Annotated in this window: 49 protein-coding genes, 1 tRNA gene and 1 pseudogene (1 of these 51 only partly in view); 10 read left to right on the plus strand and 41 right to left on the minus strand. The window is 60.8% G+C overall.

What is annotated here, in order from left to right; all coding sequences use genetic code 11:
• The 6 genes from OX459_RS15745 to OX459_RS28055 all read right to left on the minus strand — a co-directional run.
• A protein-coding gene (locus OX459_RS15745) for a hypothetical protein (protein WP_289905755.1) crosses the window boundary here: on the minus strand, positions 1-76 show its start. The gene continues 152 nt to the left of window position 1, outside the view; 76 of the gene's 228 nt are visible here — the first part of the coding sequence; the start codon lies at positions 74-76; its stop codon lies off the left edge, out of view.
• 51 nt (positions 77-127) lie between these two features.
• Positions 128-415, minus strand: a complete 288-nt coding sequence (locus OX459_RS15750) for a hypothetical protein (protein WP_289905756.1) — start codon at positions 413-415, stop codon at positions 128-130.
• Positions 416-757, minus strand: coding sequence for a single-stranded DNA-binding protein (locus tag OX459_RS15755; protein WP_289905757.1), 342 nt, complete (start codon positions 755-757; stop codon positions 416-418).
• Positions 758-768: 11 nt separating this feature from the next.
• Entirely contained in the window at positions 769-1980 is a 1212-nt protein-coding gene (locus OX459_RS15760) for a phage/plasmid replication protein, II/X family (protein WP_289905758.1), read from the minus strand.
• Positions 1981-1985: 5 nt separating this feature from the next.
• Entirely contained in the window at positions 1986-2600 is a 615-nt protein-coding gene (locus OX459_RS15765) for a hypothetical protein (protein ID WP_289905759.1), read from the minus strand.
• A 226-nt stretch (positions 2601-2826) separates the two neighbouring features.
• Positions 2827-3009, minus strand: a complete 183-nt coding sequence (locus OX459_RS28055; protein WP_354669668.1) for an AlpA family phage regulatory protein — start codon at positions 3007-3009, stop codon at positions 2827-2829.
• 393 nt (positions 3010-3402) lie between these two features.
• Between OX459_RS28055 and OX459_RS15770 the strand changes: the two genes are divergently transcribed.
• On the plus strand, positions 3403-4527 hold the full coding sequence (locus OX459_RS15770) for a HEPN-associated N-terminal domain-containing protein (RefSeq protein ID WP_289905760.1): 1125 nt from the start codon (positions 3403-3405) through the stop codon (positions 4525-4527).
• 191 nt (positions 4528-4718) lie between these two features.
• Here the strand turns inward: OX459_RS15770 and OX459_RS15775 are convergent, their stop codons facing one another.
• The 10 genes from OX459_RS15775 to OX459_RS15820 form a co-directional block, all read right to left on the minus strand.
• Entirely contained in the window at positions 4719-5432 is a 714-nt protein-coding gene (locus OX459_RS15775) for a hypothetical protein (RefSeq protein WP_289905761.1), read from the minus strand.
• Entirely contained in the window at positions 5429-6601 is a 1173-nt protein-coding gene (locus OX459_RS15780) for an integrase arm-type DNA-binding domain-containing protein (RefSeq protein WP_289905762.1), read from the minus strand. The genes OX459_RS15775 and OX459_RS15780 overlap by 4 nt, the downstream gene beginning before the upstream one ends.
• A 224-nt stretch (positions 6602-6825) precedes the next feature.
• The gene (gene ychF, locus OX459_RS15785) at positions 6826-7917 is read right to left on the minus strand and encodes a redox-regulated ATPase YchF (RefSeq protein ID WP_251349368.1); all 1092 of its coding nucleotides are present in this window, start codon (positions 7915-7917) and stop codon (positions 6826-6828) included.
• Between the two features lie 215 nt (positions 7918-8132).
• On the minus strand, positions 8133-8717 hold the full coding sequence (pth, locus tag OX459_RS15790; protein WP_034753275.1) for an aminoacyl-tRNA hydrolase: 585 nt from the start codon (positions 8715-8717) through the stop codon (positions 8133-8135).
• Between the two features lie 115 nt (positions 8718-8832).
• A complete protein-coding gene (locus OX459_RS15795) occupies positions 8833-9441 on the minus strand; it encodes a 50S ribosomal protein L25/general stress protein Ctc (protein WP_077408940.1) in 609 nt (202 codons plus the stop codon).
• A 166-nt stretch (positions 9442-9607) separates the two neighbouring features.
• A complete protein-coding gene (locus tag OX459_RS15800; RefSeq protein WP_034753270.1) occupies positions 9608-10558 on the minus strand; it encodes a ribose-phosphate pyrophosphokinase in 951 nt (316 codons plus the stop codon).
• A 150-nt stretch (positions 10559-10708) separates the two neighbouring features.
• Positions 10709-10785, minus strand: a tRNA-Gln gene (locus tag OX459_RS15805).
• Positions 10786-10863: 78 nt separating this feature from the next.
• Positions 10864-11748, minus strand: coding sequence for a 4-(cytidine 5'-diphospho)-2-C-methyl-D-erythritol kinase (gene ispE, locus OX459_RS15810; RefSeq protein WP_289905764.1), 885 nt, complete (start codon positions 11746-11748; stop codon positions 10864-10866).
• Positions 11745-12383 (minus strand): outer membrane lipoprotein LolB, encoded by a 639-nt coding sequence (locus OX459_RS15815; RefSeq protein ID WP_289905765.1) that lies wholly within the window; start codon positions 12381-12383, stop codon positions 11745-11747. The genes ispE and OX459_RS15815 overlap by 4 nt, the downstream gene beginning before the upstream one ends.
• 73 nt (positions 12384-12456) lie before the next feature.
• Entirely contained in the window at positions 12457-14241 is a 1785-nt protein-coding gene (locus OX459_RS15820) for a tetratricopeptide repeat protein (RefSeq protein WP_289905766.1), read from the minus strand.
• Positions 14242-14408: 167 nt separating this feature from the next.
• On the opposite strand from OX459_RS15820, the gene mutM reads away from it, so the two are divergent.
• From mutM to OX459_RS15845, 5 genes are read left to right on the plus strand one after another with little or no spacing between them, the layout of a single operon-like run.
• Entirely contained in the window at positions 14409-15245 is an 837-nt protein-coding gene (mutM, locus tag OX459_RS15825) for a bifunctional DNA-formamidopyrimidine glycosylase/DNA-(apurinic or apyrimidinic site) lyase (RefSeq protein WP_289905767.1), read from the plus strand.
• Positions 15246-15267: 22 nt separating this feature from the next.
• A complete protein-coding gene (locus OX459_RS15830) occupies positions 15268-17169 on the plus strand; it encodes a dynamin family protein (protein ID WP_289905768.1) in 1902 nt (633 codons plus the stop codon).
• Positions 17170-17213: 44 nt separating this feature from the next.
• Positions 17214-18389, plus strand: a complete 1176-nt coding sequence (gene mutY / locus OX459_RS15835) for an A/G-specific adenine glycosylase (protein WP_289905769.1) — start codon at positions 17214-17216, stop codon at positions 18387-18389.
• Positions 18389-20182, plus strand: a complete 1794-nt coding sequence (locus OX459_RS15840) for a sensor histidine kinase (protein WP_289905770.1) — start codon at positions 18389-18391, stop codon at positions 20180-20182. Before mutY ends, OX459_RS15840 begins: the two co-directional genes overlap by 1 nt.
• Entirely contained in the window at positions 20179-20802 is a 624-nt protein-coding gene (locus OX459_RS15845; protein WP_289905772.1) for a response regulator, read from the plus strand. Before OX459_RS15840 ends, OX459_RS15845 begins: the two co-directional genes overlap by 4 nt.
• Here the strand turns inward: OX459_RS15845 and OX459_RS15850 are convergent.
• The 10 genes and pseudogenes from OX459_RS15850 to pilM all read right to left on the minus strand — a co-directional run bounded on the left by OX459_RS15850 (position 20799) and on the right by pilM (position 34749).
• On the minus strand, positions 20799-24020 hold the full coding sequence (locus OX459_RS15850) for a molybdopterin dinucleotide binding domain-containing protein (RefSeq protein ID WP_289905773.1): 3222 nt from the start codon (positions 24018-24020) through the stop codon (positions 20799-20801). The genes OX459_RS15845 and OX459_RS15850 overlap by 4 nt on opposite strands.
• Positions 24021-24030: 10 nt before the next feature.
• Complete coding sequence (nrfD, locus tag OX459_RS15855) at positions 24031-25143, minus strand: NrfD/PsrC family molybdoenzyme membrane anchor subunit (RefSeq protein ID WP_289905774.1); 1113 nt, start codon at positions 25141-25143, stop codon at positions 24031-24033.
• Positions 25144-25146: 3 nt separating this feature from the next.
• The gene (gene dsrO, locus OX459_RS15860; RefSeq protein ID WP_289905775.1) at positions 25147-25857 is read right to left on the minus strand and encodes a sulfate reduction electron transfer complex DsrMKJOP subunit DsrO; all 711 of its coding nucleotides are present in this window, start codon (positions 25855-25857) and stop codon (positions 25147-25149) included.
• A 144-nt stretch (positions 25858-26001) separates the two neighbouring features.
• A complete protein-coding gene (locus OX459_RS15865) occupies positions 26002-27150 on the minus strand; it encodes a deoxyguanosinetriphosphate triphosphohydrolase (protein WP_289905777.1) in 1149 nt (382 codons plus the stop codon).
• Between the two features lies 1 nt (position 27151).
• Positions 27152-28798, minus strand: coding sequence for a bifunctional shikimate kinase/3-dehydroquinate synthase AroKB (gene aroKB / locus OX459_RS15870; protein ID WP_289905778.1), 1647 nt, complete (start codon positions 28796-28798; stop codon positions 27152-27154).
• 12 nt (positions 28799-28810) lie between these two features.
• Positions 28811-31048, minus strand: a complete 2238-nt coding sequence (locus tag OX459_RS15875) for an Ig-like domain-containing protein (protein ID WP_289905779.1) — start codon at positions 31046-31048, stop codon at positions 28811-28813.
• A gap of 55 nt (positions 31049-31103) precedes the next feature.
• A pseudogene (locus OX459_RS15880) lies at positions 31104-32435 on the minus strand (type IV pilus secretin PilQ family protein); the annotation flags it as partial.
• 86 nt (positions 32436-32521) lie between these two features.
• Entirely contained in the window at positions 32522-33556 is a 1035-nt protein-coding gene (locus OX459_RS15885; protein ID WP_289905780.1) for a pilus assembly protein PilP, read from the minus strand.
• 15 nt (positions 33557-33571) lie between these two features.
• Positions 33572-34120: a PilN domain-containing protein gene (locus OX459_RS15890; RefSeq protein WP_289905782.1), complete on the minus strand. Its 549-nt coding sequence runs from the start codon at positions 34118-34120 to the stop codon at positions 33572-33574.
• Entirely contained in the window at positions 34117-34749 is a 633-nt protein-coding gene (pilM, locus tag OX459_RS15895) for a pilus assembly protein PilM (RefSeq protein WP_289905783.1), read from the minus strand. Before pilM ends, OX459_RS15890 begins: the two co-directional genes overlap by 4 nt.
• Positions 34750-35052: 303 nt before the next feature.
• Between pilM and OX459_RS15900 the strand changes: the two genes are divergently transcribed.
• Positions 35053-37398 carry a penicillin-binding protein 1A gene (locus tag OX459_RS15900; protein ID WP_289905784.1) on the plus strand — a complete coding sequence of 782 codons (2346 nt, stop codon included), beginning with the start codon at positions 35053-35055 and terminating at the stop codon, positions 37396-37398.
• Between the two features lie 66 nt (positions 37399-37464).
• Here the strand turns inward: OX459_RS15900 and cyaY are convergent, their stop codons facing one another.
• Positions 37465-37794 (minus strand): iron donor protein CyaY, encoded by a 330-nt coding sequence (gene cyaY, locus OX459_RS15905; protein ID WP_289905785.1) that lies wholly within the window; start codon positions 37792-37794, stop codon positions 37465-37467.
• On the opposite strand from cyaY, the gene OX459_RS15910 reads away from it, so the two are divergent.
• A complete protein-coding gene (locus OX459_RS15910; RefSeq protein WP_289905786.1) occupies positions 37793-38017 on the plus strand; it encodes a lipoprotein in 225 nt (74 codons plus the stop codon). The two genes, cyaY and OX459_RS15910, sit on opposite strands and share 2 nt — an antisense overlap.
• Here the strand turns inward: OX459_RS15910 and OX459_RS15915 are convergent.
• The 5 genes from OX459_RS15915 to OX459_RS15935 form a co-directional block, all read right to left on the minus strand.
• Positions 38014-38667, minus strand: coding sequence for a protein-methionine-sulfoxide reductase heme-binding subunit MsrQ (locus tag OX459_RS15915; protein ID WP_289905787.1), 654 nt, complete (start codon positions 38665-38667; stop codon positions 38014-38016). The two genes, OX459_RS15910 and OX459_RS15915, sit on opposite strands and share 4 nt — an antisense overlap.
• 9 nt (positions 38668-38676) lie before the next feature.
• Positions 38677-39654 (minus strand): protein-methionine-sulfoxide reductase catalytic subunit MsrP, encoded by a 978-nt coding sequence (msrP, locus tag OX459_RS15920; protein ID WP_289905788.1) that lies wholly within the window; start codon positions 39652-39654, stop codon positions 38677-38679.
• Between the two features lie 84 nt (positions 39655-39738).
• Positions 39739-40890 (minus strand): c-type cytochrome biogenesis protein CcsB, encoded by a 1152-nt coding sequence (ccsB, locus tag OX459_RS15925; RefSeq protein ID WP_034753239.1) that lies wholly within the window; start codon positions 40888-40890, stop codon positions 39739-39741.
• Positions 40891-40939: 49 nt separating this feature from the next.
• Positions 40940-43036, minus strand: a complete 2097-nt coding sequence (locus OX459_RS15930) for a cytochrome c biogenesis protein ResB (RefSeq protein WP_289905789.1) — start codon at positions 43034-43036, stop codon at positions 40940-40942.
• Positions 43037-43220: 184 nt separating this feature from the next.
• Positions 43221-43892 carry a c-type cytochrome gene (locus tag OX459_RS15935; protein WP_289905790.1) on the minus strand — a complete coding sequence of 224 codons (672 nt, stop codon included), beginning with the start codon at positions 43890-43892 and terminating at the stop codon, positions 43221-43223.
• 186 nt (positions 43893-44078) lie between these two features.
• Here OX459_RS15935 and yihA point away from each other — a divergent pair, with 186 nt between their 5' ends.
• Complete coding sequence (gene yihA, locus OX459_RS15940) at positions 44079-44816, plus strand: ribosome biogenesis GTP-binding protein YihA/YsxC (RefSeq protein WP_077398853.1); 738 nt, start codon at positions 44079-44081, stop codon at positions 44814-44816.
• A gap of 80 nt (positions 44817-44896) precedes the next feature.
• On the opposite strand, the gene OX459_RS15945 is transcribed toward yihA, so the two are convergent.
• The 5 genes from OX459_RS15945 to OX459_RS15965 form a co-directional block, all read right to left on the minus strand.
• Positions 44897-45772, minus strand: coding sequence for a hypothetical protein (locus OX459_RS15945; RefSeq protein WP_289905791.1), 876 nt, complete (start codon positions 45770-45772; stop codon positions 44897-44899).
• A gap of 271 nt (positions 45773-46043) precedes the next feature.
• Positions 46044-49154, minus strand: a complete 3111-nt coding sequence (locus OX459_RS15950; RefSeq protein ID WP_099665734.1) for an efflux RND transporter permease subunit — start codon at positions 49152-49154, stop codon at positions 46044-46046.
• The gene (locus OX459_RS15955; RefSeq protein ID WP_289905792.1) at positions 49151-50323 is read right to left on the minus strand and encodes an efflux RND transporter periplasmic adaptor subunit; all 1173 of its coding nucleotides are present in this window, start codon (positions 50321-50323) and stop codon (positions 49151-49153) included. The genes OX459_RS15950 and OX459_RS15955 overlap by 4 nt, the downstream gene beginning before the upstream one ends.
• Positions 50324-50411: 88 nt before the next feature.
• The gene (locus OX459_RS15960) at positions 50412-51770 is read right to left on the minus strand and encodes an ATP-binding protein (protein ID WP_099665736.1); all 1359 of its coding nucleotides are present in this window, start codon (positions 51768-51770) and stop codon (positions 50412-50414) included.
• Positions 51767-52495: a response regulator gene (locus tag OX459_RS15965; protein WP_034753223.1), complete on the minus strand. Its 729-nt coding sequence runs from the start codon at positions 52493-52495 to the stop codon at positions 51767-51769. The genes OX459_RS15960 and OX459_RS15965 overlap by 4 nt, the downstream gene beginning before the upstream one ends.
• A 186-nt stretch (positions 52496-52681) precedes the next feature.
• Here OX459_RS15965 and OX459_RS15970 point away from each other — a divergent pair, with 186 nt between their 5' ends.
• Entirely contained in the window at positions 52682-53215 is a 534-nt protein-coding gene (locus tag OX459_RS15970) for a Spy/CpxP family protein refolding chaperone (protein ID WP_289905793.1), read from the plus strand.
• A 71-nt stretch (positions 53216-53286) separates the two neighbouring features.
• Here OX459_RS15970 and dsbD read toward each other — a convergent pair whose 3' ends face one another.
• The 4 genes from dsbD to rpsD form a co-directional block, all read right to left on the minus strand.
• Complete coding sequence (gene dsbD / locus OX459_RS15975) at positions 53287-55161, minus strand: protein-disulfide reductase DsbD (protein WP_289906098.1); 1875 nt, start codon at positions 55159-55161, stop codon at positions 53287-53289.
• A gap of 248 nt (positions 55162-55409) precedes the next feature.
• On the minus strand, positions 55410-55802 hold the full coding sequence (gene rplQ, locus OX459_RS15980; RefSeq protein ID WP_034753219.1) for a 50S ribosomal protein L17: 393 nt from the start codon (positions 55800-55802) through the stop codon (positions 55410-55412).
• A gap of 133 nt (positions 55803-55935) precedes the next feature.
• Entirely contained in the window at positions 55936-56913 is a 978-nt protein-coding gene (gene rpoA, locus OX459_RS15985; protein WP_008444343.1) for a DNA-directed RNA polymerase subunit alpha, read from the minus strand.
• A 106-nt stretch (positions 56914-57019) separates the two neighbouring features.
• Positions 57020-57643, minus strand: coding sequence for a 30S ribosomal protein S4 (gene rpsD, locus OX459_RS15990; protein WP_010394478.1), 624 nt, complete (start codon positions 57641-57643; stop codon positions 57020-57022).
• Between the last annotated feature and the right edge of the window lie 28 nt (positions 57644-57671).

Consider the following 57671-nt stretch of genomic DNA (forward strand, 5'->3'; position numbering starts at 1 on the left):
CCGCTGCAACTGCGCTTGTCATGCCTGCTACAACCAGGGATGCCACAACAACGGAACGTTTAATTTTCTTGTTCATACCCATAACTCCATCAAAAAATCCGGGGAAGTGCCCGGCCACATAAATCAATCACCCCCTGCGAATCATGCTGAGGATTGAACCGATAGCTGTAGAGACGAAATACAAGCCGACCACCATCGAGAACGCGGCAGACCACAAGCCAGCTGCCTGCGCATAGTCGAAGGGACCAATAGACGCCTCGATAATTCCTTGCTGGCTTGGATCGATCAGATAGGCTTGTGCTGTTCCAGGGGCGTAAAACTGCCCGCTAACGGAAGGACACAAAACTTGATCAGCCTGCGCAGATGTGGCGACTGGAGCGCAGACACGGACCAACTGCACCGATCCGAAAGCCATTTAGAGCGCCTCAGCTAAATCGAGGGTGTGCTCAACCGGTACGACCTTCACAATCTCACCGGTTTGCTTATCCTTTGTTTCATAAGGTTTACGTTGAAAGCCGCCCAGCACGCATTCGCAGGAAATTTCTTCTCCCTTTTCCCCCAGCCGTGCCTTGCTGCGAATCTCTACCAACTGTGGCCGAGAATAAGCATCGGCTGCTGGCGTCATCACTTGGGTGTAACGCTTGCCTTCGTAAGCCTTGGACCCTTCAATACGACCAACTACAAACACATGCATCGGTTTAAAGCTATGCTGGCCCTTCTTATCATCCAACTTCGTAACCGTATTCAATTCCGCCATCTCAATTCCCCTTACGCTGCCTGCAACATTTTCCGGCTTACTTGATACTCATCACGATTGCGCGCCGGTAAAAAACGCAAACGCTTGTCTGTCCTAACTGGACTAAAATCCGCTGGTAAGGCCCCATCATTCGCAACAACGACCACATTGCTGCCGCGCCACGACACTCCGGCCTCTTCAAGCAACTTTCGATTGCGATAGAAAGTAGCCTTTGCGGATTGCTTCCTTGCCTCCTCGTCACCCAACGTACACATCACATTCCAGAAACCGTAAAGACGCATCCCATTGGAATCACCGTACTCGCTCTTAAGACGCTGCAAGACTGCCTTTGTGTTCCGCACCGTATCCATTCCTTGCTTTCCTTCACGAAGCAGTTTTTCCACTTCTCGGTCGTAAACGCCCTCCAGGTAGGCGTCGGTTACCTCACTTACCCGAGGATTTTTCCCAAAATCGTATTGAAATTTATCGCTGTTAACGCCCACTTCCAAACGTAGGGTTTTATCTGCTAAGCGTTGAAGCGCTTCTAGCTTCCGATCAACCCAGGGTCCCCTCTTCACATCAAGCACACCCGTTTTACGAGCATCATCCTTAACAAAAAGATACATAAATAGGTCGCTAAAATATTGCCTTAGCCGACCACGCTCATGAACACGAAACTCCGAACCTTTGTGGTACCCCTTCACCACTGTTGTCTTTCCGGGAAAATGAAAGGAATGATTCGTCTTTAATGCCCCTTTGCTTCGTCGTGGGAAACTCATGAGTTGCACGCCTTGAAAAAACTCTATGCACTGCTGCATCGACAACCGAAACGTTTCCGCTACATCGACCCTATGCACCGTCCAATAGTGCGCGGGCAAAAAATCGACCTCTAATATCTGGCCTACCAATTCAATAAAATCACCACAGACTTTTTGAAAATCGGTTGGGCCACCATAAACGTTATGCCCCAGAAAAATTTTATGAACAGAGGCTTCGATGAGGACATACGGTTCGCAAGGGCACAACTGAGGACGTCCACTCTTATTGATGACATACTCCTCATACTTTGGCAGGACAGAAATTCTGGAGTCCCACGAACCGGACAACTCACCGGAAAAAATTTCATACTTCAGTTGTCCCGTCGCCATTTCCACACCCGAGCGCCGTAAACACTGTTGTTGGATGTGATCGATAATTGATGCATCCATCGGGGGTGATCGTAGTTTTATCGTGTCGTATCCCATAAACCCTAAACCGAACCGGCACCAGAATCGTTAATTGCAAAAGTCCCATCCGTGAGACCGTCAGGCGGTGCTACCACGCCCGCCTGACTAAAAGCACAGTCAACGGCAAAAGCAAAACCCCGGCCGTCGGCCGCACAAATTACGGCTGTCCTCGCTTCGCTGCGGGCAGGCGAAATTTGTACCGACGCAGCGCAACGACGCGCAACAGCCTCTCCGACACTTGGACCAGTGACACATCCAGCTTTATCCATTGGCGGCGGAGCATCCAGTGCAGCCATCCCAACCTTAATCTCTTCGAACGAGATGAACTTGCCGCTGGGGTAGAAAAACTGAGTACGCAAATCGCTAAAGGGCAATCGCTTAGTCCATTCCACCTTGTTGTGCCGTGCAGTCGCAATGCACGCCAAAAAGTCCCCTACTTGCCCTTGTACGAGTACGTCGGCACCGCAAATAATCCGAAAGGAAAAAGTATGGGAATTTGATGATTTAGTTAGAAACGTAGACAGACGCGGTTCAAATTTTCTGTCGCACGCAAACGCTGCCCAAGCGGGAGGAACAGAGGAGCCATTGCTCCTCAAATTACGCTTCCAGATCGGGAGGTTTTCTTGGGGAGCATTCATTCTGAATCCCCTGTTACATGTGAAATGTGAGAGAAGACCAACGACCAACGCGGATCATCACGCATCTCGGCACGGTCAGAGTGCGACCACCACTCCAACCTGGTGACTGATTGATTATTGGAGTACTGCGCAATCCTACTGATCGCTTGGCTCACGCAGCTCTGCGTAAGAGCGGTTTCTCCGTGAAGGACGGATAGCGAGTTCTCAGGCTTGAGTTGAGAATGCTTCAATTGCGGTTCCCCGCAATCCAAGCGTTTAGTTCATGCTGAAGAAAGCCAATAGCAGACTTATCAGAAGCGCCCAGGCGTATCGGGCGAGGAAAAGATGGATCAAGTTTGACACGTCGCCATACGGTAACGCGAGACAAACCAAGCATTTGACATACAGCTGGGATGCGCAGAATTTGCATGAACCACCGTGAAACAAGTTAATCGTGGTGGCATTCTGGCTATGGACGATGAAAATTAAGAGGTAGTTTTAAAAGAAAGATTTCTCCCCATAGGGTGCTTAGGGTGGAGATAGGTTGCACAGCAATTGTAGTAGTTGAGAGTTGACCGGGCACAAGCTGTCAGATGAGTTAAATTTCTAACATGTCGGTTACCGGCTATAAACCGGTTGCCCAAGTTCCGCTCTAATAGAGGCCAAGGGAAGCGAAAGTTTGTCATTCTTGGACGCAAATCACTGCGCTCAAGGTAGACGAACCCTACTACAATTATTGAAGCCGTTGCTTTGCGAGATAGGATGAAGGTGTCCTAGCCTGATAAGCCGAAGCGCTCAATCCTTTTCAACCATGTTCCTACATATGAACCCACACCGCGTCTGCTCCTCTTGCTTTTCCAACCAAGATTTACGTCTCTGGATTCGGGACTATGAAGGACCTCGTGGTTGCGACTTTTGTGGCAAGTTCGACTCACCAACAGTGGAATTCCACAGAGTGGCGGCCTACATTGACCAGTGCATCGGGCGCTATTATGGGAAAGCCGTTAATCAGCTTGGGTATTGCTCAGCAGAAGGGGGCTATCTGGGAGACCATTGGGATTCGTGGGAGATGCTCGGCAGGGTCGGGTTGGAACTGCCTCGAGACCATACTGGCAGTCTGTTCTCGGCAATCGCTGGCGCCATATCGGACGAACCGTGGTGTGACTTTGATGTGGGCGCACTTGAACTTGACCATGCCTTGTGGAGCAGTTGGGAATCATTTTGCCATACCGTAAAGCACAAACGAAGATTCTTTTTTCATAATAGCGGCAGAGATGGCCAAGATTCATTCACCCCGGCGTCACTGCTGCGTAACATTGCACGAGCAAGTGAAGCACTCGGTTTGATTGTGGAGCTCCCTGCCGGTTTGAGGCTTTGGCGTGCGCGACCAGACCTTCCTAAAGGTGGACACGTCAGTGCGTCGGATTTCGGCCCACCTCCTCTCGAGTTTGCTCTTCAGAGCAATCGTATGAATCCAGCGGGTATTCCGATGCTTTATCTCGCATCATCGGCAATCACTGCCTTGAAGGAGACACGTGCTGATAAAGCAAAGATGGGGCTCTGGCGCTCGATTCGCCCTATACGAATTCTAGACTTACGCGACCTGCCGCCTGTGCCAACCCTGTTCTCGGAAGAAGCGCGCACGTTGACGCTCACATTGAGCTTCTTGCATGACTTCGCTAACGACATCATGAAGCCGGTAGCGCGCAATAACCAAGTTCACATCGACTACCTACCCTCTCAAGTTGTCACCGAGTTCATACGCGACTATGATTTTTCAGGCGGAGCTCTGGATGGAGTTGCGTACGGCAGCACCGTCCATAAACGTGGTTGGAACGTCGCATTATTTCTCGGACCAATCGAGCTGGGACTTGAAACTCCTGAATGGGGTGCTACGCCCCCTCCGTTTTTTACGTTCGACAAGGCAACCTGGACTACTTCTGCTTAGGGGCGTTTGCGGCCAGTTCCCTGACGTGATGTGTCAGCTCAAGTCTGAACAAGTACACATCGATGCTGAAATGGCGATGCTTTCCCCCTTGTAAAAATTAGGGCTGTCGCGAGTGTCATGGACCAGTTCAGTTGCATCGCAAACTGGAAATTTCATATTCATAACCCATCTAGACCTGATGGCCGTTAAACCTAGCGAGCAAACCGTGGCAAATCTTCAAGGAGGTTATTTTCGCGAACAATCCTATCTAGGTAAACGACTCCGAATTCGAGAACTCCGTGAAGTTCATCGGCGAAGCTCCACTCGAAGCCCTTTGACAGTGAATATAGACAATTATTAGCGCTATGGGCGGCTGTACGTTTCCCCTCATCACCACTAAAAGGTACGTGAGCCGCCTCAAATAATGCAGCAAGAAATTGCGCTGAACAGTATTTGGAACAGTTATAAAGATCTTTGCTCCACCTAACGGGTATTTGATACTCGTGACATAGGACAACAAAACGCTTCCCGACAAAGGTAATCACATCACGCTTGCTTCTAAGCCCACAGAGAGCTTTGCTGGCAGCATTCAGTGCTCCAGCAAAGTCATGCGTGAGGTTTAGGGAGGACAAGTTGCAATGTGCTAAGGCATCAGCTTCGGAGTCGCTTAGTTCGTCAATTTTTTCCTTAAGCTTTCCTGCAAGATCACGAATATCACTAAATTTATCCAGGTGCCTCGAAGTGAAATCCATTCGACCATCAACGAGTACCCTTGCGTAATCAGCAAGCGATACGAAAGCGCGTACACAGTCTTCACGCTTGGATACATTATATTTTTCACAAGTCCTCAATGCATGATCGACCAACCCAGCCATTGAGCTATCAACATCGATCCCAAGTTTCGACGCAAACTCCGGAAAATTCATGTTTTTGCTTTCCAAGTGTCTAGTAGATCAGCCCAATCCTGCATCATGCCTCGGCGTTCATCCAAGTATGTCGCATGATTGTAGGTACGCCGTACAGCGTTCGGTTCCGCATGTGCAAGTTGAGCCTCAATTACATCATGGCGATAGCCCAGCTCATTTAGACGCGTACTTCCAGTGGTCCTAGTGCCATGCGGACTATATTTTTTTGCCCATCCTAATTTTTTAAGCGCCTGCCGCAATGCAGCGTCTGCCATAGGGCGGGCACGATCATCACGATTGGGAAACACATACTTAGTGTGGCCCGTTACTGGCCTCATTGCTTTTAACAACTTTACGGCTTGCTCAGGCAACGGCAGCACATGTTCGCGACGTGCTTTCATGCGTTGTGCCGGAATTTTCCAAAGCGCGCTATCAAGATCAAATTCTTCCCATTCAGCTTGAACTGACTCGTTCGGTCTCACCAATGTGAGCCACATCAAGCGGAATGCATTAAGCGTCTGAAAGTTGCCTCCGTGACCGTCAAAATCGACAAGCAGCTTGCCAATTTCCTCAACCGACAAAGCTCGTTTGTGCTGTGTTTTATTTGGTGGCAACGCCTTACGTACCGCCCATACGGGGTCCGTATCTGCACGCAACGTTGCAACAGCAAGTTCAAACACTGATGACATGGTTCGCTTCGCCTCAGCAGCAACCGTTGGTGCGCCACGCGCGACCGTTTTATTTAGGATATCAAGGACATGTGCGGACGTAATCTGACGCACTGGCAGCTTGCCAATTGATGGAAATACCACCCTCTGAAGCATGTCCAGCCGGCGCGTCTTAGTGACATCCTCCCAGTCCTTCAACGCCAACCATTCCTGAGCAATCACCTCAAAGGTATTGCCGGAATCCAGTTCCCGCTTCACACGTTCAAGCTGCCGGTTCTGAACAGGACTTATGCCCTGTTTTACGAGCTTACGAGCTTCGCCGCATGCATCCCTCGCATCGGCCAGACTGACATCCGGATAGTCCCCCAGTGCAAACAAGGACTCCTTGCTGTTCAGCTTGAAACGATAGCGCCACGCCTTCACTCCGGATGGCTTTATCTCAAGGTAGAGACCTTTAAAATCGTTAAGCCGGTACAGCTTTTCGCGGGGCTTCGCGTTGCGACAGTGTGCATCAGTCAGCATCAAGTTTCACAAGTTAGAGATGATTTTTGATTGTACCCACCATTTTTGACAACAACAAGGGATTGTACTCACCCACGTACCCGTGATTTGTGTGAATGCATACGAAATATCATGAAATACCTGGAAACAAAAAAGCCGCGAAATTCGCGGCTTTTCATGGGTAAAAGTGTTGTTTCTACGGGTATGAGAAACAATATGATACCCGTTGAAACAGCAGTGACAAGTTAGACGTTGAACAGGAAGTTCAGCACGTCGCCATCCTTGACGACGTATTCCTTGCCTTCGGCGCGCATCTTGCCCGCTTCCTTGGCGCCTGCTTCGCCCTTGTAGGCGATGAAGTCGTCATAGGCGATGGTTTGCGCGCGGATGAAGCCGCGTTCGAAGTCGGTGTGGATCACGCCGGCCGCCTGCGGTGCGGTGTCGCCCACATGGATGGTCCAGGCGCGCACTTCCTTCACGCCTGCCGTGAAGTAGGTTTGCAGGCCCAGCAGCTTGTACGCGCCGCGGATCAGACGGTCCAGGCCTGGCTCTTCCATGCCCATGTCGGCCAGGAAAGCGCCCTTGTCGGCGTCGTCCAGGTCGGCGATTTCCGCTTCCAGCGCCGCGCAGATGGCGACGATAGGGGCGTTTTGCGATTGCGCATAGGCCGTCAGCTGATCCAGCAGCGGGTTATTCGTGAAGCCCGAGTCGGACACGTTGGCCACGAACATGGCCGGCTTGGCCGTGATCAGGCACAAAGGCTTGATCAGTTCCATTTCATCGGCGTCCAGGCCCATGGCACGCACGGGTTTCGCGTCGTTCAGGTAAGGCATCATGCGTTCCATGATGGCCAGCAGCTTGGCCGCATCCTTGTCGCCCGAGCGGGCTTTCTTGTTTTCGCGGTGGATGGCTTTTTCCACGGTACCCATGTCGGCCAGCGCCAGTTCGGTCTGGATAACTTCGATATCGTCGAGCGGGTTGATCTTGCCAGCCACGTGGATGACGTTGTCATCTTCGAAGCAGCGCACGACGTTGACGATGGCGTCCGTTTCGCGGATGTGCGACAGGAACTGGTTACCCAGGCCCTCGCCTTTCGACGCGCCCGCCACCAGGCCGGCGATGTCGACGAATTCCACGATGGCGTTGACCATGCGTTCCGGCTTGACGATGGCGGCCAGCGCATCCATGCGTGGGTCCGGCACTTCGACGACGCCGACGTTCGGCTCGATGGTGCAGAACGGATAGTTTTCAGCCGGGATGCCGGCTTTCGTCAGTGCATTGAACAGGGTGGACTTGCCGACGTTCGGCAAGCCGACGATACCGCATTGGAGACTCATGGAAAACCTTTAATAATCAAAGCACATGGCGCCGTCTATCGGCGTGCTTGCCGTGCTGTTAGGGAAAACGGGGCGATTGTTCACCCTTTTCCGGGGATAGTGCGTGTGCTGCATTTCAAGGGGTCAATTGTACCCGTGTCCCGCGCGCTTCAACAGTCCGATGATGGGCAAATGACGCCAAAACAGTCGTATCGTGACGCCATCAGGCCCTGTTCTCAGGCCGTATGCAGCTTCATGGTCGCCGCCTCGAACTTGCCTTCGACGATCTGCGGCATGACTTGCAACGATTTGTCTATCGCTTGCTCGATCAGCTCCTGGTCCTCGCGGCGCGGGCGGTGCAGCACGAAGTCAGCCACCTGCTGCTGCAGGCTCAGGGTACGCGGATGGCCGATGCCCAGGCGCAAGCGCCAGTAATCCTGCGTGCCCAGCGCGGCCGTGATGTCCTTCAAGCCATTATGGCCGCCGGCCGAGCCGCCCTTCTTCAGGCGCGCGATGCCGGGCATCAGATCGAGTTCGTCGTGCACGACCAGCACTTCATCGGCGGCGATCTTGAAGAAACGCGCCAGCGCGCCCACGGATTGGCCCGAGCGGTTCATGAAGGTCAGCGGTTCGAGCAGCCAGACTTCGTTGCCGCCGATGGAGGTCTTGGCCAGCATGGCGTTGTAGCGCGAATCGCGCTGCAAGCGCGTGCCGGGCAAGCTGTTGGCGAGGTTGTCCACCAGCCAGAAACCGGCATTGTGACGGGTTTGTTCGTATTCGGGTCCCGGGTTGCCGAGGCCGACGATCAGGCGTATGGGCATGGCTGTGTCTGCAGTGTAAAAACGTATTATCGGTGAAAACAGGCAGAAAAAAACCCGTCCGGAGCGAACCGGACGGGTTTTTCCTTGCGACTACCGCATTGCTGCGGCGGCAAAATTACTTCTTGTCAGCAACAACTTCAGCAGCAGCGGCTTCAGCAGCAACGTGGCCAGCCGGTACCGAAGCGGTAGCGATGGTCAGGTTGGCGCCGTGGGTGACAGCGGTCACGCCAGCTGGCAGGACCAGGTCGCCAACGTGCAGCGAGTGACCGACGTCGATGTTCGACAGGTCAACGTTGATGAATTCTGGCAGTTGGCCTGGCAGGCACGAAACTTCGATTTCGTTGGCTACGTGGCTGATGGTCGCGCCGTGCAGTTTGACTGCTGGGGAAACGTCAGCGTTCGTGAAGTGCAGAGCAACTTTCACGTGGATAGCTTGCTTAGCGTCAACGCGTTGGAAGTCAGCGTGCAGAACCAGTTGTTTGTATGCGTGGACTTGGAAGTCGCGCAACAGAACTTGCTGGGAAACGCCGTCGATTTCCAGGTCCAGGATCGACGAGTGGAACACTTCTTTTTTCAGCGCGTGGTACAGGGCGTTGTGATCCAGCGAGATCAGCACTGGGGCTTCAGCGCCACCGTAGACGATACCAGGGGTTTGGCCGGAAATGCGCAGGCGGCGGCTCGCTCCGGAACCTTGCAATTCGCGTTTAAATGCGATAACTTTCATGTGAAACTCCAAGAAGAACAAGGCTTGCACCTTGTGTTATGAAGATTCCCGCGACCAGGAATCTTCGAAAATGGGCGCATACGCGCCCCGAAAACTAAAATACTACGGCGCAACAGGCAAAAAGCCGGTCGCGCCGCAGGTGACGTCTGTTGCTGCTCTTGTCGAATTAATCGATAAAGAGGGAAATAACCGAATCGCCCTTGATGATGCGCTTGAACGTCTCGGCCAGCAGCGGCGCGCACGTCAATTGACGGATCTTGCCGCAGGCCAGGGCCGCTTCGGACAGGGGGATCGTATCGGTCACGACCAGCTCATCGAGTGGCGAGGCCGAAATACGGTCGATCGCCGGGCCCGACAGCACCGCGTGCGTGCAATACGCCACGACTTTTTTCGCGCCGCGCTCTTTGAGCACTTCGGCAGCCTTCGTCAGGGTGCCTGCCGTGTCGACCATGTCATCCATGATCACGCAGTTGCGGCCTTCGACTTCACCGATGATGTTCATTACTTCCGACACGTTCGCTTTTGGACGACGCTTGTCGATGATGGCCAGGTCGCAGCCCAGGCGTTTTGCCAGAGCGCGCGCACGTACCACACCGCCGACGTCCGGCGACACCACCAGCAGATCCTGGTAGTTTTTCTTTTGCAGGTCGCCCAGCAAAATTGGCGAAGCGTAGATATTGTCGACTGGGATATCGAAGAAACCTTGAATCTGGTCAGCGTGCAAGTCCATGATCAGGACGCGCTCGACACCGGCTTCTTCCAGCATGTTCGCCACCACCTTGGCCGAAATTGCCACACGCGCGGAGCGTGGACGACGGTCTTGGCGGGCGTAGCCGAAGTAAGGAATCGCGGCGGTGATGCGGCCAGCGGAAGCACGTTTCAAGGCATCAACCATCAGCATGATTTCCATCAGGCTGTCGTTGGTTGGAGCACAGGTGGATTGCAAAACAAAAACATCCTTGCCGCGTACGTTTTCGTTAATCTCGACCATTACTTCGCCGTCGGAGAATTTCGAAACGTTTGCTTTACCGAGAGGGATGCCGAGGTTTTTTGCGACCCCCTCTGCCAACGCTGGATTCGCGTTGCCGGTAAAAACCATCAGGTTTTCGTAAGCCATGGGAGTCCCAAGAGGTGATATAGAAGTCTTGAAAAGCACTAACCGGGCATAAGCCCGGTCAGTCATTGTTTAGAATATGCCGCGTGGCGACATATCTGCTTTTTCCCGTACTGGACGCTAACCTCGCATCGACAGACTACGGTGAAATTGTGGCAGGGGAAGAAGGATTCGAACCTTCGCATGCTGGAATCAAAATCCAGTGCCTTAACCAGCTTGGCGATTCCCCTACGTTACTGACTGCTTGCCGTCATGTTGGCCAGTATTATACCGACTATTTGACGCTAAGCAAAATCTTTTTTTGCTCTTTACAACACCGTGAGCATCGGGTGGCGATTCAGCGCTTTTGCCTTCCAGGCGATCCAGACTGGTGGCACATTGCTGAGCACCGCATCCGCTTCTTCCTGACTGCCAAACGCACTAAACACACAAGCACCGGAACCAGTCATCCTGGCCTCACCGTGAGCACCCAGCCATTCTACCGCATCTGCTACCGGCTTGAAAAGACTGCATGCCACTTGCTGTAAATCATTCTTACCAAACCCACCCGCACCGTTTCCTTCTGCGAGGTACCTGGAAAAGTCCGCTATTGTGACGGGTTCGGTATTTCTCGTCAAGCCTTCCGCGCAAAAAATTGCGGCGGTAGGCACTTGCACGCCCGGCTCGATCACCACATACCAGCATTCGGGCGTGGCGACGGGCTGTAGGGCCTCGCCCACACCTTCGGCAAAGGCGTTTTCGCCAAAGATGAAAAACGGGATATCGGCGCCCAGCGGCAAGCCCAGCGCCATCAATTCCTCCCGGCTCAAGCCCGCTTGCCACAGGCGGTTCAAGGCCATCAGGGCCGTGGCCGCGTCGGACGAACCGCCCCCCAGGCCGCCGCCCATGGGCAGCACCTTGTCGATGGCGATATCGACGCCGCGCGGCAAGGCGCCCGTGCGGCGCAGCACTTCCGCCTGCAGCAGTTTCGCGGCACGGACGATCAGGTCCTGCTCTTCCGGCACGCCGGCCAGCGCCGTCACGCGGCGGATCAGCGTATCGTCGCGCAGCGCGAAGTGCAAAGTGTCGCCATGGTCGAGCAACTGGAACACCGTCTGCAGCAGATGGTAGCCATCGGCACGGCGGCCGTTAACGTGCAGAAATAAGTTCAGCTTGGCGGGAGCCGGGCAATGATTCAGGGTCGTCAATGTCATGGTGCAGGTGTGGATGGGGCGGCATCGAGCACGATGCGCAGCGAGACGGCATCGGCCTGCGCGCTGGTGGTGCGTTCGGCATCGATACGCCGCGGTTGGGGCAAGGCGCCCAGTGTGTTGTCAGCAGCATCTTGCCACGACACATAGCGCAAGCGCCAGCCGTCTTTGGTTATCACGCTGTCATTGGCCGGTGACGCGACGAAGCGCTTGCCATCGGCGCCCACGGCATAACCTTGCAGCCAGTCGCGCAAGCCCGACACGGGCAGGGACCAGCCCAGCATCTGCGCGCTCAGGGTATCGACATCGGGCGCGCTGCGCGGCGCCTTGCCGCTTTGCGTCAACACGGCCTGCTGCGGCGTGACGGCGATCGTCGCCAGGGTGCTGCCGACGGGCGTATACAGGGTCACATCCGTGCGCGCGGCCGTCTGCAGCCAGTTGAAGTTGACGGTGGCCGATTCGGGCTTGTCATCCTTCTGGTACACGACGTTCAGGCGGCCCGTCAGCTCCACCTGTTCGCGGTAGGGCGCCACGGCTTCGCCCGATGGCGCGGCGCCGGACGAAAAGGGAGAAGTCAGGGTCGAGCAGGCCGAGAGGGCCAAGCACAGGACCGTCAGGGGCAGGAAATGTTTGGACATGGGTTTGGACATGGGCACAAGGAAAAACCAGCGCCATGGCGCTGGTTTTTCATAGTTGAGTTAATCGATTCAATCACAAACTGACATTCAAGCGCGCCAGGGTGCTTTTTAGCGCGTCGTTTTTCGGATCCTTGCCTTGCGCCTCGCGCCACAGCTTTTGCGCTTCGGCCTTGTCGCCCTTCTGCCACAGCACTTCGCCCAGGTGGACGGCGATTTCCGGATCGCTGCGCACGGCATAGGCGCGGCGCAGCGCGTTTTCCGCGGCAACCAGGTTACCCATGCGGAACTGCACCCAGCCCATGCTGTCCATGATGAACGGGTCGCCCGGCGCCATCTGCAAGGCTTTTTCGATCAGCGCATGGGCTTCCGGCAGGCGGATGCCCCGTTCGGCCAGCGAGTAGCCCAGGGCGTTATACGCGTGCTGGTTGTCGGGCGCCAGCGCCATCACGCGGCGCAGGCTCGCCTCCATCAGCTCGAGTTTGTCCAGGCGCTCGGCCAGCAAGGCGTAGTCGTACAGCAATTCCGGATTATCTGGGAAGCGCAGCAAGGCGTTTTCCAGCACCGTATAGGCGCTTTGCACGTAGCCGGCATCGCGCAGGAATTGCGCGTCGACCAGCAGCACCTGCGCCTGGATTGCCGAATCGTCCGTTTCGATTTCCGCCAGCGCCTTGCGCGCCGCATCGAGATTGCCGCCACGGGCGATCAGCTGGGCGCGGCGCAAACGCGCCTCGACATAACCGGCGGACGCGCTGTTGTCGACCTTGTCCAGCCAGGCGATGGCGCCGGCCGTGTCGCCGCGCGTTTCGGCGATCTGCGACAGTATCATCAGGGCCTTGAACGGATCGCGCGCGTCGCCAGGGGATTTGTCGAGCACGGCCAGGAAGCGCTTGAAGTACTGCTCCGCGCCCTTGGTGTCTTCCAGCTGCAACGCCACGATGCCGAGCGCATACAGGCCGCCCAGGTTGTCGGGCTGGCTTTTCAGCAGCAGCAGGAATTGGTCGCGTGCCAGCTCCAGCTGTTTTTGCTCGACCAGCAGGCGCGCATACGCGCCGCGCACTTCGACGGCGTCCGGATTCTTTTGCAGGAAGGCGGCCAGCACCTTGCCTGCCGCCTCGGGCTCGCCCGTCACCTGCGCCAGGGTCAGCGCGGCCAGCTCGGAGTTCGGCTTGATCGCCAACGCCTTGTTCGCTTCGCCGATGGCGCGTTCACGCTCGCCGAGCGACAGGGCGCCCTGCGCCAGCACCAGGTGGGCTTCAAACATGTCCAGGTAGGGCTGCACCAGGCGCGTGAGCATGGCATATGCAAACAGCTTGTCATTCGAGCGCGACAGGATCTGCTGCATCTGGAACAGGGCCACGCCCCGTGCACCCTGCGGCGCATTGGCCAGGCGCTCGGCAAAAATCGGTTCCGCTTCTTCGATCTTGTCCGTCAACACGACGAAGCCAAGGAAGAACTGGGTCGCCTCGTCCGATTCGGGCGCCAGCTCGCGCCACAGGCGGATGGCCGCCAGCGCTTCGCCGCCCTGCTTGGCGGCCAGCGCCATTTCGGAGGCGCGGCGCGCCAGGCGCGGGTCGCGCGTCTGCTGCGCCGCCACCATCATCGTCACATACGGCCCTTGCCACTGGCCGCTCTTGAATTCCATTTCAGCCTTGGTCAGCTTGTACAGCAAATCGCTGCTCAACTCGACCTTGGGCAGCTTCTCGCCCTTGGCGTCGTCGCCGGACTCGATACCGGGCGCTGGCGGCGCAGCGGCCGCAGCGGGACTGGCCGCCCCATCGGCGGGGGCAACAGGCGTCTGTGCCATGGCATGCGTGGCCATCAGGGCGGACAAGGTTACAATGGCGAAAGCGTTTTTCAAAGGCTGATCCTGGCTAAACGGCAAAGTTTGATTCTACGCCCAACGCGGCTATCGCGTACTTCACGTATGTAACGAAATATATACGTCGTGGCGGCGTAGCGTGCCCGGGCCAGCCATCCGCCGGCGACCCGCCTGTTTTTTACCCGGTTTTCCACCATTCGAGCCCTATGCCAGAATTGCCAGAAGTCGAAGTCACACGGCGCGGTGTCGCGCCCCACATCGAAGGGCGCGCCGTGCGTGCCGTCGTGCTGCGCCGCGACGGCCTGCGCTGGCCCTTCCCCCCTGCCCTGGGCGAACAATTGTCGGGGCAAACCATCGGCCTGACGGGGCGGCGCGGCAAATACCTGCTGATCCACTTCCGCCACGGCACCCTGATCATCCATCTGGGCATGTCGGGCCATTTGCGCGTGCTGCCCACGGGGACCGAGGCGCAAAAGCACGACCATTTCGACCTCGTCGTAGAAGACGCGGACGGCGGCAGCCAGGTGCTGCGCATGACGGATCCGCGCCGCTTCGGCGCCGTGCTGTGGCATGACGAGGCCGACGGCCCGCTGGATGGCCACGCGCTGCTGCGCGGCCTGGGCACGGAACCGCTGGAAGGCGGCTTCACGGGCCAGCTACTGTTCGAGAAAACGCGCAACAAGGGCACCAACATCAAGCAAGTGCTGATGGCGGGCGACATCGTCGTCGGCGTGGGCAATATCTATTGTTCCGAAAGCCTGTTCCGCGCGGGGATCAACCCGAAGACGCCAGCCCGGCGTATCGGCCTGGCCCGCTATGAGAAACTGGCGCAATCGATCCGCGACGTGCTGGCCGAAGCCATCGTGCAGGGCGGCAGCACCCTGCGCGACTTCATCGGCGTCAACGGCCAGTCCGGCTACTTCCAGCAGACGTATTTCACGTACAACCGCGCGGGCAAGCCATGCCGCGTGTGCGGCGCGCCGATCCGGCAAATCGTGCAGGGACAGCGTTCCACGTTTTACTGCGTGAATTGCCAAAAGTAGCCACACTCACAGAGGGAGCCAGATGGTCAGAGACTTGGAACAATACAGCGCATGGCGCCAGGATGTGCTGGCGGCCCTGCAGGCATACCGGCAAGCCGCCAGCGCGGCGGGCCTGGTCGACGGCGCCTCCGCGCTGCGCCTGACGCGCTGTGGCTCCCGCCTGACTGACGACCGCCTGTCCGTGGCCTTCGTGGCGGAATTCTCGCGCGGAAAATCCGAGCTGATCAACGCCATCTTCTTTGCCGGCTATGGCCAGCGCATCCTGCCCTCGGGCGCGGGCCGCACCACCATGTGCCCCACCGAGCTGCTGTACGACGCGGCCTGGCCACCATCGATCCGGCTGCTGCCCATCGAGACGCGCGCGCAGAACCTGTCGACCAGCGACTACCGCGACCTCCCCGCCGCCTGGACCGTCCTGCCCCTGAACATCGAGGCGGGCGGCGACATGCAGGAAGCCATCCGCCAGGTCAGCCTGACGAAAAAAGTCAGCGTGGAAGAAGCGGCGCACTACGGCCTGTACGACGCCGACGACGCGGACGCCCCCGCCATGCTCGACGAGGACGGCCAGGTGGAAATTTCCATGTGGCGCCACGCCATCATCAACTTCCCCCATCCGCTGCTGAAACAGGGCCTGGTGATTCTCGACACGCCCGGCCTGAACGCCATCGGCACGGAACCGGAACTGACCCTGAACCTGATCCCGAATGCGCACGCGGTGCTGTTCATCCTGGCGGCCGACACGGGCGTCACGCGCAGCGATATCGAAGTATGGCGCAACCATATCGGCGCCGGCGCGGGGCGCCTGGTGGTGCTCAACAAGATCGACAGCATGTGGGACGAATTGCGCGGCGATGCCGAGGTGGCGCAAGCCATCGAACGCCAGCAGGCCAGCGTGGCGCATCTGCTGACGCTGGATGCGGGCCAGGTGTTTCCCGTCTCGGCGCAAAAGGCCCTGGTAGGCAAGATCAACCACGATGCCACGCTGCTGGAAAAGAGCCGCTTGCTGCCGCTGGAGACGGCCCTGTTCGAGGAGCTGATCCCCGCGCGCAAGGACATCATCCGGCGCCAGCTGGCGTTCGACCTGGACGCCATCGAGGCGGCGCAGCAGGTGCAGGCGGCGGCGCGCGCGCGCGGCATTGCCGAGCAGCTGCACGAGCTGCACAGCCTGCGCGGCAAGAACCAGAGCGTGATCGCGCACATGATGCGCCGCGTCGATATCGAGAAGAAGGAATTCGACAGCAGCCTGTTCAAGCTGCAGGCCACGCGCGCCGTATTTACCCGCCTGTCGACGGAACTCTATACGAGCCTGGGCATGGATATCGTGCGCGACGATATCGATGGCGTGCGCGCCGCCATGCAGCGCAGCCGCTTTTTCACGGGCCTGCGCGAAGCCGTGCGCCAGTATTTCGAGCGCATCACCAGGAACCTGGATCGCTCGGAAGGCAAGACGGCCGAGATCACGGAAATGATGAACGTGATGTACCGCAAATTCGCCACCGAACATGGCTTGGCGCTGGCCTTGCCGATGCCGTTTTCCCTGGCCCGCTACCGCCAGGAGATCGCCGATATCGAAGCCGTGTATCACAAGCAGTTCGGCACGGCCACCCTGCTCACCACCAGCCGGGTCGTGCTGATGGAGAAATTCTTCGACACCATCGCCTCACGCGTGCGCCGCAGTTTCACCAATGCCAACGACGACGCCAGCGCCTGGCTGAAAGTCATCATGGCGCCCCTCGAAGCGCAGATCGTCGAATACAAGGAACAGCTGAAACTGCGCTTTGCCTCGATCCAGCGCATCCACGACGCCACGGGCAGCCTGGAACAGAAAATCGCCGGCTTCGAAGCCAGCCTGGCGGCGCTCGAACGCGACAAGGCGCAGCTGGCGCAATTGCTCGCTGCCTTGCGCACGGCCAGCGCAACCTGAACGCAACATCAGCAACATCACACCACAGAACACTGGAAACCTGCATGAAACGTCTGCTGCATCCGCTCTCGCCCGCCAAGGGCGCAACTCAGTTTGAAAACGCGTCTGAAAATTACATCGACCCGACTTTTTCCGCCACCGTCATCGCCTGGCAAAAGCAGCATGGCCGCCATGCGCTGCCATGGCAAAACACGCGCGACGCCTACCTGATCTGGCTGTCCGAAATCATGCTGCAGCAAACGCAGGTCACCGCCGTGCTGGGCTACTACGCGCGCTTCCTCGAACGCTTCCCTACCCTGCGCGATTTGGCCAGCGCCCCGGTGGAAGACGTGATGGCGCAGTGGAGCGGCCTCGGTTACTACACGCGGGCGCGCAACCTGCACAAGTGCGCGCAGCGCGTGGTAGCCGAATACGATGGCGTCTTTCCCAGCGATCCCGCCCTGCTGGCCGACCTGCCCGGCATCGGCCGTTCGACGGCAGCCGCCATCTCCGCGTTTTCCAGCGGCACGCGCGCGGCCATCATGGATGGCAACGTCAAGCGCGTCTTCGCGCGCACCTTCGGCATCGATGCCTATCCCGGCGAAAAACGCGTCGAGGAAGCCATGTGGCGCCGCGCCGAAGCGCTGCTGCCGGAGACTGGCATCGAAGCCTACACGCAGGGCTTGATGGACTTCGGCGCCACCCTGTGCACGCGCAGCAGCCCCGATTGCGGCCGCTGCCCGCTGCAGCCGCGCTGCGTGGCCTACGCCACCCATCGGGTCAAAGACTTACCGGTGCGCAAACCAAAGAAAACCAGCCCGGAAAAACATGCGGTCATGCTCGTCGTCATCGACGATGGCCAGGTGCTGCTGGAACAACGTCCCGGCTCCGGCATCTGGGGCGGCTTGCTGTCGCTGCCGGAACTCGATGGCCACGTGCTGGCCGATGCAGACTGTCCGCGCGACATCGACCAGGATGCGCTCGCGCGCGCCGTGGCGCCCTTCGGCGCCATCGAGACGCAGGAACGGCTGCTGCCCATCGTACACGTGTTTACCCACTACAAGCTGCACATCGTCCCCTGCCGCATCACGCTGGCGCGCCGTCTGGCGCTGGCCGGAGAGTCCACGCACGTCTGGTACGACGGCGCGAACATCGCCGACGCGCCGCTGCCCGCGCCCATCAAGAAACTGCTGCTGGACCTGTTCGGCGATGCGCGTGCGGCGCAGCGCAGCATGTTCTAGTGCGCAGGCTTGTCGTACTGGCGCTGGCGGCGCTGTGTTGGCACGGCGCGCAAGCGGCTGACGAACTGCCAGAGGTAAGAATAGGCGTGCTGGCCTACAAGGGCGGCGACGCCGTGCAGCAGGACTGGTCGTACGTGACGCGCCATCTGCAAGCGAACATCCCCGGCATCCGTTTCATCCTGGCCGACTACGACCAGGCGGGCCTGACACGCGCCGTGCAGTCGCAGGCCATTGCCTTCGCCATCACCAGCAGCGGCCATTACGTGGCGCTGGAACACAGCGATGGCGCCAGCCGCATCGCCACGCTCGAATCGCCATGGACGGACTCGCCGCGCCAGGCCATCGGCTCGGCTATCGTCGTGCGCAGCGCGTCGCCGTTGCACGACCTGGCCGACCTGGCGGGCAAGAACGTGATGGCCGTGGCGCCCGACGCCTTTGGCGGCTACCAGATCGCCGCGCGCGAACTGCGCGAAGCGGGCATCGATCCCGCGCATGATTTTGCCAGCCTGCGCTACAGCGGTTTTCCCTCGCAGCAGATCGTCGACGCCGTGCGCGCCGGGCGCATGGATGCGGGCATCGTGCGCACCTGTCTGCTCGAACAGATGGTGGCGCGCGGCGAAGTGCGCGCCGAGGAACTGCGCGTGATCACCACGCGCCCGATTCCCGGCTTTCGCTGCGCCAGCTCGTCGCGGCTGTATCCGGACTGGCCCTTCGTGGCCCTGCGCCAGACGCCGCCCGCGCTGGCGAAAAAAGTGGCGCAGGCTCTGCTGGCCATGCCGCGCACCGAGGAAGGCTACAGCTGGACGGTGCCCAGCGATTACCAGATCGTCGATGAACTGTTCCGCGAACTGCGCATCGGTCCCTACGCCTATCTGGACAAGCTGACGTTCGAGACGGCGCTGCGCCGCTACTGGGGCTGGATGCTGCTGGTGCTGGCCCTGCTCGTGGCCTGGGCCGTGCACACGGTGCGCGTGGAATACCTGGTCAGCCGGCGCACGGAGCAATTGCGCGCCGCCCAGCACCAGCAGCGCGCGCTGGAAGAACAGGCGCGCCAGCGCCAGGCCACGCTCGACCACACGGCGCGCCTGGCGATTCTGGGCGAAATGGCCAGCGCCATCGCGCATGAATTGAACCAGCCGCTGGCCGCCATCGGCAATTTCGCGCGCGGCATGGCGCGCCGCATCACGGCGGGTCGGCTCGATGCGGCGCCCCTGCTCGACGGCGCGCAGGAAATCGCCACGCAAAGCGAACGCGCGGGCACCATCATCCGTCACATTCGCGCGATGGCGCAAAAGCGTCCCGCGCACAGCACCGCCTTCGCCCTGGCCGACGCCGTGGAGCAAGCCGTGGCCCTGTTCCGCGCAGCCCATCCGCAAGCCAATATCAGCTGGCGCCACGAGGCAGTCAGCGCGACACCGCGCGTGCTGGCCGACCCGCAGCAAGTGCAGCAGGTGCTGCTCAATTTACTGAAAAATGCGCTCGATGCGCAGCTGGAAAACGGCAATCCGCAGCACCCCATCGGCGTGCTGCTGCACCGCGAAAACGGCGCCTGCACGGTGGCCGTGCGCGACGCCGGCTGCGGCCTGGAAGCGGCGCAGATGGCGCGCCTGTTCGAACCCTTCTTTACCACCAAGGCCGAAGGCCTGGGCCTGGGCATGTCGCTCAGCAAAAGCATCATCGAATCGTTCGGCGGCAGCCTGTCGGCGCACGCCAACGCCGATGCACCAGGCTTGACGGTCTGGTTCCGCCTGCCCGAAGATACCGGCCTGGGAGCCAACAAGGAAACACCATGAATGAAAGCGATGCGATCATCTTTGTCGTCGACGACGACGCCGCCATGCGCCGCTCGCTGGCCTATCTGTTCGATTCGGCCGGCTGGAAGGTCGAGACGTTCGAGTCGGCGCGCGACTTCCTGCAGCGCTACGCTGGCCATGTGCCGGGCTGCCTGCTGCTCGACGTGCGCATGCCTTTGATGAGCGGACTGGAACTGCAACAGGAGTTGAACAACAGGACCGGGCACGCCATCTCCCTGCCCGTGATTTTCCTCAGCGGTCACGGCGACCTGGCCATGGCCGTGCAGACGATGAAGGCAGGCGCCTGCGATTTTTTGGAAAAGCCGTGCAAGGACCAGGTATTGCTGGACGCCGTCAGCCGGGCCGTGGCCCGCAGCGTGGAAGAAAGCCGTAGCGCCGCCAGCACGAATACGGCGCAATCGGCGCTGGCCAGGCTCACCGCACGCGAGCGCGAAGTGGCGTTGCTGATGGCCGAAGGCAAAGCCTCGAAAGTCATCGCCCGCGAACTGGGCATCAGCGACAAGACGGTACAGGTGCACCGCCATAACACGATGGAAAAACTGGGCCTGCATTCAGCAGCCGAGGTAGCCCGGTTGCTGATGGCCAGCGGCGAGATTTAAGCCCGCACGATACGCGCCGGCAGCCCCTGCCGCACCGACGTGCCCGAAACGGGATCGACAAACACGTTCTTGTCGCCGCGGCTCGGGTCCGTCAATCCCAGGTCATTCAGGTTGATGCCCGCGCCGATGGTCGGTTCATCTGGCTGGCGCAGCTTGCCGATACGGTGGGCGCGCGCACCGTGCTCCTTGTGGCCGAAACCGTGTTCGACGGCAATCACGCCCCGCTGCACGCCATGGCGCAGCATCACCGTGGCCCTGGCCCTGCCACCCGGCGTTTCCAGGTAAATGGCATCGCCATTTACCAGCTTCAAGCGGGCCGCATCGTCGGGATGCACGGCGACCGGGTTGTCCGGATGGATGCCGCGCAAGCGCCGCGCACCGATGCTGTAGGAATTCTGCAGCGCCGATTTAAAGCTGATCAACTCGAACGGCCACTCGCTGGCCGGATAGGTTTTGCGCACGGGCGTACCGTCGGCAAACGCCGCCACTCGCCACGCGGGCGTGCCGGGAAAACGCTTGCCGCTCAAGCTGTTCTTGCTCACGCCCAGGCCCTCGTTGTACAGCATCATGGGCTTCAGGTAACGGTGCGTGGACCAGTCCTGCGGATACGGCGTCTCGTCGATCACGGGTGCAGGAGCCACGGGTGCCTTGGGGTTCGCCGGTGGCGGCAGGCGCAGGCCGAACATTTCGCCATAGCTCTGGTAGCGCCCTCCCCGCGCCAGCATGAAGGCCACCTTGCGCCACTCTTCCGGCTTCAAGGTGCGCTCCAGTTCGGGGCGGATGCGCGCCACGCCGGACAGTTCGATATCGTCGTCGCTAGCTTCCGGCACGGACGTTTTCCCTTGCCAGGCGATGTTGGCACCGCCCCGCAGATACCAGTCTTCCGCGCGCTGCAGGGGAAAGCGCTGGCCATCCATGTCCTGCAAGGCTTCTGGACCGAAACCGGGCAAGTCCATCGTTTTCGCCAGCGCGATGAAGAACGATTCCATGCAGATGGTCTGGCCGTCCGGCGTCTTTTGCACGCGCGGTTCGACCACGGGCCAGCGCGCCGTGCTCATTTTGACGGGCATGCCGCCCCAGGCGCCAGCCCAGCCCCAGCTTTCGTACAGCAAGGTATCGGGCAACAGGTAGTCGGCAAACGCCGAGCTTTCATTGATGAAAGGGTCGATGGCGACGATCAGGGGTATCTTCTTCGGATCGGCCAGTTCCTTGCCGATCTGCGCGCGCAAGCCCGTGATGCCGTAGACGGGATTGCAGCTCCACAGAATCAGCGCCTTCAGGGTGTACGGGTAGCCGTTCATGGCGCTGGTCAGCCACTCGGTGGCCAGCGCGGGCGCATTCGGATACCACGGCGCCTTCGCCGGATACGCCTTGCCCGCTTCTTTCTTCAGCTTGAATTCCGAGGTTTTTTCATACGGCACATTGCGCCCGATCGGCATGCCGGCCGCCTTGATCTCGCCGTCGAAACTCTCGAGGTTATAGCGCGGACCGGGTCCCGCATCCTTGAAGCTGCCGCCGTTGACCAGGGTGCCGCCCTTGCGATTCAGGTTACCGATCAGGGTATTGAGCATGACCAGCGCATACGCGTTATAGAATCCCGCACCCGACATCATGCCGCCGTGCGCATTGACGGCGGCGCGCTTGCCATGGCTGGTGAGTTCCTGCGCCAGCCCTTCGATGATGTCGCGTGAAATGCCGCAGGCCGCCGCGTATTCATCCATGCTGTGGCGCTGCGCTTCCTCGTTGAGCATCGTCATGGCCGTCTTCAGGTGCAGTGGTGCACCCGCCACGTCCCGCGGGCCGTCGAAGAACAGGCGCGCCTCACCCTTGGCGGCATTGTGTGGCACGATCGCTTGCGTGGCGGAGTCGATCACGCAAAAGGCGTCGCCATCCTTGTAGCGCTCTTCTTCCGACAACTCCACCGCGCCCATATCCGACGCGCGCAGGTAGCGGCCATCGCGCGGATGGCCCTTCTCGTTAATGATCAAATGTGTGGCATTGCACCAGGCGGCTTCGCCCGCCGCTTCCGCCACCTTTAGGTTCGGCTGCACGAGGAAGTTGCGGTCATAGCGTTCGTGCTCGATGATCCAGCGGATCATGCCCATGGCCAGCGCGCCATCCGTGCCCGGCTTGATCGGCACCCAGCGGCTGCGGTCGCCCGCGGCCAGGCTGTCCGCGTTCGTCAGCACGGGGTCGACGACGACGTAGCTGAATTCGCGCTTGCCCGACCTTGCTTTCGCGATCAGGGTGCCCTGGCGCTTGAACGGGTTGCCCGCATTGCCCGGCGCCGTGCCGACGAACATGCAAAATTCCGTATTTTCCAGGTCCACTTTCGCGTGCGGCATCTTCTTCATGTCGCCGAACATGGCACCCGAGCCGCTGCGGTAGGCGCCGCCACAATACGAACCGTGGTTGACCAGGTTCAAACTGCCGTACGACTGCTTGAAAAAGCGCGTGCCGAACGCCAGGCGGCCATCGTCGGTACTGCACATCAGGCCCACCTGGTTCACTTGCGGGCCCAGTTCCGGCTGCGCCGGATCGATCGGCTTTTCCAGCTCGCGCAAGGCGCGCAGTCCCTCCACGTGGCCTTCGCCAAACAGGTCGCCGCCTTCCGTCACTTCCTTCACCAACTGGTCGAAGGCGATCGGTTCCCACTGGCCGCCGCCGCGCGGCCCTACACGCTTCATAGGCGCCAGCACGCGGAACGGCGACTCCATCTGTTCCAGCACGCCGTTGCCGCGGCCGCAAGCCGTCGAACGGCCCTTCAGCCCCTTTTCCTGGAAGCGCGACAGCGAGACAAAACTGTCGCGGATCGAGGTTTGATACGGCAGCGCCGGGTCGGCCGACAGTGGGCTGTAGGGATTGCCGGCCACGCGCAGCACCTTGCCGCTTTTTTTATCCAGGCGCACGCGCACGCCGCAAAACGTGGTGCAGCCCATGCACATGGTGTAGCTCACTTGCTGGTCCGGATTGACCGTCAGCTTGCCCGTGGCCGTATCGACGGAAAACTCGGGCGGCAGGGAATTGCCATGCAGTTTCTGCACGGGTTTATCCTTGCCCAGCGCATGGTCGACCATGCGGCCGGCCGTGGTGGAAAAGCTGGCGGCAAACGCGGCCAGGCCGCCGCCGATGGCGCCGTAGCGCAACAGCTTGCGGCGTTTTTCGTTTTCGTCGTCAGGGACGTCGTTGTGTGCGTTGTTGTGTATTTGATCGTTCATTTTTGACTCCTCAGTGCGTGGCCATGACGGGACGGCTGCGACCAGCGACGACGCGTCCCGCCCATGGCAAAAATTCCAGCATCAGCAACAGCAGCGCGATCCACAGGCCGGCCGTGCCAATAATGCCCAGCAAGCCATCGTTCCCCATCGGCAGGTGGTAGTCGTACAGGCCTGCGCCCGTCTTCGGAATCGTCTGGCCGCCGATAAAAATCGTCCAGCGCATCATCCAGGCGCTATGCAGCGCGATCAGGCCATTGGCCAGGCCACTCGTGGCCGGACGCCAGATGGCCAGCGCCATCGGCACGATGGCCGACAGCACGGCCCAGACGGCCGTGAACTGCCATTGCGGCATGCCCGCCACCTGCGTAAAGGCCATGCTGTGGATGGCGCTCACGCCGGAGAGACTGACGAACAGCCAGCCGCCGCCCAGTGCCAGCACCAGCGCCAGCGACAGGGCCAGCGCGCGGTTCAAGGACACTTCCAGGGCCTGGTCGCGGCCCGGCAGGAAGCGGTTGAACAGCAGCGCCAGGCCCACGGCCCCGACAAAGGCAGTGGCGGCAAACTGCGCCGGCAGGAAAGGCGTGAACCACAGGGGACGGGCACGCACCACCATCACTTCCATGCCCGTGTACAGGCCCACGACGAAGGCGGCCAACAAGGTGAAGGCAGCGGCGACGCGAATGGCCCGCAAGGATGCGGCGCCGCCGCGCCCCAGCAAACGGTAGGCGAAGGCCAGGCGGTCCTGGCCCTGTCCCCGCGTGGCGAAATCCACGCGCAGCGCCAGCCACGCGTACAGCATCAGACAGCCCAGGTACAGGGGAATGAAGAACGAACCCCACGACATCCACGACTGCGGCTGGAAATAAATGTAGAAGTGATAGAAGCGGCCCGGCCCGTGCAAATCGGCCAGCAGCGCCACGGGCGCCGTCATGCCACACACGAGGGATGCCAGCAGCGCGATGCGTCCCAGGCGTTCATACGCCTTGCGGCCGAAGACGAAATACGGCAGGGTCAGCATGAAACTTCCATAACTGAGGCCGATGAGGAAAAAATACTGCACCGCCCACGGCAGCCATGCCGCTTCGCGCGTGACGTTGAGAATTTCGGTGATGTGGCTGTCCATGGTTTATTTCCCGTGTTTGCTCGGTTGCCAAAGAGTCGCTTCGCCCTCGACGTGGCCGGCGAAGCGCGTGTCCAGTCCCAGGTAAAACACGTGGGGTTGGGTGCCCTGCTCGGGTTTCAGCACCTTCACCTTGTTCTCGGTCAGCAGCTGGTGCACCACGCTGTCCGGATCATTCAGGTCGCCGAAGATGCGCGCACCGCCCACGCAGGTTTCCACACAGGCGGGCAGCAAGCCTTCGTCGACCCTGTGCGCGCAGAACGTGCATTTGTCGGCCTTGCCCGTTTCGTGGTTGATGAAGCGCGCGTCGTACGGGCAGGCTTGCACGCAGTAGGCGCAGCCCACGCAGCGGTCGCCATCGACGACGACGACGCCGTCCTTGCGCTGGAATGTAGCGCCCACGGGACAGACGGGAATGCAGGGGGGATTGGCGCAGTGGTTGCACAGGCGCGGCAGCATGTAGGTGCCGCAGCGGTTCTCTTCCTTGACTTCATAGGTCGAGACGATGGTGCGGAAGCTGTTTTCCGGCACGGCGTTTTCCATGATGCAGGAGACCGTGCAAGCCTGGCAGCCGATGCATTTCTGCACATCGACCACCATCGCCCAGCGCTGGCCGCCTTCGCCCTTGGTGGCCGCCTTGCCTGGCAGCGGCGCGATGGCCGCCCCGATGGTTACGGCTGGCAAGGCGCGCAAGAAACTGCGGCGCGATTCAATCATGACACTCTCCTTGACTATGGGCGGCAAGCCCTTGTTGACTTGCTGCCATGATAGAAAAGAAGGCGCTACGGGGGTATTGGGATGATCGGGTGGGGACCTAGATGATCATGCCAATTGACAGGGGAGAGGAATGGGGGTATGCCCTTACAACTCGTCGAGCGAATACAGCCGGCGATGCTCGCGAATCGCGTAGCGGTCCGTCATCCCGGCGATGTAGTCGGCGATCTTGCGCGCCTGCTGCGTGACAGTGCCATCCCTGTCATGGCCAATAAGCTGATAGTCGGGCGGCAGCAGGGCCGGTTCGTCCATGAAGCTGTCATACAGTTCGCGCACGATGCGGCTGGCCTTCACGCGCATGCGGTTGACCTGGTAGTGGCGGTACAGGTTTGCGCGCAAAAAGCGCTTGAGCTCCGTCGCATCCTTGCGCATGGTGTCCGAAAAGCGGATCAGCGGGGGACTGGCGCGCACTTCGCTGACGTCGCGGGGAGCGGCGTCCGCAATCAGGGAAGTCGACGTGACGATCAGATCGTCGGCCAGGGCCGTGATCAGGCGACGCAGGGTTTCGTAGATGGCGCGCCGGCCGGACAGGCCGGGGAATGCCTGCTGCACCTCGCGCCACAGGCGGCCGAAGAATTCCACCTCTTCCAGCTGGGCGATGGTGATCAGGCCGGAGCGCAGGCCGTCGTCGATATCGTGGCTGTTGTAGGCGATTTCATCGGCCAGGTTGGTCAGCTGCGCTTCCAGGGTCGGTTGCGTGCGGTCGATGAAGCGCTGGGCCACGGGGCCCAGTTCGCGCGCATGCGCCAAGGAGCAGTGTTTCAGGATGCCTTCGCGCGTCTCGAACATCAAGTTCAAACCGTCGAAGGCGCCGTAGTGCTCTTCCAGGGTATCGACCACGCGCAGGCTTTGCAGGTTGTGCTCGAAGCCGCCGTGCGCCTGCATGCACTCATTGAGCACGTCCTGGCCCACGTGGCCGAACGGCGTGTGGCCCAGGTCATGCGCGAGCGCGATGGCTTCGACTAGGTCTTCGTTCAGGCGCAGGTTGCGCGCGATCGAGCGACCCACTTGCGCCACTTCCAGGCTGTGCGTCAGGCGCGTGCGGAACAGGTCTCCCTCGTGATTGAGGAACACCTGGGTCTTGTACTCGAGGCGACGGAAGGCCGAGGAATGGATGATGCGGTCGCGGTCGCGCTGGAACTGGCTGCGCGAGGCGTGCGGCGCCTCGGCAAAGCGACGTCCCTGCCCCTGTGCCGAGTGGGCCGCATACGGGGCGAGGAAGTCTTCTGGCAACATGTTATTGCACTCCGGCGGCCAGGGTAGCCAGCACCAGTTCGTGCGGCGCGGACGTGATGTTCGGGCTGCCCAGGGGTTGCAACAGGATGAACTTGATGGCGCCGCCCTCGTTCTTCTTGTCCACTTCCATCAGTTCCAGCCAGCGCTCGACACCGAGGTCCGGCGCCTTCACCGGCAGGCCGGCGGCAGCGACCAGCGCGCGCACGCGCTCCACGGCCGCCTGGTCGATATAGCCCATGCGGCACGACAGGTCGGCCGCCATCACCATGCCGCAGCCGACGGCTTCGCCGTGCAGCCAGTGCCCGTAACCGAGGCCCGCCTCGATGGCGTGGCCGAAGGTGTGGCCGAAGTTCAGGATGGCGCGCAAGCCGCCTTCGCGCTCGTCCTGGCGCACCACGTCGGCCTTGATTTCGCACGAGCGGGCGATCGCGTAAGCCAGCGCACCCTTGTCGCGCGCCATCAGCTTGGCCATGTTCGCCTCGATCCAGTCGAAGAAGGCCGCATCGATGATGGCGCCATGCTTGATCACTTCGGCCAGGCCGGCCGACAGCTCGCGCGCCGGCAGGGTTTCCAGGGTCGAGGTGTCGGCGATCACGGCGCGCGGCTGGTAGAAGGCGCCGATCATGTTCTTGCCCAGCGGGTGGTTGATGCCCGTCTTGCCGCCGACGGAGGAATCGACCTGCGCCAGCAAGGTGGTGGGCACTTGCACGAAACCGATACCGCGCATGTAGCTGGCCGCCGCATAGCCGGTCAGGTCGCCGATCACGCCGCCGCCCAGGGCCACCAGGGTGGTCTTGCGGTCGCATTTATTGGCCAGCAGCGCGTCGAAGATCTGCATCAGGCTGGCCCAGTTTTTATATTCTTCGCCGTCCGGCAGGACGATGCTGATCACTTCGCGGCCATCGCTGGCCAGCGCCGCTTGCAGGCGGCCCAGATACAGGGGCGCGACAGTGGTATTGGTGACGATGGCCACCTTGTGGCCGCTGATATGGCGCAGCAGTGCATCGGCGTCGGCCAGCAGGCCGGGACCGATGGCGATCGGATAACTGCGCTCGTCGAGGTCTACGCTCAACAACATTTTGGATTGCTCGTTCATCGAAGGCTCTGCATGAATGACGCAATTGGGCGAGGCCTCGCATTCGAGGCTGGCCAGCTGCATCAGGATGGTCTGAACCATCGATTGTACGTTAGGACGGCCCGTGTCGATCACAATGTCGGCCACTTCCATGTAATGGGGCTCGCGCTGGGACGTCAATTCCTCCAGCTTGCGGCGCGGGTCGGCCGTCTGCAGCAGGGGACGGTTCTTGTCGTGGCTGGTGCGCGCGAGGATGTTGCTGACGCTGGCGCGCAGGTAGACCACCGTGCCCCGCTCCTTCAGGTAGGCGCGACTGTCGGCGTTGAGGATGGCCCCGCCGCCGGTGGCCATGACGATGCCTTCCTGGGCGCTCAGGTCGCGGATGACTTCGGCCTCGCGCCGGCGAAAGCTGGCCTCGCCCTCGATTTCAAAGATCCACGGGATGGTCGCTCCCGTGCGTGCCTCGATCTCGTGGTCGGAATCGACAAAGCGCAAGCCCAGCTTGCGGGCCAGGATGCGCCCGATCGTGGTTTTGCCTGCGCCCATGAGGCCTACTAAAAACAGATTTTGCATGTGCTGCGACAGTTAATTTGGATTACGACAATCAGTGGCTTGCCCATACGGACTCAGGACGCCTGGAGGTGAAACATCCACGCGGTTAAAGTCCGTAGCCAGCCCCGGAAGCAAAGTGTAACCGACATAAGTTGCCTCCGTCCCGGAACTATTGCCACGAATCGTCAATTCGACGTCCAGCCAGTTGGCCCTGTCGCGCGGATAAGTCAGGGTAACGATCGCCGTTCCCGAGCTGTCGGTCTTGCCACCGGTCGACAGATTGAGCGGAATGCCCGGGTCGAGACGGCCATTGAGGTTGAAGTCGTTATTCGGATTGAAGGTGCCGCTGCGGTCCCGGTCTTCATTGTCACAGGCGTTCGCTGTCCTCACGACTATCCACGACTCGGCAATCCGGGAATATTGCAGATAGCCTTTGTAATAATAGCGGGGCCAGGCAGCGGCCGTGATGATCACGTCCGGCACGGGGTTACCGGCGGCGTCCGTCACAAACACGCTATACGTCTTGCGATAGGTGCTGCTGTCGGAGGCGTCAAGCGCATTGCCGCTGCCGGCGCTGATGAACAGCGATTTCTTCGTCACCGTCAGCTTGACCGTGGCGGCATTGCTCGATACGCCCTGCAGTTGCGCCTTGACAACGACGCCATCGACACCGGTAGTCCCCTGCCCCGCGATGTAGCTGACCGTGGCCACGCCATCGCTGTCGGTGGTGACCAGCGAAGGCGAACTCAGGGAACCATTGCTGGCGTCGGCCTGGATCGAGAAGCTCACCTGTGCATTCTTGACCAGGTTGTTTTCCACCGAGCCATCGCGTACGACGGCGCGCAAGGCGCTGCGCTGCGCCGTGCTGCCGGCCGTATTGGCGCCGATGACTGCCGGGTCGGCTTGCAAGCTGATCGTGGCCTGGGCCGTCAATGGCGCAACGAACTCCACTTCCGACTGCACCAAGGCGCCGCTGCCTTCGTACTTCGCCGTCAGGGCGGTCAGGCCGGCGCCGCTGGCCTGTACGTAGGCGATGGCATTGCCTCCCACCAGCGCCAGCGGCGCCTGCAATGGCGTGCCGCAGGCGGCATCCTGATAGATGGCGCCGCGCGATGTACTGAAACGCACATTGCCCGTTTGTGGCACGCCCGCCACATCGCTATGCACCATCACCGCATAGCAGGTGTTCGTGTTCAAGGTGCTCAACGCAACATTGTTACCCGACACGGCATTGATCGTGAAATTTGATGCATTAATTGCAATTGGCAACACGACGCTATCCCCCTGCGCCTTGACGCTGATGCTGTCGCTGCTGCCCACCTGGGCATTGTAGCTCAACACCAACTGGCCGTTGTTGTCGGTCAGTGCGGGACTGGCGCCGCCGCCCTTGACCGTGATGGCATTGCTGCGGGCGCTAAAGGTCACCGGCTTGCCGACGAGGGGATTGCCGCTCGAATCGACCAGCTTGACCACCATGTCGGTGCTCGTCTTCAGGTTCACCGTCGAAAAGGCATTGATGACCAGCCGGGTGCCGCTGACGCCGATGTCCGTGCTGGCCGTTTGCGCGCCTGCGCTGGCCGTGACCTTGATCGTGCGCAAGCTGGCATCGCCTCCCGTATTCAGGCTGACCTGCGCCTGTCCCAGCGCATTGGTGCTGACCTTGGTCGCGCCCAGCGCGCCCGAGTCGGCGCTGAACGTCACGCTGGCATTGGGCACGATGGCATTGTTGGCATCCTTCACAAAAGCGATGACATTGACAGCGGTACCACCGGACGAAGCGAGAGTGCCACCGGAAGACGTCAGCAGCAAGCTGGCAATGCCGGAGGTGACGGGCACCACTTTCACCACCACGGGGGCCGATTCAACGCCGCCGCTGCTGGCCTTGATGGTAATGTCGCGCAAGCTCGCATCGCCTTTCACGCTGAGTTTTTCCGTCACCGCGCCATTGGCATCCGTCACGCGGTTGGTATTGCTGACGGTACCGGAACTGGCAGTGAAGGTCACCGTCTGGCCTGTCATGGCATTATTGCCAGGATTTTTTACCACGGCAGTCAGTACGACTTCCGTGCCGTCCGCGCCCGAGGCAACAATCGTTGTTGCGCCAGCAACCAATACCACACTGCCAACGCCGGCATTCGCGCCATCCTTGACGCCCAGGGTCGGATCACCGCCACCGCCGCCACACGCGCCCAGCAAGGCGCCCAGCGCCAGCAAGACCAGCCAATTCGATACCCGACTCCAATAAGTGTTGCCCCAAGATACATTCCGCATAGTCGCCATCAGTCCGCTTTCGTGTGCATTGTTACTTAAACGTAAAGATGTGACATTAACGTGTTGCTGGCCGATCTGCCACTATTTTCGGCGTAATAAACACCATCAGTTCGGTTTTTTCTTGACTGCGGCCCGTGCTGCGGAAAAAAACACCGAGCACGGGGATGTCGCCCAGCAGTGGCACCTTGCTGTCCGTGCCCCGTTCGGACTGCTGATAAATGCCGCCCAGCACCACCGTGCCGCCATCTTCCACCATCACTTGCGTGCGCACGTGCTTGGTGTCGATGGCGAAGCCGGAGCGGGTTTCCTGGCCCACGCTATCCTTGTTGACGTCCACTTCCAGCACCACGTTGCCGTCCGGCGTGATCTGCGGCGTCACTTCCAGGCGCAGATTCGCCTTGCGGAACGTGATCGACGTGGCGCCGCTGCTGGTGGCCACCTGGTATGGCAGTTCGATGCCCTGCTCGATCAGCGCCAGCACCTTGTCGGCCGTCACCACGCGGGGGCTGGAAATGATCTTGCCCCGGCCGTCCGCTTCCAGCGCGGACAATTCCAGGTTCAAAAAACGGTTGGCGGCCGCCGAAAACAGGCTCAGGGCGAAACTGGCCGGCTGCAAGCCATTGATACTGGCGGCCGGCAAGTTGACAAATTGCGTGTTCGGCACGAAGGCGCCGGCGCCGGCCACCGTTTGCCCCGTCGCCTCGCCCACGCCCTGGTAACTGCCGCCGAGGGCCGCGCGGCGCCCGCTGCCGCCCAGGGAAAAGCCGGGCACCTGACCCGCCGCCAGGCGCTGGTCCGTAAAACCCAGGCGCGCGCCCAGATTGCGGCTGAAACTGTCATTCGCCTCGACGATGCGCGCCTCGATCATCACCTGCCGCGTGGCAATATCTGTCTTGGCGATCAGTTGACGGATCTGCTCCAGGCGCGCCGGCACGTCGGTGACGAACAATTGATTCGTGCGCGGCTCGATCAGCACGCTGCCGCGGCGCGACAGCAGGCGGCTGCGCCCTTCTCCCGCGTCCAGGGCGAACACCGTGCGGAACGCTTCGGCCTTCTGGTAATTGAGCTGGAAGATGGCTGACTGCAAGGGTTCCAGTTCGGCGATCTGCGCGCGCGTTTCGAGCTCCAGCTTTTCGCGCGCCAGCATTTCCTCGCGCGGCGCGATCCACAGCACGTTGCCATTGCGCCGCATGTCCAGCCCTTTCGCCTGCAGCAGCACGTCGAGCGCCTGGTCCCACGGCAAGTCGCGCAGGCGCAAGGTCACGTTGCCCGCCACGCTGTCGCTGGCGACGATATTTTGCCCCGACACATCGGCCAGGATGTGCAGGGCCGCGCGCACGCCCACGTTCTGGAAGTCGACGGAGATTTTCTCGCCGACATATAAACGCGGCGCCGACACGTGCACCACGGCTTCCTGGGCGAGGCTGCTGGCATGCAGACACAGCATGGCGGCCAGCAGCACGCGGCGCGGCCTCATGGCGCCGCCTCGGGCAGGCTGGCCTTCGCACCCGCCCCCGCCGCCTGCAAGGCCAGGCTGCCGCGCCGCTCGCGCCAGGGACCATCCGCCTCGCGCAGCAGTTCACGGTACTGCACCGCCTGTTCACTGATATCCGTCACCACACCGTGGTCTTGCCCCAGGTACTGGCCCACCGCTACCCGGTACACGCGCTGGCCCGCCAGCAGCAGCAGCGCGCTCAGGCGCCCGTCCTGTTGCACGCTGCCGACCATGCTGATGGCCGGCAAGGCCACGCTTTCCAGCGGTTCGCGCACGCGCCGCGGGTCGGGCCCCGCCACGGCGCCCCGCTGCCCCGGCGCGCCGGCCGGCGGCAAGGCGCCAAAAGGATCGGCCAGGCCAGCGGCCGCGTACGGCTGCGGCGCGACAGCGGCAAGCGGACGCCATGCCGCAGCGGATGCGCCCGCCTTGGGCGCCAAGGCCTCTGCCGGGGCCCGCTCCCCCGCTGCGGGCAAGCGATACGCGTGCAGCACGGCATCGAGGGTCAGCAAGCGATCCTTGCCGAGGGTCAAGGCCAGTCCATGCACCGTGACGATGCGCGGCAGGCGTGCCAGGTCCGCCAGCAGCGCGCCCATGGCGTGGTAGCCGCCGCGCAACTGTATGGCGATCGGCAAGGCGACATACGGCGCTTGCGGCTGGGCCGCACCGGGCTTGAACAGGGAAAACTGCAACCCGCGCGACTGGCCTGCGGCATTGATCTGCGTCAACAGCAGCGCCATCGCCTGCTGGTCGGGCAGTTGCTGTTCCAGCAAGGCCAGCTCGGCGCCGGCCTGGCGCTGCTGTGCGCGCCAATGCGGCAACTGCTGCGCCCTGGCTTGCGCCGACTGATACGCGGTGCGCAAGCGGACCTCCTCGCCTTGCCCCGCCTGCATGGCCACAAACAGTCCATCCAGCCACGCAAGGTGCAGCAGGGCCGCCACCAGCGTCGCGGCCAGGGCGGCGCAAGCGAGGCGCGCGGGTAGCGGCCACAGCGACGCGATCTTCAAGCTCAGCATGATCAACCTCCAGGACTAGGGTGCCAAAGCCAGCCGTACCGTCCATTCCACGGCGCCATCGGCCGCGCCGCGCACTTCCACCAATTCCGGCCGGGACCAGGGCGCCGCCTGTTCTAGCCCCAGCAGCAATGCCGCGACCTTGTCCTGCGACGCAGCCTGCCCCTGCAAGCGCACCATCGCCGTTTCCTGGCGCACACTATGCAAGGCTACGCCAGCCGGCATCGCGCGGGCCAGCGCGTCCAGCATGCGCACCCAGGCATTGCGTTGCTGTTGCAAACTGGCCATGGCTTGCTGGCGCAGCAGCAGCGCCGCCGTCTCGCCCTGCACCCGCTGGCCAACTACAAGCACGGCATCGACTTGCTGCATGGCACTACGCCAGTCCTCCTGGCGGCGCAGTTGCGCGTCGAGCTGGTACCGCAGCCAGGCGCCCGTCGCCACGGCCAGCAGCAGTCCCAGCAGCGCTCCGCCCGCCAGTTGCCACAGCAGCAACTGAATACGCCTGCGCCGCGCCGCGGGGCGATACGGCAACAGGTTGATGCGCTGCACTTGCGCCCGGACCGTCATCGGGCGTACCTGTGCAGGGCCAGGCCCCAGGCCAGCTGGTAGGCCACGCCACCGTCGGGCAGAGCTTGCCAGCCACCGTGCGCGAGCGCCGCCTGCATGGCCATTGCCTCGCTATCCATGACGACGGCCTGCAAGCCCGCCGCCGTGGCCGCATCGAGACGGCGCTGCACGCTGGCGCGCCGCGCCGCCACCAGCAGCACGTCGACCTCCTTGCCTGTTGCGCCAGCCAGCGGCGGCGCGGGACCGAGTATGAAAAAATCCAGGCTGGCGTCTTCCAGTGCAAACGGCATGTATTGGGCCGCTTCCAGTTCCACGAGGATTTCCAGCTGTTCCTCCGGCAATCCGGCCGGCAGGCGGATCGCATGCGTGATCAGGGCCGTGGCCGGCATGGCCAGCGCCACCCGCGTGCAGGCGCTGCCACTGTCGCGGTGGGCCTGGCGCAAGGCATCGGCCAGGCCCTCCATGTCCTCGACATTGCCTTCCAGTATCACGCCGGGCGTCAGCGCGGCGGCGCCGCAATGCCGGCACGACAATCTTCCCCGCCGGCGCCTCAACTCGACCACGCGCACGGCATCGTCCGCGATGTCGACGCCCAGCAAGCCGATGCCAAGAAAATTGCTGATGGACATGTTTTTCATAGAGAAACGTCAGCGTGGGAGAGGTTCCTGCCATCCGACAGCCTAGTCCCGGCGGCGCCGGCTTGTAAATGGATTTCAGGCCGGAGTCTGCGGCGCGCGACACCTATCTGGCCGGGCCGTGATCTGGCGCAGAATAATTGTTACCAAATCCTGGTTGCCAGCGGGCCAATACACGCTTATATAGAGTATCGGCAAGTTTCGACACTCTCCCCCCGGCCAGCGCCACGGCGCGCTGCCACCCCGGCAAGCTCGCTTATAATTGGCCGGCATAATTAACCGAAAGACATACGACGCATGACATCTTCAAAATCCGCTGGCCCCGCTGGCTCGAAGCCGCCCACCAAGGGCAGCAAACCCAAACGTTTCCTGCTGATGGCCCTGGTATCGCTGCTGGGCCTGGGCATCGTCGGCGTCTTGCTGGTGATCTTTGGCCTGGCCATGGCGTATCCGAATCTGCCGGCGCTCGATACCTTGACCGATTACAAGCCAAAGATGCCGCTGCGCGTGTTCACGTCCGACAGTGTGCTGATCGGCGAGTTCGGCGAAGAGCGGCGCAACATGGTGCACATCAAGGATATTCCCGATGTCATGAAGAAAGCCGTGCTGGCCATCGAGGATGACCGCTTCTATGAGCATGGCGGCGTCGATTACCTGGGCATCACGCGTGCGGCCCTGCACAACCTGACGGGCGGCGCCAAGCAAGGCGCGTCGACCATCACGCAGCAGGTGGCGCGCAATTTCTTCCTGTCCAGCGAACAGACCCTGAAACGCAAGGCGTATGAAGTCTTGCTGGCCTGGAAGATCGAGAAAAACCTCAGCAAGGACCAGATCCTCGAGGTATATATGAACCAGATTTATCTGGGACAGCGCGCCTACGGCTTCGCCTCGGCCGCACAAATCTATTTCGGCAAGAATATCCAGGATCTCACCGTGGCGGAAGCGGCCATGCTGGCCGGCTTGCCGAAGGCGCCGTCGGCCTACAACCCCGTCGTCAATCCGAAACGCGCGCGCATGCGCCAGCAATACATCCTGCAACGCATGGCCCAGCTGGGCTACATCACGCCGGCGCAGTACGAAGAAGCGAAAAATGAAGAGCTGAAAGTGAAAACCGACAGCAGCGCTTTCGGCGTGCATGCGGAATACGTGTCGGAAATGGCGCGCCAGCTGGTCTACGAGCAATTCAAGGAAGATACCTATACGCGCGGCCTGAACGTCTACACCACCATCACCAAGGCCGACCAGGACGCCGCCTACATCGCCTTGCGCAAGGGCGTGATGGATTACGAGAAACGCCACGGCTACCGCGGCCCGGAAGCGTATATCGAGATTCCAAAAACCAAGGCCGAAGCCGATGACGCGATCGAGACGGAACTGGCCGACCATCCGGACAGCGACGACATCATCGCCGCCATGGTGCTGCAAGCGTCGCCCAAATCCTTGCAGGCAGTCACCTCGGCGGGCGAGGAAATCACGATTACCGGCCCCGGCCTGACCTTCGGCGCGGCCTGGCTGTCGGAAAAAGCGGCGCCTAACCGCCGCATCAAGCGCGGCGCCGTGATCCGCGTCATGCAAGAAGGCAACACCTGGGTCTTGACGCAGATGCCGGAAGTGCAATCGGCGTTCGTCTCGGCCAGCACCACGGACGGCGCCATCCGCGCCATGGTGGGCGGCTTCGATTACAACCGCAACAAGTTCAACCACGTCACGCAGGCGTGGCGCCAGCCCGGTTCGGCCTTCAAGCCCTTCATCTATTCCGCTTCGCTGGAACGGGGCCTGTCGCCGGCCACCATCATCAACGATGCGCCGATCTCGTTCGACGCGGGCCAGACGGGCGGCCAGGCGTGGGAACCGAAGAACTACGACAGCAAATACGATGGCCCGATGACCATGCGCAAGGGCTTGATGAAATCGAAGAACATGATTTCCATCCGCATCCTGCACAAGATCGGCGCCAAATATGGCCAGGAATACGCGACGCGCTTCGGCTTTGACGCAGACAAGAACCCGCCCTACCTGACCCTGGCCCTGGGCGCCGGCAACGTGACGCCGCTGCAGATGGCGGGTGCGTATGCCGTGTTCGCCAATGGCGGCTACAAGATCAACCCGTACCTGATCGCCAAGGTGACCGATAGCGATGGCAATGTCTTGTCGCAAGCCAAGCCCGACCTGGCAGGCGAGGAAGCCAACCGCGTCATCGACGAGCGCAATGCCTTCATGATGAACAGCATGCTCAACGACGTCGTGCGCTTCGGCACGGCCAATAAAGCCATGGCCTTGAAGCGCCCCGACCTGGCCGGCAAGACGGGCACGACCAACGATTCCATCGACGCCTGGTTCGCCGGCTACCAGGCCAAGCTGGTGGGCATCGCCTGGATCGGCTACGACCAGCCGCGCAACCTGGGCAACCGGGAAACGGGCGGCGGTCTGGCCTTGCCGATCTGGATCAGCTACATGGCGAAAGCCCTGAAAAGCATTCCCGTCGAGGAACGCGCCGTGCCGGAAGGCCTGATCCACGTGGGCGACGAGTATTACTATGCGGAAAATCCGCCGGGCACGGGCGTAGGCAGCCTGGAAGGCGCGGCGCGCGGCACGCCGGAGGAAGAAAAGGCGAAAGAAGCCGTCAAGAACGAACTGTTTTAAGATCGTTTGATGCAAAAAGGGCAGCCTGAAGAGGCTGCCCTTTTTTATGACGCACGGCTAAGACAATTACTTCAATACGACTGCCGTGCCTGCCTGCTCGCTGGCCATGGCCGACAGGGCCGCAAACAGTTCCGAGCCGTCGCGCGTGTTGCGCCACTCGTCGCCAACTCTCTTGTAGTGAAAGCCGCCGGAACGGGCCGCTACCCACATCTCGCGCATGGGGGCCTGGCTGTTGACGATGATTTTCGTGCCGTTATCGATGAATTCGATTTCCAGCACATTGCCGCTGCGGCTGCATTCGACGTCGAGCACGTCTTCATCGTTCAGCCGGTCCAGCGCCGCCTCGATCTGGGTCAGGGTGGCTTCGGCCAGGGCCAGGAATTCCGATTCGCTCATGCTACACTCCAAAGATCTTAATCAAACCGTGATTCTAATCGTGAAGTCATCCTCAGCGTTTTATATCGGCACCGCCATTGTGGTTTCTAGCGTCCTGGCCGGCTGCGGCCAGCCCGGCCCCCTGTACCTGCCCAAGCCGCCAGCGGCCAAGGGCGCGCCGGTAAAAGGCCCGGTCGAACCGGCGCCCGTGCCGCCGCCACCGGTCATCGTGCCAGCCGCCTAAACGGCACGCACCGGGGTGGCTGCGTTGGCCGCCCTGGCGCTCTTTTCTCGCTTGCTCCAGGCGAAATACACGCGAATTAGCAGCAATAGCGCGACGATGACACCGAACAGTATCGGTTGCGCGAAATTGTGCTTGCCCGCCTTCATCCACCAGAAGTGCAAGATGCCCAGCGGCGCGATGATGTAGATCAAGCGGTGCAGCCACTGCCAGCGCTTGCCCCCCAGGCGTTTCACCATGCCGTTCGTGCTCGTCACGGCCAGCGGGATCAGCAGCACGAAAGCGATGAAACCCACGGTGATGAACGGCCGCTTCATCACATCCTTCCACATTTCCTGTACATCAAAAAAGTGATCGAACCATAAAAAAGTGGTGAAGTGCAGTGTCGCGTAGAAAAACGCGAACAGGCCCAGCATGCGCCGCAGCTTGATCAGCCAATTCCATTGCGTGAAGCGCCGCAGGGGCGTGACCGCCAGGCTGATGCACAGGAAATACAGGGTCCAGTCGCCCGTGCCGCGCGTGATGAACTCCAGCGGTTCCACCAGTTGCCCCGTGTACGTCAGCCAGACCATGCGGGCAAACGGCAGCAGCGCCAGCAAGAAGATCAGGCTTTTGAATAGCGACAATTGTCTCGGCGTGGGGTTGAAGGCCATGGTCTTTCCTTAAAAGAACTTCTTCAGATCCATGCCCGCGTACAAGGAAGCGACATCGTTGTAGCCATTGAACATCAGGGTCTTGCGCTTGCGCGTGAGAAAGCCGTCTTCGCCGATGCGTCGCTCGGAAGCCTGCGACCAGCGCGGATGATCGACGTTCGGGTTCACATTCGAGTAAAAACCGTATTCGGACGGCGCCGACAGGTTCCAGGACGTGCGCGGCTGTTCCTTGACGAAACGGATCTTGACGATGGATTTGGCGGACTTGAAACCATATTTCCACGGCAACACCATACGCACGGGCGCGCCATTCTGGTTCGGCAATGTTTCGCCATACATGCCCAAGGTCAGCAGCGCCAGCGGATGGTTCGCTTCATCGATGCGCAAGCCTTCCGTATACGGCCACTGCAGCACGCGGCTGCCCACGCCCGGCATCTGTTTCTTGTCGGCCAGGGTGATGAATTCCACATACTTGGCATTGCCCGTCGGTTCGACCTTCTTGATGATTTCCGAGAAGGAATAACCGACCCACGGGATGACCATCGACCAGCCTTCCACGCAGCGCAGCCGGTAAACGCGCTCTTCCAGCGGCGCCAGCTTCAGCAGCGCGTCCAGGTCCAGGGTCATGGGTTTCTTGACTTCGCCTTCGATGCTGACCGTCCACGGACGCGTGCGCAGGGTGCCCGCATTTTGCGCCGGATCGCTCTTGTCCGTGCCGAATTCGTAGAAATTGTTGTAGCTGGTGGCGTCTTTATAGGCCGTCTGCTTTTCCAGCGCCGAATAGGCGGGATTCAGTTTGGCAGCCAGCTTGGGATTGGTGCCTTGCGCGAAGGCTTCGCGGCTGGCCATTTCCAGCAAGGCCGCACTGGACATCGTGCCCAGCGCCACTTGCTTGATGAAACTGCGGCGCGATTCAAACACGGCGCGCGGCGTGATTTCGGAAGAATACGGCAACTCAATGCCATTGGGACTGCGCTTGATCAACATGGCGGCTCCGGGAAAAGGTGATTATTTGTACCTTACACCAGTTTTCCCGGGCCGTTCATGACGCTTCTGTCATGCAAAAAACAATTAAAGCTTGCCGTAAGAATGCAAACCGGAAAGGAACATATTCACGCCCAGGAAGGCAAACGTCGTCACCAGCAAGCCCACCAGCGCCCACCACGAGGCGACGCGGCCGCGCAAGCCTGTCATCAGGCGCATGTGCAGCCAGGCTGCATAGTTGAGCCAGACGATCAGCGCCCACGTTTCTTTCGGGTCCCACGACCAGTAGCCGCCCCATGCTTCGGCCGCCCACAAGGCGCCCAGGATAGTCGCTACCGTGAAGAAAGCGAAGCCCACGGAAATGGCCTTGTACATCACGTCGTCGAGCACTTCCAGCGACGGCAGGCGGTCGACCAGGTAGCCGCTCGATTTGAGCAGGTAGGCCGCAGCCACCATGGCCGACAGGGCGAAGGTACCGTAGCCGATGAAGTTGGCCGGCACGTGGATCTTCATCCACCAGCTTTGCAGGGCCGGCACCAGCGGCTGGATTTCGGCCGCGTCGCGCGTGACCGTGTACCACATCAGGAACACGACAGCCGCCGAAATGACCAGCATGACGAAGGCGCCCAGTTGGCGCGTCGCGTAATGCTGCTCGTAATACAGGTAGAACATGGCCGTGATCAAGGAAAACAGGATGAACACTTCATACAGGTTCGACACGGGAATATGGCCCACGTCGGCGCCGATCAGGTAAGACTCGTACCAGCGCACCAGCATGCCCGTCAGACCCAGCACCACGCCGGCCCAGCACAGCAGGGAGCCGACGGACGAGCCAAATTCCGAACGCGCCACCAGGCCGATCCAGTAGAACAGGGTCGACAGCACGAACAGGGTGCCCATCCACAGGATGGCGGACTGGCTCGACAAGATGTATTTCAGGAAGAATTTCTGATTCGCCATCTCCAGGTGGCCCGCGTACAGCTCGATGGCGAACAGCGACAGCACGGCTGCCACGGGGATCAGCCAGCGCACGGGCTTCCAGTACCAGCCCAGCCACGCGAACGTGGGCGCCGCGGCCAGCAAGATGGCTTTTTCATAAATATCCATGAAGGCGCCAAAGCGCATCAGACCGAACAGGGAGGCTGCCAGCAAGCCGGCGCCATACAGCCAATCGATCAGGCTCAGGCGCTTGAAGAATCCCGGTTCCTGCGTATATATTTGCTTGTTTGCCAATTCCATCATTTTCTCCATTCCCGGCGACGCGCAAGCGTCCCAGACACAGCGCAGCTTACGCCGATTGCGGCAGCTTTGCCTTCAAGTTCTCAAATTCTTTTTCAAAATCCAGGGTCTTGCGTTGCGTGCTCATGGCCATCAAGGCCTCGCTGCCGCCCTCGCCATCCTTGATCCACACCCACAGGCGACGCTCGCGGATATAAAACATGGAAAACACGCCGATCACGAGGAACAGGCAACCGAGGTAGACGACGCTCTTGCCCGGCGAACGCGTCACTTGCAGCACGGACGCCTTGATTTCCGTAAAGTCGTCGAGTTGCAGATACACGGGCGCGCCATAGAAGAAGCTGTCGGACAGCGCATTCGTGGCCAGCTGCAGGAAGCGGCCGTGCTTGTCATCGGCCTCGATGGCCTTCAAGCCATCCTGGGCGCGCGCCGCCTGCCACAAGTCCCACAGGCTGCCATTCAAGATCTTCATGAAGATGTCGGCCGCTTTTTCTTGCTCGGCGGCAGGAATTTTCTCCAGGAAACGCGAAATGGCGAGGAAACCGCCCTCTTGCCCATTGCCGGCAAAGATGCCCAGGCTCTTCGCCGCCGATTCCTGCAACTGGCTGCGCAAGGCTTCCGCGCCCGCCTGCGGCATGGCGCGCGCCGCATAGCGCGTGGCGGCTTGCTGGCGCAGCGCGGGATCTTGCAGCGCGGCACGCAAGCGCATCCATTCGTTCACGCTGTAATTGTCATCGGCGGGAATGCGCAGATAGCTGAACGGATCGCTGGGGTTGACGCGCATGCCGGCCAGGAACACCGTCGTGCCATCCACGGCGACCGGCTGCATGTAGTTCTGGTATTCGCGCGCCTGGCCCGTCTTGTCGCGCAATTTGTATTGCACCGAGGGGCCCACGTTCTTGAGATCCTTGTTGTTCGCGTTCTTCGCGGCGGAACCGAGGCGCTTGTCCAGGCCGACGGCGAATTTATCGTTAAAACTTTCCGCCTTGTTGACGGCGCGTACATCCTGGCCAGCGCTGAGGTTTTCCACGTTGAAGGGACGGAAACCCGACCATTCCACCGTGTAGGAATTGCCATCGCTGCGCTCGAGCGGCGTGCTGCCGCCCACTTCGCCGCCGATATCGAAGCGTTTCGTCGTCTTGCCCGTCATCGGATAACCCGTCAACTTGAGCTTGCTGCCGCCATCCTCAAAGCTGGACTGGTATAGGGCCAGGCCCTTGTAAAGCAGAGGCTGGTTGACTTTGATGGTTGCAGGGAAACTTTCCCCCGTCGCATGGTCGGTGACGACCACGTCGCTGGCAAACAGCTTCGGCATGCCCGTGCTGTAAAAATCGATATGGAATTTCTTCAACAAGATCGTGATGGGCAAATCCTGGATCAGCACGCCATCGGCCTGGGGAATGATGGCCGTGTTGCTCGACGAGCCTTCCGGGATCATGGTATTGCCGCGGAAAGTGGGGTTCGACAGGCTCAGGCGGTGCTGGGCGGGAATGTCGGCGATCACGCCGCTGCCGGAAAACGGCGTCTTGCCAAAGAACCATTGCTGTACGCGGATCGGCATTTCCGAGTCGAGCAAGCCGCCCACACAGATGATGACGATGGCGCCGTGGGCAAAGATATAGCCCCATTTATTGGCGGCGCCCCGCTTGGCGGCCACCAGGGTGGCGTTGTCCTTCTCGACCACCTTGGCACCGTAGCCGGCGTCTTTCAGGCGCATCACCATCTGCTGCGCCAGCACGGCGCGCGGCAGCGGCGCCTGCCATTCCAGCTTGTGGTGGAAATTGCGCAGCGATTGCTCGCGCACATTGTCGCGCCAGCTGCGCATGTCCTTGAGCATCTTCGGCGCATTGCGCACGATGCACAGCGAGGTCGAGGCGACGAGGAAACCCATGATCACGAGGAACCACCAGGCCGAATACACGGAATACAGGCTCAGCTTGTCGAAAACGGTGAACCAGAACGGCCCGAACTGGTTGACATAATTGGGCATGGGCTCGTTTTGCTTGAGCACGGTGCCGATGATGGAGGCGACGGCGATCAGGGTCAGCAGGCTGATGGCAAAGCGCATCGACGAGACCAGCTCGACGAATTCAGCCAGGCTGCGGCGTTGGGTCTTTAACTCGATTCCGGTCGTGCCTGTGCTCATACGTGGATACTCATACGGGATATGCAATCTTCAAGAAAATGTGGCATGGAGCTGATAGTTTCTCCGCGCAAGGCGGCAGCATACTCCTGTTTGGCCCCTGCCATAAAAAAGGGCAGCCTGTTGAGACGGCCGCCCTCGTTCATGCGCGCTGGTGCGCCTGGCAATCTCTTGCCACTATGAAAACTTACTTCAGGCCGGCGATGTAATCGGCAACGGCGGCGATCTCGTCATCCGACATGCGGGCGGCGATGGTGTGCATTTGCGCGCTGTTCTTGCGGGCATCAGCCTTGGTGCTGCGGAACATGGTCAGCTGGGCCACCGTGTAATCCTGGTGCTGGCCGGCGATGCGCGGATACTGGACGGGAATGCCATTGCCCGTCGCGCCATGACAGCTGGCGCAGGCGGCAACTTGCTTGGAAGCAATGCCACCACGGTAGATTTTCTTGCCCAGGTCGATCGTATCCTTGTTTTTCGCGGCGCCCGGCTTGGACAGCTGCGCGCCCAGGTAGGCGGCGATATTCTTCTTGTCGGCGTCGCTGAGCATCTTTGCGTACGTCGTCATGACGGGCTGGTTGCGTTCCGGCGTGGTGAAGTCGACCAATTGCTTGTAGATATAGCTTTCGTGCTGGCCGGCCAGTTTCGGATTGACCGTGATGGTCGAATTGCCGGCCGCGCCATGGCAGGAGACGCAGGCAGGCAAGCCGCGCGCCGCATCGCCATCGGCGTACAGGGTGGCGCCCTTGGCGGCGTCGGCCTTGACGGCCGGTTTCGCTGCTTCGACCGCGGAGGCAGTTGCCGATACAGCCAGCAATGCGAGCAGCATGGATTTGATAAACGGTGAAAACGCACGATTCATTCAGGCACCCTGAGACAGTGAGAAATTAGTGGTGGACATTGCCGCGCCCTGTGGATTTTTGCTTTATTTTCAGGGCCGCAAGCCGCATCGCTGCTACGCCGGCAACAATAAACAACCCCTTATTGTACAATAGCTTCTTGGCGTTATCGCTCCCTTATCGCTCCCTTTTGTTGCTTTACTACTCCCATGTCAAAACTCTGGCAAGCCCGCTTCTTTACGACCGTCAACCAATTGCGTGACCTGCCCGATACCACGGTGCCGGAAATCGCCTTTGCCGGCCGCTCCAATGCCGGTAAATCGACCGCCATCAACATCTTGTGTAATCAGAAAGGCTTGGCGTTCGCCTCCAAGACACCTGGCCGTACCCAGCACATCAACTACTTCTCCATCGGCGGCGCCCACGTGGCGCAGCACCGCAAGGATGCCACTATCGTCGAAGAGATCGAATGCCTGCTGGTCGACTTGCCGGGCTACGGCTACGCGGAAGTATCGGGCTCGGCCAAATTGCACTGGCAGCGCCTGCTGGGCGACTACGTGCAGCGCCGCGAGCAATTGGCGGGTTTGATCCTGATCATGGATTCGCGCCGTCCGTTCACCGACCTGGACATTCAAATGCTGGAATGGTTCGCCCCGACGGGTAAACCGATCCACTGCATCCTGACCAAGGTCGATAAGCTGAACCGGAATGAATCCGTGAATGCCTTGCGCCAGGCGAAAGCCAAGCTCGACAGCTATGTGGATGAAGACGGCGTCGGTTTCCCGTTCACCGTGCAACTGTTCTCGGCCCTGAAAAGAGTCGGCATCGACGAAGCCAACGACAAGATCATGGAACTGGCCGGCATCAGCGAAGACGGCGCGGCCCAGATGGTCGAATTGATCGACATGGAAGACGACGTCGAGCCGGAATCGGACAAACCGGCTTGATCGAGATCAACGCTGCGTAAAAAAAAGGCTGCCCGTTCACACGGTGCAGCCTTTTTTATTGCCATCAGTTTGACGAGCGCCTAGCGCCGTCCCGGCCCTGGCCGTTTCTCGGAAAAGAATTCCTGGCGCAGGAAAGCCATCAGCTCGGCCGTGTCTTCCACGCGGGCGCTGAGGTTGACGTTACGTCCCAGGCGGCGCGATTCCCACACGAAGTCGCCCGGTTTCTCGGCACGGATCAGCTGGATCATCTTCTTCAGGATGGCCGTTTCGATATCGGGCTCATTTCCCAGCTCCACTTTTTCCTGCTTCAGCCAGTTGCGCTTGAAGTTGCCGTTCCAGCCCTTGAACTTGACTTCCGCGCTGAACGAGGTCTGGTTGACGATGGAAAACACGCCGCCCGAATCCTCGCGGTCGCTGCCGGAATTGCGTCCCTGGGCGCCGGCGATATTCGCCTTGGCCACGCGCATGGCGCGGTCGTTTTCGCTTTCCTCGGCCGGCGGCGCGGGATTTTGCGCCTGACGCTGCTTGCGGCGCTGCTCGATCATCGAACTCATGTCTTCAGCGGGCGGCGGCGGCAACGGCACTTTCGACACCAGCGGCGGCGTGAAGGTTTCCAGTTTCGGCTTGTCGCGCGGCACGTCTTTCGTGACCACGCGCTTGCTCGGCGCCGGTGGCGGTTTGACCTTGGCCACTTTCGTGTCCTTCGGTTTCGGCGTGGGTTTCGGTTGCGGCTTGTCTTTCAGCGGCGCAATGTAGACCATCGCGCTTTCCTTCTTCGGCGGCGGGATCTTTTCGATCTTGTCGCTACGAAATAGGACATACGCCGCCAGCAGCACGTGCAGCAAGACGGACACGCCGAGCGCCACCTTGCGCATGGTGCTGGTCTTGGACCCGTAGGCCGGTGGTGGCTGGATGACTTGCCCGCAGGTGGGGCAAACATCGGAATCGGCAGCCATCAAATGGGTCGTGTCATGCAAAATGAATCGTGCTTTCTGTGTAGCGACAAAAGTAATCTTACAGGGCAGCCATAGTGCCAGAGTCCCTTGCTTTTGGGAACACTTCCTCGGCATTTCCAACCCGAAGCGTACAGGATAGCGACTTTCCTTGCAGCGGTATCAGCGTACCCTAGCCGTCCCTTGACGGTTGTTACCGTATGTATCACGGCCCATACAAAACCGGCGCCGCATTCACTCAGGAACGGGGCGCCGGTGCTGGCCGTGCGGCGGATCAGGCCTTGTTGTCGAGCGCCACCAATTGCTCGTCCGTCAACGGTCCCGTGCCGCTGTACTTGTCCAGGAACAGATAAATCACGGGGGTGATGAACAGGGTAATGACTTGCGAAAAGAGCAAGCCGCCGACCACGGCCAGTCCCAGCGGCTGGCGCAGCTCGGCGCCGGCGCCCAGGCCCAGGGCGATCGGCAAGGCACCCATCAAGGCTGCCGCCGACGTCATCATGATGGGGCGGAAACGCAGGATGCAAGCCTGCCGGATGGCCTCCGCCGGCGCCAGCCCGTCGTTGCGCTGCGCATGCAGGGCGAAGTCGATCATCATGATGGCATTTTTCTTGACGATGCCGATCAGCATCAAAATGCCGATGATGGCGATCATGGTCAGGTCCATGCCGAACAGGCGCAGGGTCAGCAGCGCCCCCACGGCCGCCGATGGCAAGCCGGCCAGGATGGTCAGCGGGTGGATATAGCTTTCATACAACACGCCGAGCAGCACGTAGATCACGGCCAGCGCGGCAATGATGAGGATGATCTGGCTCGACTGCGAGCTCTGGAACACGGCCGCGTCGCCGCCGTAGCGCGTGATGATGGAGGCCGGCAAGCTCATGTCCTTGGCCATCGCGTCGATCTTGCCCGTGGCGATGCCCAGCGGCACATCCGGCGCCAGGTTGAAGGCGATGGTAACAGCCTGCAACTGCCCCTGGTGATTCACGGACGTGGGCCCGATCGTGCGTTCCACGTAGGCAATACTCGACAGTTTCACCAGTTCGCCCGTCTTGCTGCGCACGGACACGCGCGTGAGCGCATCGTCGTACTGTCGGTCTGCCGTGGCCGCTTCCAGGATCACGTAATAGCTGGCTGCCGACGAATAGATGGTCGACACTTGCCGCTCGCCAAAGGCGCTGTACAGGGCCGTGCGGATGTCGGACATTTGCACGCCCAGCAAATTGGCCTTGTCGCGGTCTATCCTGAGCGACGCCTGCAAGCCCTTGATCTGCGAATCGCTGGTGACGTCGCGGAAGGCGGGATCCGTGCGCATTCCGGCAATAAACTTTTCCGCCCAGTCATTCAAGGCGTCGGGACTGACGCTTTGCAAGGTGTACTGGTAGCGGCTCTTGCTCTGGCGTCCGCCCAGCTGCAAGTTTTGCACGGGCCGGAAATACACGGCCATGCCGGGCACGGTACTCGTCGCGCGGCGCAGGTTTTCCAGCACCACGGGCATTTTCGGCCGCTCGTTGCGCGGTTTCAAGACCATGAACATGCGCCCCGTGTTGCCGCCGCCGACGAACGAGGTCACATCCTGCACGCTGGGGTCCGCCTTGAGCACGGCCGCCACGCGGGCTTGCAAATCCTGCAGTGCCGCCGAGGAAATATCTTCCGACGCTTCCGTATTGACCTGGATCTGGCCCAGATCTTCTTCCGGGAAGAAACCCTTCGGTATCGTGGCGTACAACAGCACCGTCAGCGCAAAGGTACACACGGCAACGAACAGCACCACGTTGCGGTGCGCCAGGGCCTTGTCGAGCAGATGCACGTAACCGTTGCGCAACTTCGTGAAACCCGCTTCGAAATGGCGGCCGATGAAGGTTTTTTCGCCATGGCTGGGGTCGCTGTCATTGTGCTCGCGCGAATCGGCCGGCAGGAAGCGGCTGGCCAGCATCGGCACCAGGGTCAGCGAGACGATGGCGGACACCAGCACGGCCAGCGATACGACAACGGCGAACTCATGGAACAGCAAGCCGATCACGCCCGGCATGAAGAAGATGGGGATGAACACGGCCACCAGCGAGACGGAAATCGAGATGATGGTAAAGCCCATCTCTTTTGCCCCTTCCAGGGCCGCGCGTATCGGTTTCTTGCCCATTTCGATATGGCGCACGATGTTTTCCAGCACCACGATGGCATCGTCGACAACCAAGCCGACGGCCAGGGTAATGCCCAGCAGCGAGACGTTGTCGAGGCTGTAGCCGAGCCAGTACAGCAGGGCCAGGGCGCCCAGCAGGGAAATCGGCATGGTGACGGCAGGAATGAAGGTGGCGGCCGCGCGGTGCAGGAACAGGAAGATCACCAGCACCACCAGCACCACCGTCAGGGCCAAGGTCAAATTGACGTCGTGGATGGCTTCGCGTATCGACAGCGAACGGTCGTTAACCAGACTGATCTGTATCGATTGCGGCAATTGTTCCTTGAACCCAGGCAACAAACGGCGCACGCCATCGACCACTTGCACGGTGTTGGCATCCGGTTGGCGCTGCACCATCAGGCTGATCGAGCGCTCACCGTTGAAACTGCCGACGGCCTTGATCGATTGAAAGCTGTCTTCCACCTCGGCCACGTCCTTCAGGCGCACGGGCTGGCCGTTGCGGCTGGCGACGATCAGTTCGGCAAAATCGGCCGCTTTCATCATTTGCGGATTGCCCTGGATGGTCAGGGTCTGGCTCGGGCCGTCCAGGATGCCCAGCGGGGAATTCGTGTTCGAGGTGCGCAAGGCGGTAGCCAGCTCGTCCATCGTCAGGTTGCGCGCATTCATCAGGTCGGCACGGGCGCGCACGCGTACGGCAAAGCGCTTCTGGCCATTCACGATCACCTGGGCCACGCCAGGCAGGGTCGACAGGCTCGGGGCGATCAGGTTTTCCGCATAATCGTTGAGATCCGACAAGTTCAGCGATGGCGACGTCATCTGGATGAACAGCACCGGCGCATCGGCGGGATTGACCTTGCGGTAGGATGGCAAATCCGTCATTTCCGTCGGCAACTGGCGCTGCGCGCGCAGCAGCGCGGCTTGCACGTCGACGGCCGCCTCGTTGACATTGATGCTGGCGTCAAATTCCAGGGTCAGCGAGGTATTGCCCAGCGTGCTCGTGGACGTGATCAGGCTGAGGCCGGAAATGGTGGAAAATTGTTTTTCCAGTGGCAAGGCCACCGACGAGGCCATGGTTTCCGGGCTGGCGCCGGCCAGGTCGGCACTGACGTTGATGACGGGCGTGTTGTAGCTCGGCAAGGCCGCCACGGGAATTTGCAGATAGGCCAGCACGCCGGCCAGGATGATGGAGAGGGACAGCAGCACCACCATGACGGGGCGGCGGATGCTCAGTTCGGACAGGTTCATGCTGGCTTGCCCTGCGGTGCGGCGGCGCCATCGGCGGCCTTGTGTTTTTCCGCCAGGCGCACCTTACTGCCTGGACGCAAGTTCTGCTTGCCATCGACGATGACTTTTTCATCGCCTGCCAGGCCGGTGACGACAGCACTCGGCCCGAACGCGTACACGCGGCTTACCTTGCGCATCTTGGCCGTACTGTCCGCCTCCATCGAGTATACGAAGGTGCCGGAAGTACTCGTGATGATGGCGTTTTGCGGGATCACCAGCGCATCCTTGAGGGTGCGCACGGTCAGCTGCGTATTCACGTACTGGCCTGGCCACAAATCGGTGCCGCCATTATTGAACCGCGCCTTGATCCGGATCACGCCGGTGGCGGAATCGACGGCATTGTCGATAAAGTTCAGTTTGCCGTCGAGCTGCTTGCCGCCCGCATCGGACAGCAGCGCCGTGACAGGCACCTCACCCGCCTTTTGCGCCGCCAGCAGGCCGGACAGGCTGCTTTCCGGCAAGGTGAACGACACGTCGATCGGGTCGAGCTGGGTGATGCTGGTGAGCGACGTGGTCGGCTGCACCAGGCTGCCCGCATAGACATTGATGGCCCCTACCCTGCCCGCCTGCGGCGCGCGCAGGACGGTGTAGCTGGAATCGACCTGGGCGGCGCGCAAGGCGGCCTGGTCGGCAGCCAGCAAGGCGCGTGCCGCGTCGAGCTGGCTTTGCAGGGTATCGACGGCGCCCTGAGCAATAAAGTTCTTGCTCAGCAAATCCTGGCTGCGCTTGAGCTGGCGCTCGAAGTCCTGCACCGAGGCGCGGTCGCGCAAGACCTGCGCCTGCGCCTTGTCGACATTCGCGTGTTCGCTACGCGCATCGAGAGTGAACATCAGCTCGCCCTGCTTGACGAACTGGCCTTCGCGGATATGCACCTTGGTAATCGTGCTGGTCGTCTGCGGGTGCAAATCGACGCTGCTGATCGGCATCACGCTGCCATTGGCTTGCAGCACCATCGGCACATCCTGGCGCACCGGAACGACCACGCTCACCGTCGTCGGCGCTTGTCCGCCCTTGCCCCCTTTACCATCCTGCCCACCGCTCGCCGCGCCGGGCTGATGATTGAAATACCAGATGCCGCCGCCGATACACAGGGCCGCACCCACGAGGATTGCCAGACTAGTCTTTTTCATTGTTCTGTCACGCTGTCGCAGCGCAGGGCTGCAGGTTGAAGGTAGTTGCCAGGGGGGCATAAAGCACAATATTGTCGCACGGAAATACTCACTTTCCTGCGTAATACTCGGGCACGATGAGGGTGACTTCCAGTCCACCGTCGACATGATTGAGCAGTGAAACCGTGGCGCCATGCTGTTCGGCGATATTGCGCGCGATGGTCAAGCCCAGGCCCGTGCCGCCCGATTCGCGCGAACGCGAAGTCTCGATGCGATAAAACGGTTCGAACACTTTAGCCAATTGATCTGGCGCAATGCCTGGCCCCCCGTCGCGGATGCGGATGCGCGCGGCACCCGGGATGCGCTCGACGGCAACTTGCGCGTACAGGCCATATTTGACGGCATTGTCGATCAAGTTCACCAGGCAGCGCCGCATGGCGATCGGACGCGCCATCAAGGCCATGCCTGCCTGCCCATTCAGGGTGACTTTCTGGCCGGCATCAGCTGCGTCGGAACAGACGCTATCTAACAGGGAATCGAGGTCGAGCGCCTGCATCGCTTCCGTGCTATCCATCGAACGGGCCAGATCCAGCCCTTCCTTGACCATGCTCTGCATGGCCGACAAATCGCCCACGAGGCGGTCATACAATTCCGTATCGGCCACTTTTTCCAGGCGCAAACGCAAGCGCGTCAGCGGCGTCTGCAAGTCGTGCGTGATGGCCGCCAGCATCTGTGTCCGCTGGGAAATATGCTGGCGGATGCGCGCCTGCATGGCATTGAAGGCGGCGCTGGCCTGGCGGATCTCGCTGGCGCCCGACAGGGTCAGCGGCGGATGGTTGATGTCGTTGCCCAGGTCTTTCGCCGCCTGCGCCAGTTGCTTGAGCGGGCGCATGGTCATGCGCGTGACCAGGTAGGCGAGGATGGCGATGCTGATCAGGAAAGGCAGCAAGGTCATCCAGTCGTTGTGTTCGTTGAACGGCGGCTGCTGGCGCGGCGGCAAGACCATCAGGCGCAGTACGTGGCCATCCTGCATGCGCACGTCGAGGTTTTCGCACGTGCCGCCCCATGGCTTGGCGGCAAACATGCCCGGCGTCTGGCGCGGTTTGACGCAGGCGGCCGGGCGTTCGGCCAGCGCGCTGACCTTGAAACCTTCGCCCAGCTTGGCTTGCAGCGCGGTGGAAAACTCCGTCGGCGCGCCGGGCGTATGTTCCGTTTCAGGACGCAGTTCCAGGCGCACGCTGCCCTTGTTGGCCACTTTCAGGTAGGCAGCGCGCGAGGCCAGCGGCACCACGTCGGCCGCCATCACCAGCTGCTCGGCCCGCTCGACGGCGTGGTAGTCGCGGTATTGCTCGATGGCGCGCTGGCGTTCGCCCACGGCCAGCCACTGCGTCAGCGCGGCCGACGCGACGATGCCGATCAGCAGAAACATGAAGACACGGCCCGTCATCGACCCCAGGAAGGCCTTCACGCGTGCGGCTCCACATTGACCTGGCCGGCCAGCACGTAGCCGCCGTTGCGCACGGTCTTGATGATTTGCGGCAAGCGGGCATCTTCACCGAGCTTTTGCCGCAGGCGGCTGATCTGGATATCGATCGAGCGGTCGAACGGGTCGGCGTCGCGGCCCTGCGTCAGGTTCAGCAGCTGGTCGCGGTTGAGCACGCGGTTCGGGTGTTCCAGGAACACGCGCAGCAAGCGGAACTCCGCGCCCGACAGCATGATCACGAGGCCGCTGGGATTGAGCAGGTGGCGCGCCGTCAAGTCCAGGGTCCAGCCGGAAAAGCGGATTTGCTGCGCCTTGTCCGATGGCACGTTCGACGGCATGGCATGGCTGCGGCGCAGCACGCTGCGTATGCGCGCCAGCAATTCGCGCGGTTCGAACGGCTTCGGCAAGTAATCGTCGGCGCCCATTTCCAGGCCCAGGATGCGGTCCAGCGGTTCATTGCGCGCCGTCAACATGATCACCGGCACCGTCGATTGGGCGCGCAGCTTGCGGCACAGGGTCAGGCCATCGTCGCCGGGCAGGTTCAAGTCCAGCACGATCAAGTCGGGCCGCGTTTCGTCGAGGATTTTCCACATGGCCGTGCCATCTGCCGCGCCCAGGGTGCGGTAGGCGTTCGTTTCCAGGTAGTCCGCCAGCAAGCTGCGGATATCGCGGTCATCGTCGACGATGAGAATTGTAGAAGTGGGTTCCATGGTACGAATTATCCCCACTTCCCCCGGCCTTGCACAGCGCATTTGTATCGTCTTGTATATAGGAGACCCGAAGAAACATATAGATACAAACTGTCTGGCAGCGGACACTTCGGGGAAACATGGCGCGTCCAACATGGATTCATGTGCAGCAGCATGTACATCCCTCACTTTTACAAAGGAATCCAGATGAACGCCTCAATGACAACCTTGCGCAAGAATTTGATCATCGCCATGAGCGTACTCGGCATGGGTGCGGCATCGCTGACCGTCCACGCCCAGGAAGCGGCCGCCAGCGCGCCTGCCGCCAGTACCAAGATGCAACACGAAGGCCACCGCGGCGGCAACCCGGCCGAGCGCATGGCCAAGTACCAGGCCCGCCTGCACGACAAACTGAAGCTGACGGCCGCGCAGGAACCGGCCTGGGCCACTTTCACGGCCGCCAATGCGCCGAAAAAACCGATGGGCGACTGGAAAGCCAAGCGCGAAGCGATGGCCAAGCTGTCGGCGCCGGAACGCATGGAGCAATGGATCGCCATGTCGAAGGAGCGCATCGCGAACCAGGAAAGCCGCCTGGCCTCGCTGAAAACCTTTTATGCCGTGCTGACGCCGGAGCAAAAGAAAGTGTTTGACGACAGCGTGCCTGGCGGCAAGCACGGCGGCCACCGCGGTGGCCACCATGGCGGTCACGACGGCATGCAGCAGCATCCCAAAGCCGGCTAAGTTGTAGCGGGTGTAAACACAGAAAAAGCCTGCAATGCAGGCTTTTTCTTGTTGGCGAGACAAGTGACCGCTTACTGCCCGTCGAGCTTGCGCAACGAGGTCAGGAAGGTGGCGGCGTTCTGGAAGCCGATCACGCGCGACTGGGCGATTTCCTGCCCTTGCGGGTTGAACATGATGATGCCCGGCGGGCCGAACAGCTGAAAACGTTTCAGCATGGCCTTGTCGTCCGCATCATTGGCCGTCACGTCCACTTGCAGCAGCACGGCTTGCCCCATCTTCTCGCGCACGGCGGGATCGACGAAGGTAAGTTTTTCCATTTCGATGCAGGACACGCACCAGTCCGCATAAAAGTCCAGCAGGGCCGGCTTGCCGTTCAACTGCGCCAGCGCCGCATCGAGCTGCGCCACGGTCTTTACGCGCATAAACGGTTGCGCATGCACTTGCCCACCGCCGAGGTGGGCCAGTGGCGCCAGCGGATCGCGGCCACCGCTGGCCACGCCCACCAGTTGCATCGCGCCCAGCACGGCAAACACGAGGCCAAAGGCTTTGGCGATCCAGGCATTCTTCGCGCCGCTCTTGCCCACCAGCAAATACATGCCATAGCCGACGAACAGCACCGTCCAGCCCAGCATCTGCACGGCGCCCGGCAGCACGGGCGAGACCAGCCACCAGGCCACGCCCAGCTGCAGTACGCCAAAGAAGCGCTTGACGGCGTCCATCCAGGCGCCGGCGCGGGGCAGCAAGGTGCCGGCCGACACGCCCACCAACAGCAGAGGCACGCTCATGCCCACCGCCATGGCAAACAAGGCGCTGCCGCCGATGACGACGTCGCGCGTCTGGCTGATGTACAGCAAGGCACCGGCCAGCGGCGCGGCCACGCAGGGCCCCACGATCAGGGCGGAAATGGCGCCCATGACGAACACGCCCGCCAGGCGGCCCGACGATTGCTGATTCGACACGGACGTCAGCTTGCCTTGCAGGAAAGCCGGCACTTGCAGCTCATACAAGCCGAACATCGACAGCGCCAGGCCTGCCATCAGCAGGGCAAAGAAGCCCAGCACCCACGGATTTTGCAGCTGGGCCGCCAGGCCTTCGCCTGCCAGGCCGGCCGCCACGCCCAGCGCCGTGTAGACGATGGCCATGCCCAACGCGTACGTCAGCGACAGCAGCAAGCCGCGCGAACGGCTGACCTTGGCGCCATCGCCGATGATGATCGACGACAAAATCGGCACCATCGGCAGCACGCATGGCGTAAATGCCAGGCCCAGGCCCAGCAGCATGAACAGGGGCACGATGACGAGCAGCTTGCCGCCCTTCAGGGCCGCCTCGATCTTGCCCATCTCGCTTTGCGCGGGCGCAGGGCTGGCCGCCACGGGCGCTGCCGCTACCGGCTCGGGCGTGCTGGTGATATTGGCCTGGGGAATGCTCATGACGGACACGCCAGGCGACGCCTGCGCCTGCGGGCCGTTGACGGCGGCCGTGTCGACTGCCGGCGCGGCCGGCAAGGCGAATTTCGACGGCAAGCCGCCCGGCGCCATGCTCTGGCCGCCGCCACCGCCCACCAGCTGAGCCGTGGCATCCTGCGGCGCATAGCATAGGCCCTTGTCCGAGCAGCCCTGGCCCGTCGCCTTCAGGGTGAACGCGCCACCCGCTTCCACGGGAATGGTGATGGTGAGGGTCTGGCGGAAGGTTTCCACGTTCTTCTGGAAAGTGTCGTCGAACTTGACCTTGCCCTTCGGATACACGGGCGTACCCAGCTTGGCGCCCACGGCTTCGAACTTGAAGCGCTCGTGGTACATATAGTAGCCATCTGCAATCACATACGTGACGGCGATGGTGGACGGGTCCTGCATGCGGGCGGAAAATTTGAACGCCAGCTCGGGGTCGAGGAATTCATCGTCGGCGCGGGCATGATTGGCGCCAAAGACGGCCATGGCCAGCAGCATACAGGTGGCAAGCCAGATCAGCAGTTGATGTAGGGGAGCGGCGCGCGCGGTGGCGCTGGAAGGGAAACGGGACATGAACAACCTTTTTCTGCGGCATCAGCTGTGCCATTCGACAAGAGTCGCGCGGAGCAGGCAGCGCTTGTGCCGGGCCGGCGCGAAAGAAGAATAGTACACCGCAGCAAGGATAGCTGCAGCAGAAAACAAAAAAGCCAGGCTAGGCCTGGCTTTCTTAGATGCAATTACTGGGATTACTCGCCAGCAACTTCAACTGCTTCGGTCGTATCTGGACGATCCATCAGTTCAACGAACGCCATAGGAGCGTTATCGCCGACGCGGAAACCCATTTTCAGGATACGCACATAACCACCGTTACGGTTGGCGAAACGTGGGCCCAGTTCAGCGAACAGTTTGACGACCATTTCACGGTCGCGCAGGCGGTTGAAGGCCAGACGCTTGTTTGCCAGGGAGTCGGTTTTGCCCAGGGTCAGAATTGGCTCGACAACGCGGCGCAGTTCTTTTGCTTTTGGCAGGGTGGTTTTGATCGCTTCGTGACGCAGCAGCGATACTGTCATGTTGCGCAGCATTGCCAGACGGTGGGACGAGGTACGATTCAGTTTACGGAGGCCGTGACCGTGACGCATGATAAATCCTTTCGGTGAGTGTTTAAATTCCAGCTCTTCGATCAATGAGGCAGAAGCTTCATCGCGGGCCGGTTTGGTGCTACAAAATAAAAGCCTGGGACACCTGTCCCAGGCAGTTTGCTACAACTACGAATTACTTTTCCAGGCCGGCAGGCGGCCAGTTTTCCAGCTTCATGCCCAAGGTCAAGCCGCGCGATGCCAGCACTTCCTTGATTTCGTTCAGGGACTTGCGGCCCAGGTTTGGCGTTTTCAGCAGTTCGTTTTCCGAACGTTGGATCAGGTCGCCGATGTAGTAGATGTTTTCCGCTTTCAGGCAGTTCGCCGAACGCACGGTCAACTCCAGGTCGTCGACTGGACGCAACAGGATAGGATCGACCAGCGGAGCGCGCGATGGCGCTTCGGCGGCGGCTTCCGTGCCTTCCAGGGCAGCGAACACATTCAACTGGTCCACCAGGACGCGGGCCGACTGGCGGATCGCTTCTTCCGGCGAGATCACGCCGTTGGTTTCGATGTTGATGATCAGCTTGTCCAGGTCGGTACGCTGTTCAACGCGGGCCGATTCAACGAAGTACGATACACGGCGCACTGGCGAGAACGACGCATCCAGAATGATGCGGCCGATGGTCTTGTTCGTGTCTTCCGACAGACGACGCACGTTACCAGGAACGTAGCCGCGGCCTTTTTCAACCTTGATCTGCATGTCCAGCTTGCCACCAGCGGTCAGGTGGGCGATCACGTGGTCAGGGTTGATCAGTTCGACGTCATGCGGCAGGTCGATATCGGAGGCCAGGATCGCGCCTTCGCCTTCTTTTTTCAGGGTCAGGGTTACCGAATCGCGGTTGTGGACTTTGAAAACCACACCCTTCAAGTTCAGCAACAGATCGACGACGTCTTCTTGCACGCCATCGAGGGAGGAATATTCGTGGACGACGCCGGCGATCGTCACTTCGGTCGGCGCGTAGCCTACCATCGACGACAGCAGAACGCGGCGCAACGCGTTACCCAATGTGTGGCCATAGCCGCGCTCGAACGGTTCCATCACGACCTTGGCGTGACCTGCACCGAGAGCTTCAACATCGATAATACGTGGCTTCAACAAACTGTTTTGCATGAAATGTCCTTTTCAATACCCTCGGCTCATTACACCGATAAGGCTGATGGCATTAGTAAAACGCCCACTCAAGAAAGTGAGTGGGCGGGAGTCTTGCTAACTACTATTAACGCGAGTACAGCTCGACGATCAGCGATTCGTTGACGTCGTTAGCGATTTCGTTACGCTCTGGCAGGGACTTGAAGGTACCTTCCATTTTCTTGGCATCAACCGAAACCCAGCTAGGCATACCAACTTGTTCAGCCAGCGACAGTGCTTCAACGATACGCACTTGCTTTTTCGATTTTTCACGAACAGCAACGATGTCGCCAACTTTGACTGCGTACGAAGCGATGTTCACAACGATACCGTTCACGGTGAACGCTTTGTGGCTGACCAGTTGACGCGCTTCAGCGCGGGTCGAGCCAAAGCCCATGCGGTAGCAAACGTTGTCCAGACGCGTTTCCAGCAACTTCAACAGCGTTTCGCCGGTGTTGCCTTTACGACGGTCTGCTTCAGCGAAGTAGCGGCGGAATTGACGTTCCAGCACGCCGTACATGCGCTTGACTTTTTGCTTTTCGCGCAGTTGGTTACCGTAGTCCGAGGTGCGGGCGCCGGATTTGACACCGTGCTGGCCTGGCTTGACGTCCAGTTTGCACTTGCTGTCCAGCGAGCGACGTGCGCTCTTCAGGAACAGGTCTGTACCTTCACGGCGGGAAAGTTTTGCTTTAGGTCCGATATAACGTGCCACGATACTTCCTTTTTTTAAATGATAACGC

This window comes from Janthinobacterium sp. SUN026 (assembly GCF_030397625.1).
GTDB lineage: Bacteria > Pseudomonadota > Gammaproteobacteria > Burkholderiales > Burkholderiaceae_D > Janthinobacterium > Janthinobacterium kumbetense.

What these genes read in the sequence shown, in the direction of transcription:
- OX459_RS15930 (WP_289905789.1), bottom strand. Translation starts at nt 43,036, where the DNA reads ATGAGCACAGGCACGACCGGAATCGAGTTAAAGACCCAACGCCGCAGC.
- OX459_RS15750 (WP_289905756.1), bottom strand. Translation starts at nt 415, where the DNA reads ATGGCTTTCGGATCGGTGCAGTTGGTCCGTGTCTGCGCTCCAGTCGCC.
- yihA (WP_077398853.1), top strand. Translation starts at nt 44,079, where the DNA reads ATGTCAAAACTCTGGCAAGCCCGCTTCTTTACGACCGTCAACCAATTG.
- OX459_RS15955 (WP_289905792.1), bottom strand. Translation starts at nt 50,323, where the DNA reads ATGAAAAAGACTAGTCTGGCAATCCTCGTGGGTGCGGCCCTGTGTATC.
- ccsB (WP_034753239.1), bottom strand. Translation starts at nt 40,890, where the DNA reads ATGGAATTGGCAAACAAGCAAATATATACGCAGGAACCGGGATTCTTC.
- OX459_RS15795 (WP_077408940.1), bottom strand. Translation starts at nt 9,441, where the DNA reads ATGAAAGTTATCGCATTTAAACGCGAATTGCAAGGTTCCGGAGCGAGC.
- OX459_RS15780 (WP_289905762.1), bottom strand. Translation starts at nt 6,601, where the DNA reads ATGCTGACTGATGCACACTGTCGCAACGCGAAGCCCCGCGAAAAGCTG.
- OX459_RS15970 (WP_289905793.1), top strand. Translation starts at nt 52,682, where the DNA reads ATGAACGCCTCAATGACAACCTTGCGCAAGAATTTGATCATCGCCATG.
- OX459_RS15910 (WP_289905786.1), top strand. Translation starts at nt 37,793, where the DNA reads ATGCTACACTCCAAAGATCTTAATCAAACCGTGATTCTAATCGTGAAG.
- OX459_RS15850 (WP_289905773.1), bottom strand. Translation starts at nt 24,020, where the DNA reads ATGAACGATCAAATACACAACAACGCACACAACGACGTCCCTGACGAC.
- OX459_RS15755 (WP_289905757.1), bottom strand. Translation starts at nt 757, where the DNA reads ATGGCGGAATTGAATACGGTTACGAAGTTGGATGATAAGAAGGGCCAG.
- OX459_RS15800 (WP_034753270.1), bottom strand. Translation starts at nt 10,558, where the DNA reads ATGGCTTACGAAAACCTGATGGTTTTTACCGGCAACGCGAATCCAGCG.
- OX459_RS28055 (WP_354669668.1), bottom strand. Translation starts at nt 3,009, where the DNA reads ATGCAAATTCTGCGCATCCCAGCTGTATGTCAAATGCTTGGTTTGTCT.
- aroKB (WP_289905778.1), bottom strand. Translation starts at nt 28,798, where the DNA reads ATGCAAAATCTGTTTTTAGTAGGCCTCATGGGCGCAGGCAAAACCACG.
- ispE (WP_289905764.1), bottom strand. Translation starts at nt 11,748, where the DNA reads ATGACATTGACGACCCTGAATCATTGCCCGGCTCCCGCCAAGCTGAAC.
- OX459_RS15950 (WP_099665734.1), bottom strand. Translation starts at nt 49,154, where the DNA reads ATGAACCTGTCCGAACTGAGCATCCGCCGCCCCGTCATGGTGGTGCTG.
- msrP (WP_289905788.1), bottom strand. Translation starts at nt 39,654, where the DNA reads ATGTTGATCAAGCGCAGTCCCAATGGCATTGAGTTGCCGTATTCTTCC.
- OX459_RS15915 (WP_289905787.1), bottom strand. Translation starts at nt 38,667, where the DNA reads ATGGCCTTCAACCCCACGCCGAGACAATTGTCGCTATTCAAAAGCCTG.
- OX459_RS15885 (WP_289905780.1), bottom strand. Translation starts at nt 33,556, where the DNA reads ATGCTGAGCTTGAAGATCGCGTCGCTGTGGCCGCTACCCGCGCGCCTC.
- OX459_RS15865 (WP_289905777.1), bottom strand. Translation starts at nt 27,150, where the DNA reads ATGTTGCCAGAAGACTTCCTCGCCCCGTATGCGGCCCACTCGGCACAG.
- OX459_RS15830 (WP_289905768.1), top strand. Translation starts at nt 15,268, where the DNA reads ATGGTCAGAGACTTGGAACAATACAGCGCATGGCGCCAGGATGTGCTG.
- OX459_RS15770 (WP_289905760.1), top strand. Translation starts at nt 3,403, where the DNA reads ATGAACCCACACCGCGTCTGCTCCTCTTGCTTTTCCAACCAAGATTTA.
- OX459_RS15775 (WP_289905761.1), bottom strand. Translation starts at nt 5,432, where the DNA reads ATGAATTTTCCGGAGTTTGCGTCGAAACTTGGGATCGATGTTGATAGC.
- cyaY (WP_289905785.1), bottom strand. Translation starts at nt 37,794, where the DNA reads ATGAGCGAATCGGAATTCCTGGCCCTGGCCGAAGCCACCCTGACCCAG.
- ychF (WP_251349368.1), bottom strand. Translation starts at nt 7,917, where the DNA reads ATGAGTCTCCAATGCGGTATCGTCGGCTTGCCGAACGTCGGCAAGTCC.
- nrfD (WP_289905774.1), bottom strand. Translation starts at nt 25,143, where the DNA reads ATGGACAGCCACATCACCGAAATTCTCAACGTCACGCGCGAAGCGGCA.
- pth (WP_034753275.1), bottom strand. Translation starts at nt 8,717, where the DNA reads ATGCCCATACGCCTGATCGTCGGCCTCGGCAACCCGGGACCCGAATAC.
- OX459_RS15935 (WP_289905790.1), bottom strand. Translation starts at nt 43,892, where the DNA reads ATGAATCGTGCGTTTTCACCGTTTATCAAATCCATGCTGCTCGCATTG.
- mutM (WP_289905767.1), top strand. Translation starts at nt 14,409, where the DNA reads ATGCCAGAATTGCCAGAAGTCGAAGTCACACGGCGCGGTGTCGCGCCC.
- OX459_RS15765 (WP_289905759.1), bottom strand. Translation starts at nt 2,600, where the DNA reads ATGAATGCTCCCCAAGAAAACCTCCCGATCTGGAAGCGTAATTTGAGG.
- rpoA (WP_008444343.1), bottom strand. Translation starts at nt 56,913, where the DNA reads ATGCAAAACAGTTTGTTGAAGCCACGTATTATCGATGTTGAAGCTCTC.
- OX459_RS15875 (WP_289905779.1), bottom strand. Translation starts at nt 31,048, where the DNA reads ATGCGGAATGTATCTTGGGGCAACACTTATTGGAGTCGGGTATCGAAT.
- OX459_RS15965 (WP_034753223.1), bottom strand. Translation starts at nt 52,495, where the DNA reads ATGGAACCCACTTCTACAATTCTCATCGTCGACGATGACCGCGATATC.
- dsbD (WP_289906098.1), bottom strand. Translation starts at nt 55,161, where the DNA reads ATGCTGCTGGCCATGGCCGTCTTTGGCGCCAATCATGCCCGCGCCGAC.
- OX459_RS15945 (WP_289905791.1), bottom strand. Translation starts at nt 45,772, where the DNA reads ATGGCTGCCGATTCCGATGTTTGCCCCACCTGCGGGCAAGTCATCCAG.
- OX459_RS15845 (WP_289905772.1), top strand. Translation starts at nt 20,179, where the DNA reads ATGAATGAAAGCGATGCGATCATCTTTGTCGTCGACGACGACGCCGCC.
- OX459_RS15760 (WP_289905758.1), bottom strand. Translation starts at nt 1,980, where the DNA reads ATGGGATACGACACGATAAAACTACGATCACCCCCGATGGATGCATCA.
- mutY (WP_289905769.1), top strand. Translation starts at nt 17,214, where the DNA reads ATGAAACGTCTGCTGCATCCGCTCTCGCCCGCCAAGGGCGCAACTCAG.
- pilM (WP_289905783.1), bottom strand. Translation starts at nt 34,749, where the DNA reads ATGTCCATCAGCAATTTTCTTGGCATCGGCTTGCTGGGCGTCGACATC.
- OX459_RS15900 (WP_289905784.1), top strand. Translation starts at nt 35,053, where the DNA reads ATGACATCTTCAAAATCCGCTGGCCCCGCTGGCTCGAAGCCGCCCACC.
- rplQ (WP_034753219.1), bottom strand. Translation starts at nt 55,802, where the DNA reads ATGCGTCACGGTCACGGCCTCCGTAAACTGAATCGTACCTCGTCCCAC.
- OX459_RS15815 (WP_289905765.1), bottom strand. Translation starts at nt 12,383, where the DNA reads ATGTCCAAACATTTCCTGCCCCTGACGGTCCTGTGCTTGGCCCTCTCG.
- dsrO (WP_289905775.1), bottom strand. Translation starts at nt 25,857, where the DNA reads ATGATTGAATCGCGCCGCAGTTTCTTGCGCGCCTTGCCAGCCGTAACC.
- OX459_RS15890 (WP_289905782.1), bottom strand. Translation starts at nt 34,120, where the DNA reads ATGACGGTCCGGGCGCAAGTGCAGCGCATCAACCTGTTGCCGTATCGC.